The sequence below is a fragment of the Chryseobacterium electrogenes genome (assembly GCF_053553015.1).
This window is the reverse complement of record NZ_JBNPPB010000002.1, coordinates 806,641-864,311: the sequence shown is the minus strand read 5'-3', so window position 1 is coordinate 864,311 and position 57,671 is coordinate 806,641. Positions and strand designations below refer to the sequence as shown.

The 57,671-nt window shown below is 33.3% G+C and carries 50 protein-coding genes and 2 pseudogenes (1 of these 52 running past the window's edge); 23 read left to right on the top strand and 29 right to left on the bottom strand.

The window, feature by feature from the left end:
- From ACQQ6V_RS03905 to atpD, 3 genes are all read right to left on the bottom strand, one after another.
- Positions 1-650 carry the start of a GDSL-type esterase/lipase family protein gene (locus ACQQ6V_RS03905; protein WP_448844248.1) on the bottom strand. It extends 661 nt beyond the left edge of the window, so only the first 650 of its 1,311 coding nucleotides appear in the window; it begins with the start codon at positions 648-650; the stop codon falls past the left edge of the window.
- 62 nt (positions 651-712) lie between these two features.
- On the bottom strand, positions 713-994 hold the full coding sequence (locus tag ACQQ6V_RS03900; RefSeq protein WP_448844247.1) for a FoF1 ATP synthase subunit delta/epsilon: 282 nt from the start codon (positions 992-994) through the stop codon (positions 713-715).
- Between the two features lie 74 nt (positions 995-1,068).
- Complete coding sequence (atpD, locus tag ACQQ6V_RS03895) at positions 1,069-2,577, bottom strand: F0F1 ATP synthase subunit beta (RefSeq protein ID WP_448844246.1); 1,509 nt, start codon at positions 2,575-2,577, stop codon at positions 1,069-1,071.
- 181 nt (positions 2,578-2,758) lie between these two features.
- On the opposite strand from atpD, the pseudogene ACQQ6V_RS03890 reads away from it, so the two are divergent.
- Positions 2,759-3,679: pseudogene (locus tag ACQQ6V_RS03890) on the top strand (bifunctional riboflavin kinase/FAD synthetase).
- Positions 3,680-3,681: 2 nt separating this feature from the next.
- Here ACQQ6V_RS03890 and ACQQ6V_RS03885 read toward each other — a convergent pair.
- The gene (locus ACQQ6V_RS03885) at positions 3,682-4,038 is read right to left on the bottom strand and encodes an MmcQ/YjbR family DNA-binding protein (RefSeq protein ID WP_448844245.1); all 357 of its coding nucleotides are present in this window, start codon (positions 4,036-4,038) and stop codon (positions 3,682-3,684) included.
- Positions 4,039-4,133: 95 nt separating this feature from the next.
- On the opposite strand from ACQQ6V_RS03885, the gene gcvT reads away from it, so the two are divergent.
- Positions 4,134-5,213 (top strand): glycine cleavage system aminomethyltransferase GcvT, encoded by a 1,080-nt coding sequence (gene gcvT / locus ACQQ6V_RS03880; protein ID WP_448844244.1) that lies wholly within the window; start codon positions 4,134-4,136, stop codon positions 5,211-5,213.
- 81 nt (positions 5,214-5,294) lie between these two features.
- Here gcvT and ACQQ6V_RS03875 read toward each other — a convergent pair whose 3' ends face one another.
- Positions 5,295-5,648 carry an arsenate reductase family protein gene (locus ACQQ6V_RS03875; protein WP_448844243.1) on the bottom strand — a complete coding sequence of 118 codons (354 nt, stop codon included), beginning with the start codon at positions 5,646-5,648 and terminating at the stop codon, positions 5,295-5,297.
- Positions 5,649-5,688: 40 nt separating this feature from the next.
- Positions 5,689-6,516, bottom strand: a complete 828-nt coding sequence (locus tag ACQQ6V_RS03870) for a sulfurtransferase (protein ID WP_448844242.1) — start codon at positions 6,514-6,516, stop codon at positions 5,689-5,691.
- A 131-nt stretch (positions 6,517-6,647) separates the two neighbouring features.
- Between ACQQ6V_RS03870 and ACQQ6V_RS03865 the strand changes: the two genes are divergently transcribed.
- Positions 6,648-7,613, top strand: a complete 966-nt coding sequence (locus tag ACQQ6V_RS03865; protein ID WP_448844241.1) for an L-threonine 3-dehydrogenase, SDR-type — start codon at positions 6,648-6,650, stop codon at positions 7,611-7,613.
- A gap of 24 nt (positions 7,614-7,637) precedes the next feature.
- On the top strand, positions 7,638-8,393 hold the full coding sequence (locus tag ACQQ6V_RS03860) for a polysaccharide deacetylase family protein (protein ID WP_448844240.1): 756 nt from the start codon (positions 7,638-7,640) through the stop codon (positions 8,391-8,393).
- Positions 8,394-8,432: 39 nt separating this feature from the next.
- On the opposite strand, the gene ACQQ6V_RS03855 is transcribed toward ACQQ6V_RS03860, so the two are convergent.
- The gene (locus ACQQ6V_RS03855) at positions 8,433-9,638 is read right to left on the bottom strand and encodes a metallophosphoesterase (protein ID WP_448844239.1); all 1,206 of its coding nucleotides are present in this window, start codon (positions 9,636-9,638) and stop codon (positions 8,433-8,435) included.
- A gap of 81 nt (positions 9,639-9,719) precedes the next feature.
- On the bottom strand, positions 9,720-10,799 hold the full coding sequence (locus tag ACQQ6V_RS03850; protein WP_448844238.1) for a 3-oxoacyl-ACP synthase III family protein: 1,080 nt from the start codon (positions 10,797-10,799) through the stop codon (positions 9,720-9,722).
- Positions 10,800-11,009: 210 nt separating this feature from the next.
- Here ACQQ6V_RS03850 and ACQQ6V_RS03845 point away from each other — a divergent pair, with 210 nt between their 5' ends.
- The 15 genes from ACQQ6V_RS03845 to ACQQ6V_RS03775 all read left to right on the top strand — a co-directional run bounded on the left by ACQQ6V_RS03845 (position 11,010) and on the right by ACQQ6V_RS03775 (position 24,264).
- Positions 11,010-11,582 carry a hypothetical protein gene (locus ACQQ6V_RS03845; RefSeq protein WP_448844237.1) on the top strand — a complete coding sequence of 191 codons (573 nt, stop codon included), beginning with the start codon at positions 11,010-11,012 and terminating at the stop codon, positions 11,580-11,582.
- 32 nt (positions 11,583-11,614) lie between these two features.
- A complete protein-coding gene (gene ubiE, locus ACQQ6V_RS03840) occupies positions 11,615-12,340 on the top strand; it encodes a bifunctional demethylmenaquinone methyltransferase/2-methoxy-6-polyprenyl-1,4-benzoquinol methylase UbiE (protein WP_448844236.1) in 726 nt (241 codons plus the stop codon).
- A gap of 1 nt (position 12,341) precedes the next feature.
- The gene (porT, locus tag ACQQ6V_RS03835) at positions 12,342-13,136 is read left to right on the top strand and encodes a type IX secretion/gliding motility protein PorT/SprT (RefSeq protein ID WP_448844235.1); all 795 of its coding nucleotides are present in this window, start codon (positions 12,342-12,344) and stop codon (positions 13,134-13,136) included.
- Positions 13,137-13,394: 258 nt separating this feature from the next.
- Complete coding sequence (locus ACQQ6V_RS03830; RefSeq protein WP_448844234.1) at positions 13,395-14,816, top strand: anthranilate synthase component I family protein; 1,422 nt, start codon at positions 13,395-13,397, stop codon at positions 14,814-14,816.
- Between the two features lie 172 nt (positions 14,817-14,988).
- The gene (locus ACQQ6V_RS03825) at positions 14,989-15,597 is read left to right on the top strand and encodes an anthranilate synthase component II (protein WP_448844233.1); all 609 of its coding nucleotides are present in this window, start codon (positions 14,989-14,991) and stop codon (positions 15,595-15,597) included.
- A gap of 1 nt (position 15,598) precedes the next feature.
- Positions 15,599-16,378 carry an alpha/beta fold hydrolase gene (locus ACQQ6V_RS03820; protein WP_448844232.1) on the top strand — a complete coding sequence of 260 codons (780 nt, stop codon included), beginning with the start codon at positions 15,599-15,601 and terminating at the stop codon, positions 16,376-16,378.
- A gap of 9 nt (positions 16,379-16,387) precedes the next feature.
- A complete protein-coding gene (gene trpD / locus ACQQ6V_RS03815) occupies positions 16,388-17,377 on the top strand; it encodes an anthranilate phosphoribosyltransferase (protein ID WP_448844231.1) in 990 nt (329 codons plus the stop codon).
- A gap of 61 nt (positions 17,378-17,438) precedes the next feature.
- A complete protein-coding gene (gene trpC, locus ACQQ6V_RS03810) occupies positions 17,439-18,212 on the top strand; it encodes an indole-3-glycerol phosphate synthase TrpC (protein WP_448844230.1) in 774 nt (257 codons plus the stop codon).
- Between the two features lie 29 nt (positions 18,213-18,241).
- Positions 18,242-18,682: a DUF1572 family protein gene (locus ACQQ6V_RS03805; protein ID WP_448844229.1), complete on the top strand. Its 441-nt coding sequence runs from the start codon at positions 18,242-18,244 to the stop codon at positions 18,680-18,682.
- Positions 18,682-19,317, top strand: a complete 636-nt coding sequence (locus tag ACQQ6V_RS03800) for a phosphoribosylanthranilate isomerase (protein ID WP_448844228.1) — start codon at positions 18,682-18,684, stop codon at positions 19,315-19,317. The genes ACQQ6V_RS03805 and ACQQ6V_RS03800 overlap by 1 nt, the downstream gene beginning before the upstream one ends.
- A gap of 11 nt (positions 19,318-19,328) precedes the next feature.
- Positions 19,329-20,513, top strand: coding sequence for a tryptophan synthase subunit beta (trpB, locus tag ACQQ6V_RS03795; protein WP_448844227.1), 1,185 nt, complete (start codon positions 19,329-19,331; stop codon positions 20,511-20,513).
- A 60-nt stretch (positions 20,514-20,573) separates the two neighbouring features.
- Positions 20,574-21,125: a DoxX family protein gene (locus ACQQ6V_RS03790; RefSeq protein ID WP_448844226.1), complete on the top strand. Its 552-nt coding sequence runs from the start codon at positions 20,574-20,576 to the stop codon at positions 21,123-21,125.
- Positions 21,122-21,853 (top strand): tryptophan synthase subunit alpha, encoded by a 732-nt coding sequence (gene trpA / locus ACQQ6V_RS03785; RefSeq protein ID WP_448844225.1) that lies wholly within the window; start codon positions 21,122-21,124, stop codon positions 21,851-21,853. Before ACQQ6V_RS03790 ends, trpA begins: the two co-directional genes overlap by 4 nt.
- 306 nt (positions 21,854-22,159) lie before the next feature.
- Positions 22,160-23,455 (top strand): tyrosine--tRNA ligase, encoded by a 1,296-nt coding sequence (gene tyrS / locus ACQQ6V_RS03780; RefSeq protein WP_448844224.1) that lies wholly within the window; start codon positions 22,160-22,162, stop codon positions 23,453-23,455.
- A gap of 170 nt (positions 23,456-23,625) precedes the next feature.
- Positions 23,626-24,264: an alpha/beta hydrolase gene (locus ACQQ6V_RS03775; RefSeq protein WP_448844223.1), complete on the top strand. Its 639-nt coding sequence runs from the start codon at positions 23,626-23,628 to the stop codon at positions 24,262-24,264.
- Between the two features lie 95 nt (positions 24,265-24,359).
- On the opposite strand, the gene ACQQ6V_RS03770 is transcribed toward ACQQ6V_RS03775, so the two are convergent.
- Positions 24,360-26,495: an outer membrane beta-barrel family protein gene (locus ACQQ6V_RS03770; RefSeq protein WP_448844222.1), complete on the bottom strand. Its 2,136-nt coding sequence runs from the start codon at positions 26,493-26,495 to the stop codon at positions 24,360-24,362.
- A 300-nt stretch (positions 26,496-26,795) separates the two neighbouring features.
- Between ACQQ6V_RS03770 and ACQQ6V_RS03765 the strand changes: the two genes are divergently transcribed.
- Positions 26,796-27,668, top strand: coding sequence for a tyrosine-protein phosphatase (locus ACQQ6V_RS03765; protein ID WP_448844221.1), 873 nt, complete (start codon positions 26,796-26,798; stop codon positions 27,666-27,668).
- 4 nt (positions 27,669-27,672) lie between these two features.
- On the opposite strand, the gene ACQQ6V_RS03760 is transcribed toward ACQQ6V_RS03765, so the two are convergent.
- The 15 genes and pseudogenes from ACQQ6V_RS03760 to gcvP all read right to left on the bottom strand — a co-directional run bounded on the left by ACQQ6V_RS03760 (position 27,673) and on the right by gcvP (position 50,089).
- Positions 27,673-28,032 carry a response regulator gene (locus tag ACQQ6V_RS03760; protein WP_448844220.1) on the bottom strand — a complete coding sequence of 120 codons (360 nt, stop codon included), beginning with the start codon at positions 28,030-28,032 and terminating at the stop codon, positions 27,673-27,675.
- Positions 28,033-28,053: 21 nt separating this feature from the next.
- Entirely contained in the window at positions 28,054-28,632 is a 579-nt protein-coding gene (locus ACQQ6V_RS03755; protein ID WP_448844219.1) for a chemotaxis protein CheB, read from the bottom strand.
- A 3-nt stretch (positions 28,633-28,635) separates the two neighbouring features.
- Positions 28,636-29,466 (bottom strand): CheR family methyltransferase, encoded by an 831-nt coding sequence (locus tag ACQQ6V_RS03750; RefSeq protein ID WP_448844218.1) that lies wholly within the window; start codon positions 29,464-29,466, stop codon positions 28,636-28,638.
- The gene (locus ACQQ6V_RS03745; protein WP_448844217.1) at positions 29,466-29,831 is read right to left on the bottom strand and encodes a response regulator; all 366 of its coding nucleotides are present in this window, start codon (positions 29,829-29,831) and stop codon (positions 29,466-29,468) included. The genes ACQQ6V_RS03750 and ACQQ6V_RS03745 overlap by 1 nt, the downstream gene beginning before the upstream one ends.
- 15 nt (positions 29,832-29,846) lie before the next feature.
- Entirely contained in the window at positions 29,847-33,458 is a 3,612-nt protein-coding gene (locus tag ACQQ6V_RS03740; protein ID WP_448844216.1) for a response regulator, read from the bottom strand.
- An 8-nt stretch (positions 33,459-33,466) separates the two neighbouring features.
- Positions 33,467-34,936, bottom strand: a complete 1,470-nt coding sequence (locus ACQQ6V_RS03735) for a hybrid sensor histidine kinase/response regulator (protein WP_448844215.1) — start codon at positions 34,934-34,936, stop codon at positions 33,467-33,469.
- A gap of 349 nt (positions 34,937-35,285) precedes the next feature.
- Positions 35,286-37,061 (bottom strand): endonuclease, encoded by a 1,776-nt coding sequence (locus ACQQ6V_RS03730; protein ID WP_448844214.1) that lies wholly within the window; start codon positions 37,059-37,061, stop codon positions 35,286-35,288.
- Positions 37,062-37,076: 15 nt separating this feature from the next.
- Entirely contained in the window at positions 37,077-37,625 is a 549-nt protein-coding gene (locus ACQQ6V_RS03725; protein WP_448844213.1) for a tRNA methyl transferase PRC-barrel domain-containing protein, read from the bottom strand.
- 497 nt (positions 37,626-38,122) lie between these two features.
- The gene (locus tag ACQQ6V_RS03720) at positions 38,123-38,791 is read right to left on the bottom strand and encodes a superoxide dismutase (RefSeq protein ID WP_448844212.1); all 669 of its coding nucleotides are present in this window, start codon (positions 38,789-38,791) and stop codon (positions 38,123-38,125) included.
- A 142-nt stretch (positions 38,792-38,933) separates the two neighbouring features.
- A complete protein-coding gene (locus ACQQ6V_RS03715) occupies positions 38,934-40,085 on the bottom strand; it encodes an efflux RND transporter periplasmic adaptor subunit (protein ID WP_448844211.1) in 1,152 nt (383 codons plus the stop codon).
- A gap of 4 nt (positions 40,086-40,089) precedes the next feature.
- Positions 40,090-44,435 (bottom strand): annotated as a pseudogene (locus ACQQ6V_RS03710) (CusA/CzcA family heavy metal efflux RND transporter).
- Between the two features lie 81 nt (positions 44,436-44,516).
- The gene (locus tag ACQQ6V_RS03705) at positions 44,517-44,879 is read right to left on the bottom strand and encodes a hypothetical protein (protein WP_448844210.1); all 363 of its coding nucleotides are present in this window, start codon (positions 44,877-44,879) and stop codon (positions 44,517-44,519) included.
- A 46-nt stretch (positions 44,880-44,925) separates the two neighbouring features.
- A complete protein-coding gene (locus ACQQ6V_RS03700) occupies positions 44,926-45,471 on the bottom strand; it encodes a hypothetical protein (protein ID WP_448844209.1) in 546 nt (181 codons plus the stop codon).
- Between the two features lie 84 nt (positions 45,472-45,555).
- Positions 45,556-46,989, bottom strand: a complete 1,434-nt coding sequence (locus tag ACQQ6V_RS03695) for an amino acid permease (RefSeq protein ID WP_448844208.1) — start codon at positions 46,987-46,989, stop codon at positions 45,556-45,558.
- A 241-nt stretch (positions 46,990-47,230) separates the two neighbouring features.
- Positions 47,231-50,089, bottom strand: a complete 2,859-nt coding sequence (gcvP, locus tag ACQQ6V_RS03690) for an aminomethyl-transferring glycine dehydrogenase (RefSeq protein ID WP_448844207.1) — start codon at positions 50,087-50,089, stop codon at positions 47,231-47,233.
- A 181-nt stretch (positions 50,090-50,270) separates the two neighbouring features.
- Between gcvP and ACQQ6V_RS03685 the strand changes: the two genes are divergently transcribed.
- Entirely contained in the window at positions 50,271-50,423 is a 153-nt protein-coding gene (locus ACQQ6V_RS03685; RefSeq protein WP_448844206.1) for a hypothetical protein, read from the top strand.
- Positions 50,424-50,433: 10 nt separating this feature from the next.
- Here ACQQ6V_RS03685 and ACQQ6V_RS03680 read toward each other — a convergent pair whose 3' ends face one another.
- The 4 genes from ACQQ6V_RS03680 to ACQQ6V_RS03665 all read right to left on the bottom strand — a co-directional run bounded on the left by ACQQ6V_RS03680 (position 50,434) and on the right by ACQQ6V_RS03665 (position 52,969).
- Positions 50,434-51,081, bottom strand: coding sequence for a J domain-containing protein (locus tag ACQQ6V_RS03680; RefSeq protein WP_448844205.1), 648 nt, complete (start codon positions 51,079-51,081; stop codon positions 50,434-50,436).
- Between the two features lie 79 nt (positions 51,082-51,160).
- Positions 51,161-51,598, bottom strand: coding sequence for a VOC family protein (locus tag ACQQ6V_RS03675; RefSeq protein ID WP_448844204.1), 438 nt, complete (start codon positions 51,596-51,598; stop codon positions 51,161-51,163).
- 36 nt (positions 51,599-51,634) lie between these two features.
- The gene (locus ACQQ6V_RS03670) at positions 51,635-52,498 is read right to left on the bottom strand and encodes a VOC family protein (RefSeq protein WP_448844203.1); all 864 of its coding nucleotides are present in this window, start codon (positions 52,496-52,498) and stop codon (positions 51,635-51,637) included.
- A 57-nt stretch (positions 52,499-52,555) separates the two neighbouring features.
- Positions 52,556-52,969 carry an SRPBCC family protein gene (locus ACQQ6V_RS03665; RefSeq protein WP_448844202.1) on the bottom strand — a complete coding sequence of 138 codons (414 nt, stop codon included), beginning with the start codon at positions 52,967-52,969 and terminating at the stop codon, positions 52,556-52,558.
- Between the two features lie 185 nt (positions 52,970-53,154).
- Between ACQQ6V_RS03665 and ACQQ6V_RS03660 the strand changes: the two genes are divergently transcribed.
- Together ACQQ6V_RS03660 and ACQQ6V_RS03655 are read left to right on the top strand one after the other, a co-directional pair.
- Positions 53,155-54,768: a M1 family metallopeptidase gene (locus ACQQ6V_RS03660; RefSeq protein ID WP_448844201.1), complete on the top strand. Its 1,614-nt coding sequence runs from the start codon at positions 53,155-53,157 to the stop codon at positions 54,766-54,768.
- Positions 54,769-54,854: 86 nt separating this feature from the next.
- Entirely contained in the window at positions 54,855-56,570 is a 1,716-nt protein-coding gene (locus ACQQ6V_RS03655) for a tetratricopeptide repeat protein (RefSeq protein WP_448844200.1), read from the top strand.
- Between the two features lie 74 nt (positions 56,571-56,644).
- Here ACQQ6V_RS03655 and ACQQ6V_RS03650 read toward each other — a convergent pair whose 3' ends face one another.
- Positions 56,645-57,670 (bottom strand): TerC family protein, encoded by a 1,026-nt coding sequence (locus ACQQ6V_RS03650; RefSeq protein WP_448844199.1) that lies wholly within the window; start codon positions 57,668-57,670, stop codon positions 56,645-56,647.
- Position 57,671: the final 1 nt, after the last annotated feature.

The following is a 57,671-nucleotide window of genomic DNA, read 5'->3' as shown; positions in this document are numbered from 1 at the left end:
ACTTTAAAAGTTTGACCTGCCTTTGGCGTCTTTACCGTATTACCATTAAGTTGCGCTAATCTTGTTGTGGTGGTATTAAATTTTGCCGCCAACTCATAATAATTTTCATCCTGAACAGTGTAAGGCAACATTGTTTTTTTCTTATTGATAAAATCGGCTAAACTTCTGTTAGAATCAAAAATGTTAAAACTTTCACCCGACATTTTTTCATCATTAAAGATTTTAATTTCGTCAAAAGCATCTTCTGGATTAGAAACTTCAAGCTGAATAAAAGAATTTTTATGATTTCCCATGACAAATCCTGCAGCGCCCATAGCTGGAAATACCTTCTGTTGATAGGATAATCTGAAGGTTACCCAAGGCTGATTAGACACCGAAGTATAATCCAAAGGCCCATTGCTGTTAGCTAATTGATACGGAAAAACCATACCACGACCGGCATTACCGAATTGTTCCTGGAATTTATTTCTGAGAAATTGAGTTGTCCAACCCGCTTGGATATGAGAATCTCCCAAAAATAAAATATTGGTGACTTGTTGATTGGATTTCAGTTTATCATAAAAAGATTGAAGTTGCTTAACATTTTGGAAATTCTGAGCTGTGACTGATCCAGATAATAAAATGGCGAAAATTTTCAGAAAGTTCTTCATAGTTCAAAAATAAAAAATACCCTGAAAAAATCAGGGTATTATATTAATTTATTTGGTTTAATTTACTCGCAAAGAATAATTCCTTTGTCGTTACTAAACTCAATTACACCACTTTTAATGGGGAAAGAGAAAGCAGACTTAGCTTCGTGCTCTTTCGTAAAATATTTAGAATATTTGCCATTAATCTGATCAGCGTAGATTTTCACTTTTCCGTTAACTAAAGCCGAAACTATAGCGGCGTGATTTTTGAAAATTTGAAATTCACCACTTTTACCAGGTAAAAGAACCGAATCTACTTCGCCTTCAAAAACTACATATTCTGGGGTTAATATTTTTATAATCATTTTTATGAAATTATAGATTATAGATTTTAAATTCTAAATTAATCTAAAATCTAAAATTCAAAATTTAAAATTCCTTATTTGTTGTCAGCTAACATTTTCTCTCCAGTTTCGATAGCTTCTTCGATAGACCCTTTAAGGTTGAAAGCCGCTTCTGGAAGGTGATCTAACTCACCATCGATAATCATGTTAAATCCTTTGATTGTATTTTTGATATCTACCAATACCCCTGGGATACCTGTAAACTGCTCTGCAACGTGGAAAGGTTGAGATAAGAATCTCTGCACTTTTCTAGCACGGTATACAGATAATTTATCTTCTTCTGATAATTCTTCCATACCTAAGATGGCGATAATATCTTGAAGTGCTTTATATTTCTGAAGGATTTCTTTAACTCTTTGTGCACAGTTATAATGCTCGTCACCGATGATTTCTGGTGCTAAGATTCTAGAAGTAGAAGCCAATGGATCTACCGCTGGATAGATACCTAATGAAGCAATCTTTCTGTCTAGTACTGTTGTTGCATCTAAGTGAGCAAAGGTTGTAGCTGGAGCTGGATCGGTAAGGTCATCCGCAGGTACATAAACCGCCTGTACAGATGTAATAGATCCATTTTTAGTTGACGTAATTCTCTCCTGCATTGCACCCATTTCTGATGCTAGTGTTGGTTGGTAACCTACTGCAGATGGCATACGTCCAAGAAGTGCTGATACCTCAGAACCGGCTTGTGTAAAACGGAAGATATTATCTACAAAGAATAATACATCACGACCTTGTCCTGTTTCTCCACCATCACGGAAATATTCTGCAATTGTAAGACCAGACAATGCAACACGAGCTCTTGCTCCAGGTGGCTCATTCATCTGACCGAAAACGAAAGTTGCTTTAGATTCTTTCATTTCTTCAAGATCAACTTTAGAAAGATCCCATCCTCCATTCTCCATAGAGTGCATAAACTCTTCTCCGTACTTGATAATACCAGACTCTAACATCTCACGAAGAAGGTCATTACCCTCTCTTGTTCTCTCTCCTACTCCTGCGAATACAGAAAGACCACCGTGACCTTTAGCGATATTGTTAATCAATTCTTGGATCAATACAGTTTTACCAACACCTGCACCACCGAATAAACCAATCTTACCTCCTTTTGCATAAGGCTCGATAAGGTCAATTACTTTGATACCTGTGAATAAAACTTCTGCTGAAGTTGATAACTGATCGAATTTTGGTGCTTCTCTGTGGATTGGCAAACCGTTCTCATTAGATACACCTTGGATACCATCGATAGCATCTCCAACAACGTTGAATAAACGTCCATTAACTTCATCACCAATTGGCATTGTAATTTGTCTACCAGAACCTGCAACTTCTTGTCCTCTCTGAAGACCATCAGTAGCGTCCATAGCGATACATCTTACTGTATCTTCGCCAATATGTTGTTCTACCTCTAGAACAACTTTTTCTCCATTAGTTTTAAGAACTACTAGAGCATCATATATTTTTGGTAATTCTTCAACATCATTAAAAACTACATCGATAACTGGTCCAATAATTTGTGAAATCTTTCCTTTAATTTGGTTTGCCATTACTAAATTTTTTCTTGTGCGCAAAGATAGTAAAAGTTTGTAAATGTGCATTGTCACAAATAAAGATTTTTATCATATTTGCAAAATAAAACTTTAGTCTAAGGAAATTCTATTTTTGAAAACTTAAAGTATCGATTTCTTTATCGAAAATCAATTAATATTTACCAAAAAAATTCTGGCTTTGAAAATCATTAACGATTTTAAAGATTATCATAACAAAACCCCTCTGGCAATATCTTTAGGTATGTTTGACGGTGTACATCTTGGACATTTCTCTATTATTAATCAGTTGAATCATATTGCTAAAGAAAAACATCTAGAATCTGCCATATTAACCTTCTGGCCACATCCAAGAAAAGTCATTAATCCCAACGACGAAGTTTCTTTATTAAATACTTTGGAAGAAAAAACAGATCTTCTGGAGAAAAGTGGGATCCAGAATTTGTTTTTAAAAACATTCGATAATGATTTTAGAAACTTAACGTGAGAAGATTTTTGCAGAGAGATTTTAATTAAACAATTAAATGTTAAACACCTTATTATAGGATACGATCATACTTTTGGCAAAAATAAAAGCGGAAATTTTGATTTGTTAAAGAAATTGTCGACAGAATTAGATTTCGAAGTAGAACAATTAGGTCCTATAGATTTCAACCAACAACATATTAGCTCTACAAAAATTAGAAAAGCTCTATCAGAAGCAAAAATCAAAGAAGCTAATGAAATGTTAGGCTACTATTATTCTATTTCTGGAAAAGTGGTTGATGGTAAAAAAATTGGTAGAACAATTGGTTATCCAACCGCCAATATCGACGTTGACAGCAGCAAGCTTCTTCCCAAAAAAGGAGCCTATATTGTGGAAGTTTGGATTAATCAACAATTCTATAAAGGTATGTTAAGCATTGGCACCAATCCTACTGTTAATGGCGAAAAGTTGACGACAGAAGTTTATATCCTAGACTTTGATGGTGACTTGTATGGTAAAAACATTACGGTTAAATTCCGAGATTTCCTCCATGACGAAATAAAATTTGAAGGTCTAGAAAAACTCATCGAAAAACTAGATGAGGATAAAAGATTAACGGAAAGTTTCAATTTCTAAAGTTATGAATCTTTTAATAGTTCTTCTTTTACTTTTTTAGTTAAAGATTTAAACACCAAATCATAAGAATGATCTATTAATTGTAAAACCAAATCTCTTTTTAGTCCATCAATAATTACAGTATTCCAATGGGTTTTATTCATGTGATATCCTGGGATAATCTGTTCATGCTGCTCACGCAACTCTACACTCCAATCCGGATCAGCCTTTAGATTAATAGATAAAGGCTGTCTTTCTAATGGCATTAAGGCAAACACTTTATTGCCAACTTTAAAAACTAAAGTCTCAATATCAAACGGAAAGCTTTCTGTAACACCTTTTTTTGCAAGGCAATACTGTCTAATAAATTCTGTATCCATAATTATTTTAGCCCTAAAATTAAAGAATTTAGGTTAATCCATCAAAAAAGATTAATTTTAAGACTTTATTTTCAATCATAAATAAATCAATAAAAATGAAAAAGACTGCCCTGTATGACAAGCACGTTTCTTTAGGTGCTAAAATTGTTCCTTTTGCAGGATTCGAAATGCCTGTGCAATATTCTGGAGTTACAGAAGAGCACTTTGTAGTAAGAGAAAAAGTGGGATTGTTTGATGTATCTCACATGGGACAATTTTTTGTAGAAGGTCCTAATGCTGTCACTTTGTTACAAAAAGTAACAACTAATAATATCGAAGTTTTAGAGGACGGAAAAGCACAATATTCTTGTCTACCTAACGAAAATGGCGGTATTGTAGATGATCTTATCATTTATAGAATGAATGCTGAAAAATATTTTGTAGTGGTTAACGCTTCTAATATTGATAAAGATTGGGATCATATATCTAAATACAATGCAGAAATTGGTGCAACAATGACCAACGCTTCTGATGAGATGTCCTTATTAGCAATCCAAGGTCCGAAAGCTGTTGATACTTTACAGAAATTAACGGATGTTAACTTAGCAGAAATTCCATATTATCATTTTACAATTGGCAGTGTTGCTGGTGTTTCTGATGTTATTATTTCTAACACTGGTTATACAGGATCAGGAGGTTTTGAGATTTATTTCAATAATAGCGATGCTAATCAACTTTGGGACGCTGTTATAGAAGCTGGCGCAGACTTTGGTATTTTACCTTGTGGATTGGCTGCTAGAGATACTTTGAGGTTAGAAAAAGGCTTCTGTCTTTACGGGATGGATATCGATGACACAACGTCTCCACTAGAAGCTGGGTTGGGATGGATTACAAAATTTGATAAAGATTTTGTATCTAAAGACATTTTTGCAAAGCAAAAAGAAGAAGGTATTACCAGGAAATTAGTTGGTTTTGAGCTTACGGACAAAGGTGTGCCAAGACACGATTATCCAGTGGTAGATGCAGAAGGCAATGTAATTGGTAAAGTAACCTCTGGGACGCAATCTCCAATGAAAAAAATCGGAATTGGTCTGGCTTACGTAGACAAATCTCATTTCAAAATTGGAACCGAAATTTTCATCCAAGTAAGAAATAAAAATATCCCTGCTCAAGTTGTGAAAACTCCTTTTGTATAAGATTATAACATTATAAAAGGTCTTCAATGTTATTTTGAAGACCTTTTATAATTAATATTAAATCTCAATTTTTTGAGACTTTTATTGTTGTTCAAAAAACAAATGCAGCTCTTCTAAGTTTTTCTTGTCACTTCCAGCAAATATCTTTTGATCCGAAATAAAAACTGGGCGCTTTAGAAAACTATAATGATCCAGGATCAAAGCTTTAAAATCTTCTTCTTTCAGAGATTTCACATCAATTGCTCTTGCTTTAATTTGGGTAGATTTTTTACTAAATAACGCTTCATAAGATTGCGTTAATTGGTACATTTCTGCCAATTCTTCTTCAGAAACTGGCTTTGATTTTATTTCCCTTAATTCCCAATCTGACAAATCAAATTCGGCCATAATTTTCTTACAAGTGCCACAAGTTTTTAGATAAAATACTTTTTTCATATTACAAAAATAAAATACTTTTTTATATTGAGTTTAATAATTAAAACTTATTTCTAGACCATTCACTCCAAGATCCAACATAGAGATTAGGCACATCAAAACCAGCATAATCCATCGCCAAAATAGTATGACAAGCCGTAACGCCAGAGCCGCAATGCACAATAACTTGATTAGCTTTATGGTCTTTGAAAACTAATTCGTATTTATCATGTAGCAATTGTGGTGATAAAAAGAAACCTTTATCGTCCAAATTTTCATTAAATGGAATATTAATTGCTGACGGAATATGTCCTGCAACCAGATCTATTGGTTCTGTAATCCCATTATAACGGACTGATTCTCGGACATCAATAATCTCGAAATCTTGATTTTTACTAGCTTCTTCCACCTGAGAAATATCAACTGTTGCCCATTGCCAAGACTGTACTGGATATTGAGTTTCTACAATATCTTCTTCTCCATTTTTAGTAGGAAAGCCTTGCTTTAACGCCTCTTGCATTCCGCCATCTAAAACTTGTACTTTATCATGTCCAAAAGATCGTAACATCCACCAAAATCTTGCTGCAGCATTAGCGCCATTTTTATCATCATAAATAACGATATGCATATGTATATCAATGCCTAACTTCCCTAAAGTTTTGGCAAATTCTTCAGGCGACGGCAAAGGATGTCTTCCTCCTTTAGAAAAATCATCAATTGTTGCTAAATCTTTATCTAAACTTACATAAATAGCCTTGTCCAGATGTAATTCTAGATATTGATTATGTGCCTTTGGACCACTTCTTAGATCAAAAATAGAAATTGCATTGTTATCATACAGCGACTTAAATTCTTGATATTGAATAATTGATGGCAATTTTTCATTCATATTTTTTATAACTTTAAAAACGATTTATTGGAACATGAAATTACATTTTTTAAAGTACATATTCTTTTTTTGAGTTAAAAATTTTAGTTCCGTTAAAAAATAATTAAATTTGTAAAACATAAAAAGTAACTATGAGTACGCCTACAGAACGCATTCTTATCACTGGTGCATTGGGTCAAATTGGCACCGAACTAACTTTAAAACTAGTTGAGCTACATGGCAAAGAAAATGTCTTTGCATCTGGATTAGATAAATGGAAAGAAAATATTACCGCGGCTGGTCATTACGAAAGGCTGGATGTAAGCAACTTTGATGCTTTAACTAGTTTTATCAAAGAACATCAGATTACAACAGTCTATCACCTAGCCTCTTTATTATCTGGAACATCAGAAAAACAACCCCTTTTTGCTTGGAAACTTAACCTTGAACCATTAATCCATCTTTGTGAATTAGCAAAAATTGGTGTTATTAATAAAATATTCTGGCCAAGTTCTATCGCTGTTTTTGGTAAAGGTATCCCGAAGGAAAATGTAGGACAAGACGTGGTTCTTAATCCAACAACCGTTTATGGAATTTCTAAAATGGCTGGCGAAAAATGGTGCGAGTATTATTTTGAAAAATATAATGTTGATATTAGAAGTATCCGTTACCCTGGTCTTATCTCTTGGAAAGCGCCTGCTGGCGGTGGTACAACAGATTATGCTGTAGAAATTTTTTATGAAGCTGTAGAAAACGGAACGTATACAAGTTTTATAAAAGAAGATACCAAAATGCCAATGTTGTACATGGATGATGCGATTAACGCAACCATTAATCTAATGACAGCACCTAAAGAAAATGTTAAAGTTAGATCATCTTACAACTTAGGCGGGCTTAGTTTTAATCCAAAAGAATTGGCAGAAGAAATCCAAAAAGTAATCCCAGAATTTACCATTAATTATGAGCCGGATTTCCGTCAAGCAATTGCAGATTCTTGGCCTGCAAGCATAGATGACTCTGTGGCGAAAAAAGATTGGGGCTTATCTTACGATTTCGATATTACGGCTATGTCAGAAGATATGATTAAAAACCTGAAAGTGAAATTAGACAAAAACTAATTCTTTCTATCTAAATAATTTTAAATGTTATTACTAAGTTTCAATCTTTCTATTCCAGAGCTTAAAGACCGTAAAGATCCCAATATTTCGGAAGAACAACTGATTAGCGACTTAGAACATATTACAGAAGTGATTCTTCGTGATCTAGAATTGCATTCTTTGTTGGTAACGTTTTTTGTGGAAGTTTCTATTGCAGATTCTCTAAAAAAAATACTGAAAAGGATGCAAAATGCAGGTCACGAAATTTCATTTTACAACATTAAATCTAGCATTTCTGACCTCGAAATTGCTAAAAAAAATCTACAAAACTACCTCGAAAAACCTATTAAAGGTATTAGACAAAAGTTATTGAGACTTCCTCTAGAAACACTTTATGACATGGGGTTTTCTTATGTTTCTAATATCGAGCATTCTAATATTACCTTTCTGGTAAGACGTTTAAAAAAAGACAAAACGCAATTGTATTACGACAACAACCTTACCATTATCCCAGAAAGTCTGTCGCCATATTCTCAGTTACCTTTTAACGATTATGTTTTCCAGATGACACCGCTCAATTTCTACGAAAATATGATTCTAGAAACCTTGAAAAAAGAAGATTATATCCAAATTTATCTCAATGCTTGGCAATTTTATCAGAAAGAAAATTGTCCTTATCAACTTCCGTTTTACAAACAATTTAATCTTGGAAAACCACTTGAAGATAAGATGATTTCGTTTTTTAATTTTATTGAAGAAAGTGAAATTGCAATAGCCAGAATGAAAGATTATCTATTTTAAAGTAAAAAGTAGAAAATTACTAAAAATAATTAAACAATTTTATCCCAATTCAAACAATGTGATTTCTGGCAAGACACCTACTCGACCTGGATATCCAAGTACACCAAAACCACGATTAACATAAAGATAACGTCCTTCGCTTTCGTATAAATCTGCCCATTTTGGATATTTATATTGTACTGGAGACCATTTTATATTTTTAAGATCTAAACCAAATTGCATCCCATGAGTATGTCCTGATAAGGTTAAATGTACAAATTTCGGGTGTTTCTTAACCACATAATCAAAATGTGTAGGATCATGTGACATTAATATTTTTACGGCATCATCAGGTACATTTTGCAACGTTTTATCCAGATCTCCATATTGAGGAAACGGTGGAATACCCCAATTTTCTACACCTAAAAGATAAAATTTCTCACCATTTTTTTCAATCGCAACGTTCTCATTTCTCAACATTCTAAATCCTGCTTCTTTTTGAAACTTAATTAATTGCGGCACATTACTATTAGCTTCTTCTTTAGACTTAAAATGACCATAAGAACCATAATCGTGATTTCCTAGCACAGAAAATTTTCCATCTTTAGCTTCTATACTTTTAAAAAGATTAATAAATGGCTGAAACTCTTCGGCGTAATTATTGACCATATCGCCTGTAAAAAGTACTAGATCAGGCTTTTCTTGATTAATAAGATCTATGGCATGTTGCAATTTTTCGGGATGAAAAAAACTTCCGCTATGGACATCAGAAATCTGAATAATTTTATAACCTTTAAAACTATCGGGAAGATTTTTTAATTTTAACTTAACACGTCTTACGATATGTCTGTATTTCCCGAAAACAATTCCGTCCAGAAATGCTAGAGACAAAACACCTGCAGCTCCCATCCCCAAGATGCTTACAAATTTTCTACGACTGGGATAATGCTGTGCTTCGGCAGAGAAATATTGAGTCCCAAATTGAAATAATCTGAATATATCTTCGAATAAAAGAAAAACGACAATTAATAACTTAGGCATTATTAAAGCCAAAAATACAGACATCATTAACTGCACATGATGCTGATCTCTATCGGCTCTATTAAAGACTAAAAGGTTGTAGAAAAAGAAGGCATAAATAGCTAGACTTATTCCCCAATATAATCCTCTAATCCAAGTCTGTTGAAAAACAGTTCTGAAAGCTTGGTAGATATAAAATTCTAACAAAACTAAAACAGCAACTAAAAAGAAAATTTCTTTTCTCATAATTATTAAGCATAAAAAAAGCATAAAGTTATCGTGATGATAGTCTTTATGCTTTTTAGTTTATATTTTAAAATGAATTAATTAGATACTATCTTTCGGGAACTTGTAAACTACACAATTGATGTTCATCCCAGCGCCTACAGATGTAAACAAAATATGCGTGTCAGGAGAAAATTTATGACCTTCCATTTTTCCTTTTCTGATAAGGTTAAACATTGTAGGTACAGTCGCCACAGAAGAATTTCCTAATTTCTGAATAGTCATTGGCGCAATCGCATGATCGTAATCTTTGATGCCATATAGCTTGAACAATCTAGAAATCATTGCGTAATCCATCTTTGCATTAGCTTGATGAATTAAAATTTTATCAATATCCTCAACGCTCAAGTTAGCCTTATCAATAGTTGCTTTTATAGCATCAGGAACATTTTTAAGAGCATATTCGTAGATTTTTCTTCCACGCATGCGGATGTATAATTTCGTTTGATCCGCATCTAGATTAAGAGATGGACCATTCTCTAAGTAGCATAATTCTTCGCCATTATCACAAAGTGTCTCACTAGTAATAAAACCTACAGTCTCATCATCAGTTCCTGTTACCACAACAGCGCCTGCTCCATCTGCAAAGATTAATTTATTTCTATCATAAGGATCTGTAACTTTACTTAGCGTTTCTCCACCTACAACCAAAATATTAGTTGCTTTTTTAGATTTAATCAAAACATCTGCTAAGATAAAGGCCTCAACCCAACCAGGACACCCGAAAATCATGTCATAATTAACACATTTTCTATTTTTTATACCCAATTTATTTTTTAGTATTGCTGATAATGAAGGCATAAAATTAGCCACACCATTGTCATCTACTTCTCCAAAATTATTTGCGTAAATAATGTAATCCAAATCCTCTTTGTCTATACCGGCATCTTCTATAGCTTCTAGAGATGCAAAATATCCTAAATCTGAGTTAAATTGATTCTTATCAGCATAACGTCTTTGTTCAATCTCTGTAATATCAACAAATTTTTCGATAATTTCTTCGATAGGCTTGTTGATCTTCACATTGTTTTCATCGTAAAAAACAGAATCATTGAAATAAGACCCTTCAATAATATTCTCAGGAATGTAACTTCCAGAACCTATAATGATAGTATTTGGCATTGATTTACTTAATTGTTGTTAAAGTTTAAAAGAACAAAATTACACATTTTTTAGATAAATAACGTTTCAATTTTTGATTCTAATATAAACTATTAGCATTTGATTCTATTATTATGATTATTTCCACACGAAAAGCAAATTGATATCCTAAATAATTATTAAATTTGCAGTTGCCCATAATGGCAAAACAATAATTAATTGTAGGTTTCAATGTTAAAGAATAATCCTTCTCTTAAAGGTCTCATCATTGCAGTAGTTGCTGCTATTAGCGCATTCGGAATATATTTTCTTTTCTTAGCAAAAGATAATTATTATTTGGTTGATAACCCCACGCCAGAAACTTATTTTTTCAAAATTAATAATGGAGATCAAAAGATTCTTAGCTCTGGTCAATATCTTAAAGTTGATTTGAAAAAAGGGAAAAATGATATTAAAGTATTTGATAAGAATAAAAATCTCATTTATGATTCTGCCTTTCAAGTTAATAAAGTAAGAGGCCTTATTAATATTGCTCATAAGGATTACTACATTCACAAACAGTTTTATGGTTATTTCAAAGACAAAGATTCTTTATTAATACAACAAGGGAGCATTAATATAGATGGGAAAAACTACCTCGGTAATGTAAAACATTTTAACAAACTCTACACAGAAGATTTCTATTATAATATTGATGAAAACTATGATAGAGTTATCAAAAATGTGGACAAAGTAGAAACAAGAACAAAAATCTACCGTAAACAGGATTACATCAATTTTTACAAAGAAAATTATAAGTTTTAAATAAAAACAACGTTAATACATAAATATATATTTTGGAAATCAATAAAGTAACACCTTATAATAACGACAACAGTAAGAAAAGTCAAGTAGAAGATATGTTTGATAATATCGCACCTAAGTACGATTTGTTAAACCATGTCTTATCCATGAAAATAGATGTACTATGGCGAAATACGTTGGTAAAGTGGCTTGCAAAAGACCAACCAAAAACGATTTTAGACGTTGCAACTGGCACTGGAGATCTTGCAATTACTGTACAAAGAGGTACTAATGCACAAGTTGTAGGTTTAGATCTTTCTCAACAGATGCTAAATGTTGGTATAGAAAAAATCAAAAAAAATAATCTTAGCGATAAGATTTCTATGCAAAAAGGAGATGCAGAAAATTTACCTTTTCAGGATAATAATTTTGATGGCGTAACAGTCGCTTTTGGTGTTAGAAATTTCGAAAATCTTAATAAAGGCCTATCAGAACTAAGACGTGTGGTAAAGGAAAATAAAAGTGTCTACATCTTAGAATTCTCAAAAGTTGAAGGATTCTTGGGGCCGTTTTACATGTTCTATTTTAAAAATATATTACCTGCTATCGGAAGATTAATTTCTAAAGATAATAGAGCCTATACTTACCTTCCGGACTCTGTTAATGCATTTCCATTTGGAGAGAAAATGAAAAATATTCTTCTAGAAACTGGTTTTACTAAAGTTGAATATAAAAAGTTAAGCTTAGGGATTGCTACCATTTACAAAGCCACAAAATAAAATGAAAAATATTACACTACATACAGTCCTTCTATTAGGTTTATGTTATAGCAATCTTGCTACTGCACAATTTTCTAATCTCTTTCGTACAAAAGAACGTATGGATAATATGGAAGATTTTGATGTAAAGAAATTTAGTTATGGATTTTATTTAGCTGCTAATAATTTTGATTATAAAATGGTTCTAGATCCAAAATTTGGGATGAATGGTCAGAAAAATAATGTTCAAGTAAAATCAAGCTACAGTTTTGGTGCGGGACTTATTGGTAAAATGCGTCTTAGCGAGAATTTTGATTTACGTTTTGAACCAGGGTTACAATTTATACAGAGAGATTTTACTTTTGATACGCAGGGGAACGACGTATACGCTGGCGGTACAACACAACACCTCCCTTTTGCACCATTAAAATTAACTGATGTTGACAAGTATAAAGTGGTAAAATCGACCTATGTAGATCTACCAATTCTATTAGAAGTACATGGTGATCGTTGGTATAACTCTAGACCTTATGCTGCAGCGGGATTCAATTATATGATGAATCTCCAGTCTAATGAAAAAAGCGAAAGTGATAATCAACAAAGTATTTTCCGTACAACATCTAACAATTTTGCATGGACTGCGGAGATAGGTATTCAATTTTATTTTAGCAGATTTAAGCTAACACCAGCTTTCAGAGGTACTTTTATGATGAATAATGAGATTGTACAAGATAATGCTAATACGCCACCTTACTGGTCTGCAGCAATATCTACAATGCAATCTAGAGCATTTATGTTTGTATTAAAATTCGAATAATTATTATAAAATAATTGCGAGATAAAATAATATTTATAAATTTGCTGAAACAAAAGAATAAAAATTCTAAAAAATGATTTCTATTAATAACAAAAATTGGTGGTGGCTTTCAAACTCTTCGTCGAGTCTGAAGGTATTGTCATGTTATTAATCCAACAAGAAAATCATCTTTAATATATAAGACTTTGACGTTATTTCGTTAAAGTCTTTTTTTTTGAATAAACCCAAATTACATCTTCCAAAACAATACATAACAACATGAATTTTAATAAAAATATTAATATAAAAACCAACGTAAAATCTCAATTGGCAGACCTTTTCACACCAATTGGCATTTACCTTAGACTTCGCGACAATTTCCGAGATACGATTCTATTGGAAAATGCGGGCAATCAAAACTCAGAAAATGCTTTCTCATTCATTTGTGTGAACGCAATTTCGGGCATAGAAATCCGAGATTATCACGAAGCCGAATTAAAATTTCCACTTGAAAATCCTCAGAAAATCAATTTAGAAAATGAGAAATTGTCAGATTTGATGCAGGAATTCTCAAACTGTTTCAAATGCGAAAAGCCAAATCACGAGATTGGCAAGCAGGCGCAAGGTTTTTTTGGTTATACCAGTTACGATGCGATTCCTTTCTTTGAGGATATCAAATTCAAAGCACTTTCTGAGGAAAATAAGATTCCGCTTATGCGATATCGTCTTTACCAATACGTGATTGCCATCAACCATCATAACGACGAAATGTTCATTATCGAGAACAAAATTGAAGGCCTGAAGTCTGAACTTTCTCTGATAGAAAATTTTATCAATCAAAAAAACGCACCAGTTTTTCCTTTCGAGATTACAGCAGAAGAAACTTCCAATTTGAAAGATGAAGAATTTTTGCAGTCGGTAGAATTTGCAAAGAAACATTGTTTCCGTGGCGATGTTTTCCAGCTTGTTTTGAGCCGTAGATTTGAGCAAAAATTCCAAGGTGATGAGTTCAATGTTTATCGTGCTTTGCGGAATATCAATCCTTCGCCGTACCTTTTCTTTTTCGATTATGGCGATTATAAATTGATAGGTTCCAGCCCAGAAAGTCAGCTCATCATCAAAGACGGGAAAGCCATCATTCACCCTATTGCTGGTACTTTTAGAAGAACCGGAAATGTGGAAAAAGACTTGCAAGCTGCCGAAGAACTTAAAAAAGACCCTAAAGAAAACGCAGAACACACGATGCTGGTAGATTTGGCGAGAAATGATTTGAGCATCCATGGGAAAAATACCGAGGTTTCCAAACTGAAAGAAATTCATTTTTTCTCACACGTGATTCACATGGTTTCTGAAGTGGTGACCGATGTAAAAGAAAATCAAAATCCTTACGAAATGATTGCCACAACCTTTCCACAAGGGACTTTGAGTGGCGCTCCAAAATATCGCGCGATGCAGTTAATAGACGAGCACGAGAAAACCTCCAGAAGCTATTATGCAGGTTGCATCGGTTTTGTAGGTTTTGATGGCAGTTGCAACCAAGCCATTATGATCCGAACTTTTTTGAGTAAAAACAACACTTTATTTTACCAAGCTGGCGCAGGAATTACCGCAAAATCTGTTGCAGAAAGCGAATTACAAGAAGTGAATAACAAATTAGGCGCGCTGAAAAAAGCCATCAGCAAAGCTGAAAAAATTGGTTGATAAATTATATGGCGACAAACTCCGTCTTCCGCTCCCAATCTTTTACATTTTCCAGAAAATGCAAAAGGATTTTCGCTCAAGCCGGGTCGCAATTTTGCCATAATTACAAGATAATTCAGCAATTTATAATTTGACAATCGAATATGAAATGCAATTCTATAAAAACGAAAAAATGACAGATATAAAACCAACAACCACCAACCAACAACCATCAACCAAAATCCTAGTCTTCGACAATTACGACAGTTTTACTTACAATTTGGTTCAGATTATTGAGCAAATTGTGGGCGAGGAAGTAGACGTTTTCAGAAACGACCAAATTGCTTTGGAAGACATCGAAAAATATGACAAAATCATCCTTTCGCCAGGACCTGGGATTCCGGAAGAAGCAGGAATTTTATTAGATGTCATCAAGAAATATGCGGCTACAAAGTCTATTTTCGGCGTTTGCCTTGGTCAACAGGCTATTGCAGAAGCTTTTGGCGGAAGTTTGATTAATCTCTCAGAAATCTATCACGGCGTTGCAACCGAAGCCAATCAAACCAAAGAACATAAGATTTTTAAAGATTTACCGGAGACTTTGGAAGTTGGAAGATACCATTCTTGGGCAGTCAATACAGAAGATTTCCCAGAAGAATTGGAAATCACAAGCGTAGACAAAAACGGAATGATTATGAGTCTAAAACACAAAAATTACGATGTTCATGCCGTGCAATATCATCCGGAAAGTATTCTGACACCCGACGGAAGAACAATCTTAAAAAATTTTTTAAATAATTAAAATGAGAACAACTATTCTTTTTTCCTTTTTGGCTTTAACATTATTAAGTTGCAGAACCAAACAGAATGTCAACGCATCAGAATTCGTAGGTAATTCTTACAATTCCAAAATAAAATTAGATTCTTTAACATTATTGGATTCTAGTAGAAATAGGGAAATTCCATTAGCCATATATTCGTCAAAGTCACCTAAAGATAATCAGGAAATTATCATTTTCAGTCACGGTTATGGCGGCAATAAGTTAGGAGAAAACTTGCAATATCCTTATTTAACAAAGGCTTTAGCGGCTCATAATTATTACGTTGTTAGCGTCCAGCAAGAGTTGCCGTCAGATCCACCAATTCCATTAACAGGTAATATACAAGTGGTAAGAAGACCATCTTGGGAAAAAGGAGCAGATAATATATTCTTTGTTATCAACGAGCTGAAACAAAGAAATCCCAATCTTAATTTCTCAAAAATAACTTTGATTGGACATTCTCAAGGTGGTGATATGTCGGCATTATTTCAAGAAAAATATCCTAATGTTGTCAATAAAATCATCACGATGGACAACAGAAGAATGGCTTTGCCGAGATCTAAGCATCCTAAAATCTACTCGCTAAGAGCTAGCGAATTTGAAGCAGATCAAGGTGTAATCCCAACATTAGAAGAGCAGGAAAAGTTAGATATAAAAATTGTTTATTTAGATGCTAAACATTCTGATATGGGAGGAAGCCAAGGTACAATCAAACAAAAAAAAGAATACATTAGTCTAATCTTATCATTTCTTAAAGAGTAACAACTTAATATGAAACAAATCCTACAATATCTCTTCAACCATCAGACTTTGACTCGGGCCGAAGCCAAAGCCATTTTGATTGAGATCTCACAAAATAAATTTAATGAAAGCGAAGTTATTTCCTTTATTACCGTTTTTCTGATGCGAAGTATTACGCTCGAAGAATTGACTGGTTTTCGTGAAGCTTTGCTTCAATTGGCAAAATCTATAGACCTAGGAACTAACGATTTAGTTGATATTGTCGGAACTGGCGGCGATGGAAAAGACACCTTTAATATTTCTACTTTGGCAAGTTTTATCGTTGCCGGAACTGGACAAAAAGTAGCTAAACAAGGCAACTATGGTGCTTCTTCTGTAAGTGGTTCATCTAATGTTTTGGAAGAATTAGGCTATCAATTCAAAGAAAATTCTGCAGATTTGAAAGCAGATTTGGAAAAATCTAACATCTGTTTTATCCACGCACCGCTGTTTCATCCAGCTCTGAAGTCTGTGGCACCATTCAGAAAGCAGCTTGGTCTGAAGACATTTTTCAATCTTTTGGGACCTTTGGTCAATCCGGCACGTCCAGATTTCACAATGATTGGCGTGGCAAATCTTGAGATTGCACGCGTCTATCAATATCTTTTACAAAAGCAAAAAAACGAGTTTATGCTGGTGCATGCTTTGGATGGTTATGACGAAATTTCGCTGACTGGCGATACCAAAATCATCAACAAATCTGGTGAAAGAATATTTTCTGCAGAAGATTTAAAATTTAAAAACATCAGTCCGGAAAGCATTTTTGGAGGTGATACAAAAGAAGAAGCAGCGAAGATTTTCATTAATATTTTGGAAGGAAAAGGAACCGAAGCACAGAATGCGGTAGTTTTGGCAAACGCAGCGATTGCACTTCTAAATACAAAAAAATATGGCGATTACGATACTTGTTTGGCTTTAACAAAAGAAAGTCTGGAAAGCGGAAAAGCGTTAAATAGTTTACAGTTATTAGTTGATGGTTGATAGTTTTTTATTATCTCCAAATTCAATCAACTGATAACCAACAACAATCAACCAAATAAAAATGAACATTTTAGATAAAATCATAGAACGAAAAAAGCAGGAAGTTACAGCAGCGAAATCTAAAATTTCCATTGCTCAACTAAAAGATTCTGAGTTTTTTGGAAGGGAAACTTTTTCGTTGAAGGAAACTTTGAAATCAAAATCCGGAATTATCGCTGAATTTAAAAGGCAATCGCCCAGCAAAGGTATTATCAATGATAAAGTTTCGCCGTTGGAGGTTGTTTCTCAATACGAAAAATTCGGAGCGAGTGCAGTTTCTATTTTAGCAGATAAAGATTTTTTCGGCGGTAGTTTTGATGATATTTTGAGCGTTCGAAATCACATTAACATTCCAATTTTAAGGAAAGATTTTATGATTGACGATTATCAGTTTTATGAAGCCAAATCTATCGGAGCCGATGTTATTTTGTTGATTGCCGCTTGTCTTTCTCCGAGTCAAGTTCAGGAATTTACAGAATTGGCGCATTCTTTAAAACTAGAGGTTTTGTTGGAAATACATTCTGAAGAAGAACTTATTCATATTAACAAAAATGTAGATTTTGTAGGAATCAACAATAGAAATCTCAAAGACTTCAAGGTAGATTTACAACATTCTGTTGATTTAAAAAATCAACTTCCAAGCGATATTTTGTCTATTGCAGAAAGCGGAATTTATAACGAAGAAGATTTCAGATTCCTAAAAGAAAAAGGATTTGATGGATTTTTGATGGGTGAATATTTTATGAAAAATGAAAATCCAGGGGAAACCTTTGAAAAGTTTTCTAGCAAATTATAATTGTAAAACTCTGAAAATAAAAACATAATATGCTGATTGATACGTTAAAAAAATTATTTAACAGAGATTTAAATAGTTTAATCAATGAAATTGAACAATATACCACTGAAGCCGACATTTGGGTCATCAGAGGGCAAATAAATAATTCTGCGGGTAACCTTTGCTTGCATTTGGTAGGCAATTTAAATACATATATTGGTAAAGAATTAGGTGGAACACAATATATTCGTAATCGGGATTTAGAATTTTCCGCAAAAAATATTCAACGGAAAGAACTTATTGGCATGATTAAAAATACAATTGAAATGATTAATCAGGTATTAGATAATCTCGACGAAAATCTTTTGCAAACAGAATATCCAATTTTAGTATTTGAAAAAATGACTTCGGTAGAATATCTATTAGTTCATTTAACGACACACCTAACCTATCATTTAGGGCAAATAAATTACCATAGACGACTGATATAATGCACACAAAACTCAAAGTCTGCGGATTGACACAACTCAATCAGATTACTGAATTAATTGATCTTCAGGTTGATTTTATCGGCTTTATATTTTATGAAAAATCTCCTAGATATGTTCTGGATCATTTGAGTTTAAAGCAAATTGCAGGAATCAATCATCAAGGAAAAGTTGGTGTTTTTGTGAATGAAAATCTGGAAAAAATTATTGAGATTTCAGAGAAAGCAAAATTGAATTTCATTCAACTTCACGGTGATGAAGACCATAAATTCATTTTACGCCTAAGAGAAATTATAGGTGAAAACATCAAAATTATAAAAGTCATCAGAGTTGGAAATCAAACGCTTGATGAATTGCAAAAAATCATCAACCAACAACCGAAAACCATCAACTATTTATTGTTTGATACCGACAGTAAAGCATTTGGCGGAACAGGAAAAACTTTTGACTGGAACCTATTAAATGATATCGAAATTCCAATTCCATATTTTTTAAGTGGCGGAATTTCGCTTGAAAATATAAATGAATTATCAAGCATCAAACATCAACCAATTGCGCTCGACATCAATTCAAAATTTGAAATTGAACCAGGAGATAAAAACATTAGCAGCATCATCGCTTTCAAAAATAAAATATAAAGAAAATTAAAATGAACTTTCAAAACCCAGACAAAAACGGTTACTACGGCGATTTTGGCGGCGCTTTCGTTCCAGAAATGCTTTATCCAAACGTAGCCGAATTACAGGAAAAATACATACAAATCATTGAGTCTGATGAGTTTCAAACAGAATTTCAGGATTTGTTGAAAAACTATGTTGGACGTGCTACACCACTCTATTTTGCCAAAAATCTGAGTGAAAAGTATCAAACTCAAATTTATCTCAAACGAGAAGATTTGAACCACACCGGCGCGCACAAAATCAACAATGCTTTGGGACAAGCTTTGCTGGCTAAAAAACTTGGTAAACACAGAATCATCGCAGAAACAGGTGCAGGACAACACGGCGTGGCAACCGCGACAGCTTGCGCCCTTCTCGGTTTGGAATGCATTGTTTATATGGGCGAAGTCGACATCGCAAGACAATCTCCAAATGTTGCGCGTATGAAAATGCTTGGCGCAACTGTAATTCCTGCAACTTCGGGTTCTAAAACCTTGAAAGATGCTGTGAATGAAGCTTTAAGAGATTGGATCAATAACCCATCTACAACACATTATATCATCGGAAGTGTGGTTGGACCACATCCTTTTCCAGATTTGGTGGCTAGATTTCAAAGTGTGATTTCCAAAGAAATAAAAGAGCAACTGAAAGAGAAAATAGGAAGAGAAAATCCGGATTACCTCATAGCCTGTGTAGGCGGTGGGAGCAATGCTGCAGGGACTTTTTATCATTATGTAAACGAACCTGATGTTAAAATAATTGCTGCGGAAGCAGGCGGACTTGGCGTAGATTCAGGGAAATCTGCTGCGACGACTTTCTTGGGAACTTTAGGGATTTTACACGGTAGTCAAAGCCTTGTGATGCAAACGGAAGACGGTCAAGTGATTGAGCCGCATTCCATTTCTGCAGGATTGGACTATCCAGGAATTGGGCCGATGCACGCTAATCTTTCCAGAGAAAAAAGAGCTGAGTTTTTCAGTATTAATGATGATGAAGCGTTGAAATCTGCTTTTGAACTGACAAAAATAGAAGGCATAATTCCCGCTTTAGAAAGTGCGCATGCTCTGGCAGTATTGGACAAAAAGAAGTTCAGAAAAGATGATGTCGTGGTCATTTGCCTTTCTGGTCGTGGCGATAAGGATATGGAAACCTATTTAAAAGAAATTAAAAGTTAGATATTAGAGCTCTCAACATAGAATCTAACCTTTAAGTTCAACTTCTAATATCTAAATAAAATGGATAAACTTAAAATATCAAAAGAAGAAATATTTAATATTTTAGAATGGGTATCGGTAATCATAGTCGCTATTTATATGGCAGGCTATGGTGTCGGCAAAGCGTTACAATTCGGAGATATCACGAATTATACACAGCCAATAAACCAAATGGAGCCTATGCAAATCATGTGGGCTTTCTATTCCTACTCCAAAACATTTGCAATAATTATTGGTATTTTCGAAATTTTAGGAGCTTTACTTTTTGTAATACCAAAAACCAGATTAGTTGGAGGTTTAGTTTTAACAACTATACTAACTAACATCATTTTGCAAGATTACTTTTTTGAAGTTCATCAAGGAGCGTTAGCCAATGCCATCATGTACCAATTTTTAATTTTGGTCATCTTTTATAGACATCGCGATAAATTTAAAAATGCTTTTCAGGCTTTGATAGGAAATTTCAAACTAAAAATAAGATGGATATATATTCCTATTGCCATTTTAGTAGCATTAGCTTATGAAATTATTATGTATGTCATCAATCAAATTTTAACACTTATTTTACAATGAAAAAACTAAACATATATTTCACTGCAGGCGTTCCGACATTAAATGATACGGGAAAAGTGGCGCAATTAATTCAGGATTCTGGAGCAGATATGATGGAGATTGGCATTCCTTATTCTGACCCGGTTGCAGATGGACCAGTTATCCAAGATGCTCATAATTTAGCTTTAAAAAACGGAATGACCATTGCAAAATTATTTGAGCAATTGGCGGAAATCAAAAAAACTGTTACTATACCGAAAATTTTGATGGGTTACATTAATCCCGTTCTTCAATTCGGGTTTGAAAATTTTTGTCAGAAATGCGCAGAAGTCGGTGTTTCTGGATTGATTATTCCGGATCTTCCACCTATCGAATTTGAAAAACAATATGGCGCGATTCTCAAAAAATACAATCTTAATTTCACATTTCTCGTAACGCCAGAAACTTCGGAAGAGCGCATCAGATATTTGGATTCACTAAGTTCTGGATTTCTGTACGCTGTAAGTTCTTCATCCACTACAGGTAACGAAAATGCAGTGCTCAAAAACGAAGATTATCTTAATCGTCTTTCTAGTCTTAATCTGAAAAACCCTGTATACATAGGTTTTGGGATTAAAAACAAACAAGATTTTGACAGCGTTACAGAGAAAGCACAAGGCGGGATTATAGGTACGGCTTTTGTCAAAATCCTGCTAGACAATGACAATTGGGAAACTAATGCGTCGGATTTTGTTAAATCTGTAAAATAATAACCAATCCCCTAGTCCTGATTGTAGCGGCATCCTTTTCTGGGCGAATGAGGCGGCGGAGCGTAGCGTAGCCGTCCGAGTGAGCCCAGAAAAGATACAGCGGAAAGCAGGTTCTCGACTCCTGAAAATAAGGAAATACTTCGATAAGCTCAGTATGACAATTCTGATAATGATTATTTTATTAGTGTTATAAGACTGAGCTTACCGAAGTCATAATGTAATAAAAACGGAGAACCAGAAAAAAATTAAAAGAACCGGCTAATACAAAGCAATTTCGTAACTTCGCATCTTAAAAATTATTACATAATGAATGCTTTTATTGAAGAACTGAAATGGCGCGGACTTTTTGCCGATATGACGCCTGGGATTGAGGAACAACTCGAAAAAGAGATGACCACAGCCTATATTGGTTTTGACCCAACAGCAGATTCGTTACACATCGGAAGTCTTATTCCAATTAAGATTTTGGCTCATTTTCAACGTCATGGTCACAAACCAGTAGCCTTGGTTGGTGGTGCGACAGGTATGATTGGTGACCCATCAGGAAAATCCGCAGAACGTAATCTGTTAGATGAGGAAACCCTTTTGTATTACGTGGATTGTCTTAAAGGTCAGTTATCTAGATTCCTTAATTTTGACGGTAATGAAGCCAATAATGCGGAGTTAGTTAATAATTACGATTGGATGAAAGACGTGACTTTCTTAGACTTTGCTAAAAATATAGGAAAGCACATCACCGTTAATTATATGATGGCAAAAGATTCTGTAAAAAAGCGTTTCTCAGGTGATGAGAATGTAGAAGGCATGAGCTTTACAGAGTTTACTTACCAATTATTACAAGGTTACGATTACCTACATCTTTATCAGACCAAAGGTATAAAACTACAAATGGGAGGTTCTGACCAATGGGGAAATATTACCACAGGGACAGAATTAATCCGTAGAAAAGCCAAAGGAGAAGCTTTTGCATTGACTACAAAATTGATTACTAAAGCTGATGGATCAAAATTCGGGAAGTCAGAAAGTGGTGAAAATTATTGGCTAGATGCTAAGAGAACGTCACCTTACAGATTTTATCAATTTTGGTTAAATGCTACTGATGATGATGCAGAGCGTTTTATCAAATATTATACATTCTTAGATCAAGAAACGATTGAAAGTCTAATTGCAGAACACAAAACTGCACCACACGAACGCAAACTTCAAAAGAAATTGGCAGAAGAAGTAACCATCTGGGTTCATGGATCTGCAGAATATGAAAAAGCAATTAAAGCTTCTGAAATATTATTCGGGCGTTCTACAGCAGAGGATTTAGTAAGTTTAGACGAAGATCTTTTCTTACAGATTTTTGATGGTGTGCCTCAAGCTGAGATTGCAAAATCTGACGTTGTTGGTAGTAATATCATTGATCTTATCTCTGAAAAATCAGGTTTCTTAAAATCTAAAGGCGAAGCAAAACGTGAGCTTACTGGTAACTCTATTTCTGTTAACAAAGAAAAAGTAAATGATACTTTTGAGGTTACTGAAAAGGATTTGATCGACGGTAAATTCTTGCTTTTACAAAAAGGTAAAAAGTCTTACTTCATCGTGAAAGCGGTTTAGACATTAGCAATAGCCACAAAAAGCTATATGCTAAAAATATAGAAAGGACTTCTTCAATAATTTGAGGAAGTTCTTTCACTTTAAAGAAACTAGCTTCAAAATAAAAAAGAAACCTCACAAATCATAAAATAGATTTTGGAAATCTCTTAGACTAAATATATCTTTGTCTCATGAATCTAGATTACATCGTAAGAGAACCGGCTACTATTACGCCAGAAACTCCCCTCCTTATATTATTACATGGTTATGGCAGCAACGAAGAAGATTTATTCAGCTTTGTACCAACTTTGCCAGAACATTGGTTAATTGTAAGCTTCAGAGCGCCAAAAACTACGCCTTATGGTGGCTATGCTTGGTATGATATTGATTTTAATAATCAAGAGAAATTTGTAGATGTTCCTCAAGCAGAAGAAGCTTTATCTGCCATCTTAGAAAAAATAATGGAAATAACCAATAAATATGGTTTAACTGAGAATGAAACTCACCTTTGTGGTTTCAGTCAAGGAGGAATATTAAGTTATGCGTTGGCATTAAGATATCCTGATTTATTCTCAAAAATAGCTTGTCTCAGTGCTTATCCTGAAGAAAAATTATTAACTAATATCATTAAGGACAAAAAGAAACTAGAGCGATTGAGATTTTTTGTTTCTCATGGTACCGATGATGCTGTTATCCCAATGGATTGGGGCAGAAAAGCGGCAGATCTATTGTATGATTTAAGCTGTTATTTCACCTTTAGAGAATACATGAGTGGACATGGCGTTAACCAAAAAAACTATATGGATCTTATGGCATTTTTCGCAAAGTAAAAAGCGAATAACCTAAATAGTATCTATAGAAAACTAAAATTCCCTTTCTAAATGATTAGAAAGGGAATTTTTATGTTTATTTAATCGGTTATACTTTATTTAGCACCACCTTGGTTTTTCTCCACGTCAGTTTTGGTATTTTCTTTTACTTTTTGATTTCCAAATCTTTTTGTCAAAGTAAATGCAGCACCGTACCAGTCAGAAGTCATAACATTTCTCATCGTACCGACTTGGCTGTAAGTTGTTCTGTCAAAAACAGGTCTTAAGAAGATATTATTAAACTGTAAGCTGGCTTCCATGCCCAAGTTGGTAAAAATCTTGGTTACAGAAAAGTTATGATAAATATTCATTGTATTCCCAAGAGAGTTTCCGTTATTATTTTGATAAGCTCCTACCCAACCTGATACATTAATATTTTTGTTAAACAGATTAGTGTAAGAGAAATTAGTTGATCCTCCAAAATTGGTCAAATAACTTTTGGCTCCCAGCTTATTTCTGTTATTAAAGTCACTGTTATCAGTATAATTAATACCAACTGTTACGTTGACATTTAATCTATTTTTCAAGAACGATTGATTGGTATTAAAGTTAGCAGAATAACGCTCTGATCTTCCTTGAAAGTTAGCAGGAAAAGACACTAGCTTATCTCCTTCTTGCACATAATCTGTCCAATAATCTTGGTTGGTAAAGTTATAACCTAGTGACAAGAAATATTTCTTATAAACCCCGAATTTCATTGTGAATCTATGGTTAGGATTTGGATCCAGATCCATGTTTCCTCTGTAGAAATTACCGTCGCTTGTTGGTAACTCAAATGGATTAAACTCAGAATACCAAGGTCTCCAGATATTATAATTATAAGACGTTGATATATTAAAGTTATTGGTAAATGTATACTTTAAGAGGATGTTAGGTAATAATTTCCCGTAAGACTTTTTTCGCTCAAGATTATTATTAAATTCTTGAAGCTTAAAGGTCATATACTCATAACGAAGACCAATTCTTGCTTCTAATTTTTTGAAAAATTTACCGCTATAGTTAGCATAAGCAGAGTTGAGATTATCAGAATATTTAAACCTATTGAGAATGGTATTATTACCAAATCCATAGTAATCAATAGGCATCATATTATTATTAAAATTAGCTTTTGCCCCAACTTCTATGCTACTTCCTAAGCTGTCTAATGGTTGAGAGTAATCTAATTTTAAGTAATAATTTCGCATTTCTGTATTTTCAATAATGCGATTATAAGTAGATTTTGGGTCAATGGTTTGATCTTTTTGATAGGTTCTGTCACCTTGGTCATTATTATAATTGATCCCTAAATTAACATCTAAAATCTTATTTTTGGTTTTGTCATAAAATTTATAAAATACATTAGAGCTCAACACACGATAGCTATCATTTTGGTTTTGATTCTGATAGTATTGATTATATAAATTACCGTTTTGCGTTGTTACTGCATCAGCAGTATTATTGGCTTTAGTTTTATTTTGAAAAAGTTCTACTATAAATCCAATATTATTCTTGTCATTCAGTTCTAATTCTGATGTGGAAGACATAGAAGGCATCTTTCCTCTATTGATGCTATTCTGATTAATCTTAGTGAAAGAATTATCTTTGAAAAGCATATTCTCATATTCTGTCTTGGTTACATTGGTATTATCGCTATAACTTCCCGTTAACGTCTGTGTAAAGCTTTTCTTATGATAATTAATATTAAAACTTCCGTACTGATTATTTTTAGTATTCTGTGTATTGGTTAATGAGATACTACCTTTAACCCCCTCATCTTCTCTCTTTTTCAGGACAATATTAATCACTTGACCTGTGGACTCATATCTAGAAGATGGATTGGTAATCACTTCTATTTTCATGAGATTGTCTGCGGGAAGAGACTTAAGATATTCTTTCAATTCTTTTCCTGTAAAAACAGATTTTCTATCGTTGATATAGACGGTCACATTTTCGCCTTCAGATTTTATCACATCATTATTGTCAACACTAACTAATGGCGTCATTCTCAATATATCCCAAGTTGTATTACCTGCAAGAACGGAGCTATTAGCAACATTGAAAACAGTTCTGTCAACTTTAGTTTCTACTGTTGGTTTTTTAGCAATAATTTTTACTTCTTCAATAGCTTTTTGACCTTTAAGCGTATCACTTTCGGACTGAGAAAAAGCGTAAGTACCAAATAGAGCGAATATTATAGTGTAATATATTTTCATAGTTTTTGTTATACCATATAAGACAATTGATATAGTCTATTTGTTACATTGATTATTATTAAAATTAGTTTCACCATATTTAAAATCACTTTAAATGCTGATAATGAGATAAATATACTGATTTTAAAATAAAATAAATTTTCAATTTATACGATTATCTTAACTAAAACTTTCTAGTATTGTATTCATTAAGCAATTATAACATCAAATTAAAACTAATAAAAGTACATTCTTTAAAAATGAAATCTTTTATATTTGTAATCATAACAGGCTGAATCTTAACTAAACTAAAAATATAATATGCAATACATTAACAAAAAATATATAGGATTTTTATTTTTTAGTTTACTTTTAATATCTTGTAAAAGCTACGTGCCAACTTCTCCAGAGTATTCTTCATTATCTGGTAAAAATAAAATTTCCATTAAAAAAGTTAATAACTTCAGATATTTATCAAACATAAAAAATACTGAAGGTAAGACCATTAAAGATAGCATTTTATACAGAAGTGGAGATCTTTCTAATCTAAAAAACAGTAATAAATTAAAGCAATTAAATCTCGGCGAAATCATTGATCTGCGTACAAAAAATGAAGTAACAAAGAAGCCTGACATTATACCAGAACAGATAATCTATAAAAATTATGCGGCTTTCCAGGATCAAGAAGACCAGCTTAATCAGGCTAAAAAATTAGTATTGAAAGGAAAAGTAAATGCCGATGATGCCCACCAAAGAATGTTGAAATTCTATAGAGATTATGTTACAGAAAATCCTGAAACAATTAAGAAAATCATCACAGAAATCTTAGAGTCTAACCAACCTATACTCTACCATTGCACAGCAGGAAAAGATCGTACAGGTATGATCACAGCTCTGATTATGACGATTTTAAAATTTGATAATGATGTTATTTTTCAAGAATATCTTATGTCTAATAATCTTAGAGAAAAAGTCATCAAAAAAAGACTAAACACCGCTAAGTCATTACATTTTTTATTCCCCAAAATGGATATTGCTGTCTTAGAAAAATTAAGTTGGATAGAGCGATCTTATCTACAAGCTGCCTTGTACGAAATTAATCTAAAATATGGCTCTATGGATCAATACATCAACAATATTTTAGGAATAACAGAAGAAAAAAGAGCGTTCTATATTCAGAAATTTATGAATTAATTCTTTAGATAAATTTAGTTATTTTACCTTCTAAATCGTCTAAGTCAAAAGGTTTAGCCAGATAATCATCTGCATTGGCATTGGCTGCTAATGCTGCAATATCACTATTTGCAGTCACATAGATTACAGGAATTGAATTAAATTCTTCATGGTTCTTCAATAATTTTGTTGCTTCTACACCGCCAATATTAGGAATCCAATTATCCATTAATATAACATCTGGGCGATATGCGGCAACTTTTTCTAAGATATCATGAGAGGTTTCTGAGATTTCGACATCATAACCTGCATCTTCAAAAAGAATACTGATAACTTCTAAAATTACTGTATCATCATCGAATATCATAATTTTCTTCTTGCTCATCGTTAATTTATTTTTAAGTTATTATGTTTTATTAAGTTGATTGATTTTGGCAGCCAATTCTTCTGAATTAAAAACCGAATGGTACGTTACTGCATCTAAAGCATGCCTTGGCATATATTCTACTTCTGCCGTTTCTGGATTCTGTATCCAGACTAAGCCTCCATTTTTATAAATATAATCTAATCCTTCTACACCATCAGCATTAGCTCCGGATAGCAAAATACCAACTAATGCATCACGGAATATTCTTGCAGCAGATTGAAAGCTTACATCAATAGAAGGTCTAGAATAATTAATTTTCTCAGAAACATCCAGAGACATCTTTAGTTTATTATCAAATAGCAAATGATAATCTGCGGGAACAATATAGATTTTATTTTTTTCAAAATCTGTTTTGTCCTCAATTTCTATAACCTCTATTGGAGAAAATTGTTGTAACAAAACGGGCAATACACTACTAGTTTTCGCCTTTCTATGAAGTACCAAAAGAATTGAAAAACTAAGATTGTTATCCAGTTTTTTTATCATATCCAAAATGACCTGCAGACTTCCCGCAGAACCACCAATAATGACTAATTCTATATTTGTATTATGATTCACTTTCTAATTATGTTCTAATTTTTTCCAAATTTTCTGATCTTTCACTTGAAAATAGTTCTTATCAATATTAGAAAAACGAAGCGTTTCTTTAGTACCTAATGCTAAGTAGCCCAGGTTTTCTAAACTATCATCAAATAAATTAAACACACGCTCCTGCAAATCTCTGTCAAAATATATTAAAACATTACGACATATAATCAATTGAAAGCTATTAAAAGTGCAATCTGACACCAAGTTATGTGTTGATAAAATTAATTTTTCTTGAAGACTTTTATCAAATTTTGCACTATCATAATTGGCAGTGTAATAATCAGAAAAATCTTTTTTTCCGCCAGAAAGTATATAATTTTCTGTATACAATTTCATTTGTTGCAAAGGAAAAATACCTGCTCTTGCTTTTTCTAATACCGAAGGATTAATATCTGTCCCATAGATTAAGGCTTTGTGATACAGATTAGCTTCTTTAAGCAAAATAGCAATAGAATAAGCTTCTTCGCCTGTAGAACAACCTGCTAACCATATCCTTATCAAAGGATATGTCCCTAATTGAGGCAGAATATTTTCTCTTAAAGCTTTAAAAAAAGAAGGATCGCGAAACATCTCCGTTACATTAACCGTTATTTCTTCTACAAAATGTTTAAAATATTCTGGATCGTTAACAACGGTGTATCGCAATTCTGCAAAACTTGTAAACTTATCATTCATACAAATACGATCAATCCTTCTCTTAAAAGAAGCACGACTGTACAACGAAAAATCATATCCATACAACTCATGGACATCTTTTATTAGAATTTCTATTTCTACATCTTTAACAATACTAGGCTCTAACATTAGATTAATTTTTCTATGGCAACAATTAGATGATCTACATTAATAGGCTTTGAGACATAATCTTGAGCTCCAGCATCTATACATTTTTGACGATCTTCTGGCATCGCTTGTGCAGTGACAGCAATAATAGGTATCTGTCGTATATTTTCTGTATTTCTAATAATTTTAGTTGCCTCATAACCATCCATCTCAGGCATCATCATATCCAGCAATAATAGTTCTATATCATCATTATCCTCCAGCATTTTTATAGCCTCTTGTGCCATTGTACAGCTCTGTATATTGAAGCCTCTCGCTTTAAGTGTTAATCTGAGTGCAAATATATTACGTGGATCATCATCCACTATTAAAATCTTCTTATTCATTATATTTTTAACAAATTAATTTTCATATAACCATACGCGCAAAAGTGACAATAATTGATCGGTATCTACAGGTTTTGAGATATAATCAGAAGCGCCTGCTTCTATGCACTTTTCTCTTTCTCCAATCATAGATTTGGCTGTTACTGCAATAATTGGCAGACGTGATAGTTTCGGTTTTTTTCTTATTTCTCTAATTGTTTCGTATCCATCCATTTCTGGCATCATCATATCCATAAGGATAACATCAATATCTGGATGTTCTTTCATTTGCTCTAAAGCTTGCTTACCATCCATCGCCAAGACAACTTCTACTTTATATTTTTCTAAGACTTTGGTGAGAGAGAATATGTTTCTCACATCATCATCGGTAATCAATATTTTTTTTCCACTTAGTACCTCCGTTAATGCACCTAACGTGTTGTTTCCTCGGGTTTCTTCTGAGCTGTTTTTTTCTTCTACCAGATGTAAGAACAAGCCTACTTCATCTAAAATCCGTTGATAAGAATGCGCTGTTTTTACAACGATAGAATCTGCATATTGCTTAATTTTCAGCTCTTCTGATTGTGATAAATTACGGTCTATAAAATTAATAATTGGTAGATTTTCTAATCCTTGATGACTCTTTATAGATTGGATGATGGTATTTTCTTCTCCACGAGAGTTTTCTACATTCAAGATTACACAGTCTTTATTTTGATCAAAAAAAGCTTTAACACTATCTTCTGCATTATCTTCTACCGATGCCGAAATATTAAAATTACCTAAGAAATATGATAATGCTGTAGCATGTTTTGCATTTTCTTCTACAATTAAGACTTTCTGAAGAGACTTACTTAAGGCTTCTTCAATTTTTTGGAAAACCAAAGATATCTGCTCTAATGCTACAGGCTTGTTGATAAAATCTATAGCGCCCTTCATAAGGCTTTCTTGCTTCACATGCAATGAGGACATCATGTGTACTGGGATATGTTTTACCAATGGATTAGACTTCAACTCATCCATTACCTGCCAACCATCTTTCATCGGTAGTTGTACGTCCAACAAAATCGCCAAAGGATGATACTCCAAAGCTGCTGGCAAAGCATAATCTCCACGCACCATTACCACCCCTTTATAGTCTTGGCTATGAGCATATTTTAATAAGGCTTTGGCAAAATTAACATCATCTTCTACAATTAAAATGACTTTATCATGATGGGTTATCGTATCGCGATCATCTGGGACATCCTCCGGAATTCTTAGAATTGGGTTATCGCTAATATATTCTGGCGTTTTATAAGCTATAATTTCTTTAATAGCTTTAACGTCTTCTTGGATGACTACAACTGGATTTTCATCCAACACAATATCATTATTTTTTAATTTTGGTTCTATCGGAATACTTAAGCTAAACTCACTGCCTTCGTCTACTTTACTTGTCAGTAGCAATTCTCCGCCTAGTAGTTTAGCAATTTCTCTACTGATAGAAAGCCCTAATCCTGTACCTCCAAATTTGCGACGAGTAGATCCATCTGCCTGCTGAAAAGCCTCAAAAATAACTTTCTGCTTATCCTCTGGTATCCCAATTCCTGTATCTTTAACAGAGAAAACAATGTAGTTTTCATTTTTAGGATCTTTCTTAATATTCAAATTGATACTACCCTCTGATGTAAACTTGAGAGCATTAGACATTAGATTTCTTAATACCTGATCTACTCTTAACCTATCAGTTTCTAACTCTTTTGGTAGTTGATTATCAATAGAAATATTAAACTGAAGACCTTTCTCATTAACTAAAGGATTGAATAAATTACGCAAATCTATAATGATATCATCAATAATAACATTCTGATAATCTAGATTCATTTTGCCAGATTCTATCTTTGCAAGATCTAAAATCTCATCAATTAATGTCAATAAGCTACTTCCTGAGCTTTGTATAACTTTCGCAGATTCTATCTGATCCTCGTTAAGATTCTCTTCTGGATCCTCTGACATTAGGCGAGAAAGTAATAAAATAGAATTGAGCGGTGTACGCAATTCATGCGACATATTAGCAAGAAATTCTGATTTGTATTTGGTACTTAACTCTAACTCTTCTGCTTTTTTCTGAATCTCTATATTACGCTCTGCGATGAGATGATTCTTTTCTTCTAGCAATTTAGACCGCTCTTCTAACTCTGCATTGCTCTGCATCAATTCTTCTTGCTGGACTCTTAGTTCTTCTTCTGAAGCTTGCAATTTTTGGGTTTGAGCTTCTAATTCTGTATTAAGATTTTCTAATTCTGAATGTTGTACTTGCAATTCTTCGGATTGAGCTTGGGTTTCTTCTAACAATCTTTGCTCTTGCTCTCTCCCTTTTGCTGCGGCTAAAGCCACGCCCAGAATACGACAACTCTCTACGAAGAAATCAACATGATCGGCATCAATTTTAGCACCAGAATTAAGCTCCATTATACCTAATGGCTTTTTACCTAACAATATAGGAACCAGCACTATTCCATTAATTTTTAATTGATTACCAGCAAAACTTACAACAAAATCTTTTTCTGTAAGATCATTAACAACTTTAGTCTTTTTCTGTAAGAAAACTTGTCCTACCATCCCTTCTCCAAGCTCAAAAGTATTTTTCATACTTTTTTCTAAGCCAAAAGCAGCAAAGAGTTTTAATTGATTATCATCTACTAGATAGATAGCGCCATTAGCACATGCTCCGTACTCTATTAAGTGAGCTAAGGCAGTACTCGTAATTTCTTTAATAGATTTATTACCAACCAGAGATTCATTTAAGATAGCTAGTCCTTTTTGTTTCCAATCACTTTTATTGATATTATCAAAAGATTTTTTAAGAGAATCGGTCATGTGATTAAAAGAATAGGCTAATTCTCCTAAATTGTCTTGTTCATTATCGACAACTCTTTGGCTATAATCACCATTAGCAACTTTATTAGCAATTTCTTGGATAATGCCTAATCGCGTAGTTATTTCTTGTTCTTTTTGTCTTAATCTCTTTTCTAGCTTATCTCGTCTTAATATATCTCTCTTTAATTTAAAATATAAATAACCCGTAACAAAGATTGCGGCTACTCCAGATAATATAAGAAACAAGATGGTAATAAAAGTAGATTCGTTGAGATCTTTATTTTTAATAACTAATATATTCTCTTCATTATGAACAAAATCTGCTACGATATCACGACATTGATCCATAAAAATTTTACTGCCCAACATCTGCTTTTCTGACATACGCTCTCCCTTTCGTCTATTATCTACAAATGATTTTAGAATAGAAATTCTATCATTTACAGAGTTTTCTAGGTTCTCTAAGCGACTTAATTGATTTTTATCTTCAATTTCTAATGACTTAGCCCTTCCCATAGCAAGAGGAAAATCTGCTAAGCCTTTATTATAAGGTTCTAAAAAAGATTCGTTTCCTGTAATCTGAAAACCTCTATTACCTGTTTCTGCATCTAGAAGTGCAATCATTACATCTTTTACAGCAGTTATAGACTGTCTGGTTTTAAAAAGACTTTCTCTATTTTTCTTCTGATCTTGTATACTAATATATGAGGCGGTAGAACTTGCAATCAAAATTAATAATGATGTCCCTACACCAAATCGTAGATTTCTTAAGATTTTTTGTGGCATAAAAAAAATTAATTTAATGGTAATGTAAAATAAAAAGTAGATCCTTCATCTATCTTGCTAGATAGACCGATACTTCCATTATGTTGTTTTATAATTTCTGAACAAATATACAGACCTATACCCATCCCTTGAAACTGAAGTGAGGATTCTTCTACCCGATAAAACTTTTGAAAAACAGCATCTTGCTTAAAATCAGGAATACCAATACCGAAGTCTGTCACACTAACTTTAACCTCTTGATCGTCCACAAAAGTAGATACGATAACTTGATTATTTTTTGGTGAATATTTTATGGCATTTGTTAGGAAATTAATTAAAACTTGCTCTATTCTCACAGTATCAAAAGGGATTAGAACATTAGGCTTCTGACCATGACGCTCTATTCTAACTGTATTTTCTTCGTGAGTCTGTAAGATTGTATCTATTGCATTATGTACCACGTCCTCTAAATTGTTTGGTTGGCTATTGATTTTCAGTTTGCCATTTTCAATTTTAGAGATATCTAATAGGTCGGTAATTAGATTATTGAGCTTTTCTATCTGCCCTTGTACTTTTGTAACATAATTAGCTTCTGGACTATCTATATCTAACTTTAATTTTCTATCCAATAATTGTACATAAGCTTTGATACTTGTCAAAGGTGTTTTCAGCTCATGACTTGCAATACTTAGGAATTCGTCTTTTTCTTTTTCGATTTTCTTTTGTGCATCGATGTCTGTAAAAGTGCCAATCCAATTTTTCAAGCGATCATCTTCTATAATTGGGGACATTCTTAAGAGGTGATAGCGGTATTCTTGTGATACAATTTCTTGGATCCTAACTTCTAATTCTATCGTTTTTCCTTTAGAGATAAGCTTTCCTATTTCTTCTTTAATATCAATATCATCAGAATGTGTCTTAGGAAACTGCTGATCTGACGATGAATATTGATACCATCTTGCGTTAACAAAATCAATTTTCCCCTCATTGGTTAAGGCAAATGCTATCTGTGGCAATGCTTCTAGCATCTGATGAAAATATTCAATTTGAGACTTCATACTAACATGCATCTCTCGTCTTCCTTTGACTTCTTTTTCCAGGCTTTCCTGGTTTTTTTTCATCGTCAAATTTTGCTCTTGTATATTGTAAAACGTCTTTACTTTAAGCATAAGAATATCAGGATCAATAGGTTTTGTAACATAATCGATACCGCCAGATGCATAGCCTCGTTTTATAAATCTTTTGTCTGTACTTACTGCAGATAGGAAAATAATAGGTATATCTTTAGTTTTGCTATAACCTGATAGTGTTTCGGCTACCTCAAAACCATCCATGTCTGGCATTTGGACATCTAATATAATTAATGCATAATTATTAGTTAAAGCTTTTGCCAAAGCTTCTTCTCCAGAACTTGCTGTATCCACAGGGAAATCCTTAGATTCTAGGAGCTTTTTTAAAGAATAAATATTGCTTTGGTTGTCATCTACAATTAAGATCATACGGCTTAATAATCTAATAAAATTTTAATATACTTAACTTTAAGTAGTGTTTTTTTACAGATTTCTAATATAAAACTATTTATTTTAATATAAAAAATTAAGCTTATAATTTAAATAAAAAAATATTACTAAATAATTACTAAATATAACTAATTAAATAAATTAAATTATCATAAATAATAATTAAAAAATAAATTATAATCAATAATAAAACTAAGCGAAGCATAGTATCTTGTAAATGAAAGCGAATAAGCAAAATTCTATCGTTATATTTTTTTTAATAAATAAAAAGGCCGGAAGCTACTGCTTCCGGCCTTTATTATTATGCTATATAAACTAACTCTGAAAATTAATCTACAATTAGCTTAGAAGTTGCGTTTTTAGTTTTAACTAAATAAACGCCTTTCGGTAACTTATTAAGACTTACTTTTTCTTTGTTAGAAACGTTATTAATAGTTTGTACTAATTGTCCGTTTAAGTTATAGATTTTAACAACTTCATTTTTCTCAATACCACTGATGAAAAACTCATGGTTCTTAACTGGGTTAGGATAAATAGTGATTTTTTGAGTTTTATTATCTACCTCATTTGTTGCCATTTTGGTATAACAAGTCCAAGATAAATCATCAAAAGAAACTCTACTACTTGTAACATCATCAACTAATTCTATAACAATATCACCTTCTACATTAATATCGTTAATAGTCTGTGTTTTAGCAGTTTTAGAATAAGGTATTTTTCCTTTCTCTACTCCGTTAATTAATAAAGTATAATCTCCTGCAGAATCTGAGAACGGAAGATAAGTCTTAACAGACAATGATGCTATTCCACCAGAAATTTTAGAAGAAGATAACTTTCCTTTTTTAATATTGATTGCTTTATTGTTATCGCCATTAATGTAAATCTGCTTATCGGTTCTTGCATTAGTTGCAGTCCATACAATACCTTTTCCTGACCAAGTTCTATCGGTATAACTAGATGCCGGTGGCGTACTTCCTGTTGATGGAATATTTTCAAAATCCTCGGTTCCACAAGTTGTCCCGTTCCCGGTATCTCCTGCTTTATCAGTTGTACCTTCTACACTTGCACTATTTTGTGATTGATTACCAGCAGCATCTTTTGCTAATACATAGAAAGAATATTTTGTAGATGATGACAATCCCGTTACATCTGCAGTATTAGTGGCTACCGTTTTATTGTATACATTATTAACAAAAACATCATAACCACTTACCCCAACATTATCTGTAGAAGCTGTCCATGTTAATGATATACTTGAAGACGTTTTACCCGTTACAACCAAATTAGTTGGCGTAGATGGTGCTTGTGTATCATTGGTTGGTTGACTTCCTCCAGTGACAGAACTAGGCCAAGTATTTTGCGCAGCTGGTCCTCCCCAAATTACAGTTGCCAAATATGGATTATCAATAAAAGGATTTCTATTTTTTTGTACACCAGCAACAACGTTATTTCTTTGTATTTCAATATCAGATACCGGATCTTCAACATTCCATTTTAATAAAATATCTGGAAAATCTGAAGAATAAGTACTAGGATCCATTGTAATATTTAACGGTTTACACTGGTCTTTATATCTCACATACATATACATAAGGATTCTTGCAACATCACCCTTCCACTCGTCACCTGGATACCAACCACCACGATTGGTTTTCTGAGCTAATGCTCCTTGACCATCATCAAAAGATAAGTGACCTCTAGAACTGTTCAACTGTACATCTGTAGGACGAAGATGATGTCCATCAGATCCAGCACCAGCTTGACCAAGATTAGGTGTTCCTTGAGATTTTGCATAGACATGCTCACGGTTCCAAGATCCTGTATAAGGGCGACTTCTCTGGTGCATACCAGAGCTTTGAGAACCATACATCAACAATACATTAGATGGATTTTGCGGATCTGCATCACTGGTTTTAAAAAGAGATGCTAAACCTGCAGAATATGAAATCTTCTCAGTATGCGTGTCTGTAATTAATTTTGCAAGATCAACCTTTAAGTCGTTTTTAGTCTTTTTAAAATCAATCGTAGAGTAATATGCCGGTGCAGATTGGGCATAAAATGCAAGTGAAATAACACTTGCTAGAAGAGAAATTTTTAATTTCATGCTATATTTATTTATTTAAATTGTTTTAATATTCGCTATAATTTTTTTTTGTACTAAAATATCAATCGGATAATTTTCTATTGTAACAGAAATTGGCTTCTCAAATTCTAGAAAAACGTCCTCATCAAAAACAAAAAGTCTTGCATGATTTTCTTTTTCTAATATTAAAGTCGAAATCTCTACAGAAACACCTAATTCTAGCTCAGGATTATTAGGATTAAAATCATCCAACCAGTCAATACTTGTGATAGAAAATCGTAAAACACTTGTCCAAAGACCAGGATGTAATTCCCCTGCTCCTACAAAAATCCTATTATCCGACTTATCAATTTCAATCACGTAAAGAGGTGCTTTTTTACCACCAACGTTAATCCCTTTTCTTTGTCCAATTTTAAAATTTTCATAACCCGAATGCCCACCAACAAGAAATCCATCAAATAACGAATAGTTCTTGGGTAAAGACTTCCAACTGAGTTCTTCCTTTTTTGACAAAAAAACAGGAGCCTCCTTTTTGTAAAGAAGAGACGATGCTGGTATTTCTACTATTTGTCCTTTATTAATCATTAATAAAAAAATATTTAATAAAACCGATCATCCATAATTCAATATTCATAATTACATTAACAAGCGGGGCGCTAATGTAGCTAATTTTAATCAGATGAATTTTAATTAAATTATAAATTTCGCAAAGGCTTATTAACATTAGGTTTACAAAGTGTATTGTAACTTTAGAATAGATATTAATTATGCTAATTCTTTTACCAAAAAGGCACTCAAATTATCTAAAACTATTAGAATTATTATTTATAAGACCAAAAATAGATTTTATTATAAAAATGATATATAATTAAACCTATGTACACAATATAAAAACCATAATACAATTATCACTATAAATAACATCTAAACCAATCCATATTTTGATTGTATTATAATATAAGTATTCAGCATAAAAAAATTGGTAGAATGCTAGGTAAATAAAAAACTTAATATTAGAAAATTTTTCACTTCCCACATGACGTATAAAAAAAGCCAGAACTAATCATTCTGGCTATCTTTATTTATTTTAAAGCGTTATCATATCGTTTGCTTACTTCGTTCCAGTTAAGAACGTTCCAGATTGCGGTGAGATAATCGGCTCTTTTATTTTGATATTTAAGATAATAAGCATGCTCCCAAACATCAATTCCTAAAATTGGTGTTCCTTTAATATCAGCAATATCCATAAGATTATTATCTTGATTAGCTGTAGATGTAACCACTAATTTTTTGTCTGGTGTCACAATAAGCCAAGCCCAACCTGAACCAAAACGATCCGCGCCAGCTTTACTCATCTCTGCTTTAAACTTGTCCATACTTCCGAAAGTCGCATCAATTGCTTTTTTCAATTTATCAGAAGCCTGAGTATTTTTTTCTGGTGTTAACATCGTCCAAAATAACTCATGGTTATAATGTCCGCCGGCATTATTTCTCACAGCAACATTTTCTTTAGAAATATGAGATAATATAGAAGTTAAGCTTTCTTTTTCTAACGGTGTACCCGCAACCGCTTTATTAAGATTATTAACGTATCCTGCGCCATGTTTACTATAATGGATTTCCATGGTTTGGGCATCTATAGAACCTTCTAGAGCGTTATAAGCATAAGCCAAAGGTGCTTGCTTAAACTGTGCCGATAAAAATTGTGTTGCCATTATAAAGCCAACTGCCGCTATTTTAATCATTTTCATAATATTACAATTTTAAATTGATAATTAAAAAGCATTAAAACCATTAATACTTTTTGCCAGCCCTAATTTACAACTAATTATTAATTGTAAAAATAAGCTTAAATTAACTGTTAGCTATTTCAAAATCAGCTATTAACCAAACTTACTCTGCTGTATTCTTAAGTAACATTAATAAACTGTAAGCACCTTTTTGCACGATTTTTTTATCTTTGAGATCATCTGCTTTGACAATTTCTGTAATACTATCATCAGAAATACCAATAGTTACAGCAATCATTTTATATTTCTTGTTTCCTAAATCTTCAAAAACATAATTTTTATTTTCAAAAGAAACCACAGATTCGTTGGGGAGACTGATTGTCAATTTGTTATCAACAGTGACTTCGCCATTAACATACATACCTTTTATAAAGTCAGAATTAGGAGCAAATAGCTTCGCAACAACCGATAATGACCCACCGTTTTCTATGTTAGGAACCAAACTTATGATTTTTGCCATTGATTTTTTTTGTGAATTTTGATTGGTATAAATGGCTATTTCTTGACCAATCTTAACATCATTAACATCATTCTCAAAAACTTTAAAATCAAACAACATTCCCGCAGGATTAATCAGCTCAAACAAAGCATCAGAGGGATTAACATACTGTCCGTTATTCACCAAAATTTTGCTTACAAAACCGCTAAAAGGCGCATAAATATTAATTCTGCTTCTGATATTATTAGTGTTGAGACTCTTGGCATTAATCCCAATAATCCTCAATTTTTCTTCTAAACCTTTTAAAGTTGCATTGTAAGTTGAATAATCAGCTTGCGCAGACTGAAGAGTTTTATCACTGCTTGCTTTGCTGACATTAAGATCGGTCTGGCGATTAAGATTAAGCCTTGCAGACTCCAATTGCGCTTTGGTTACCAAATAATCCTGCTGCAATTGTATAAACTGTGGATCTTCTAAAACTGCAAGAATCTGACCTTTGCTAAAATGGCTTCCATTAATCACATTAATCGCTTTGACATGACCGCCCATAATACTAGAAATTGAGCTAACATCGGACGGCGCAATATCCACTTTCCCATTAAGTTTAATGAGTTTTTGCATATTTTTAGCCTGAATATTAGTCATTGTTAAACTAATTGTTTTAATCTGATTCTCCGATAACTCCACGATATTATCATTAGTTTCTGCTGATTTCGAGCTTTCATAGATTGTTTTTTCTTCTTCATTTTTTCCTGAGCAAGAGCCTAAAATTAAGATTAAACTGCAACCAATGATTGATATATTTTTAAAATGCATTTCTTTAGTATTTTGAAATTAAATAATTAAGCTCAACGCCAATTTGGTTAAGTCTTTCGAGATTATCAATGTAATCCACCTTTGTTTTCACCGCTTGATTGGTAAGAATTACCCAATTGAGGTAATCAATCTCGCCAACTTCCATTTGTTTTTTTACAGTTTTAAAAATAGTTTCGGATTTTGGCAATTGTTTTTGTTCATAATTTTCGACAATTTTTAATTGATTCATAAAACTATTGATAAGCTGTTGCAATCTATTTTTAAGTTCTATTTCTCTGAGCTTAAATTCGTTTTCAGAAATAGCAACTTTTGCTTGGGTTGCCTTTGCTAATTCTCGTTGACCTCTCGTAAACAAAGGAATCCCAACACCAACTTGCACCGAATTAAATCGATTATTATTGATATTTTTCATGCTTTGATTATTATAAGTCAGCAAAAGATCTGGCAAAAGTTTGCTTTTCTCAAGTTGCGCTTCTGCTTGATTGATTTTAATTTGTTGGTTTAAAACCTGTAATTCTGGATGTTGCTTAATGATTTCTTCAGAAACTTGAAGGTTAATATTAATCGTCGATTTATCCGCAATCGGCTGATATATCTGCTCAGATTGAAGCAATAATTGTAACTGAAGTTTAGCCAAATTAAGCTCATTTTCTAATAAATCCAATTGGTTTTTGGCTTGTTCTTTTTGGATTTCTGCGGTAGATTCTTCCAAGATGTTAGCTTCGCCTTTTTTTAATCTCAAGCTGGCTTTCTCTGCAAAACTAACATACAAAAGCGTTGTATAATCGATTACTTTTTTCTTTTCTTGAAGCGTTAAAATCCGATAGAAAACATCCGAAACTTGCTTCGTTAATTGTGCTTTAGTTAGATTCTGATTGATAACACTTGCCGTCCACTCAGCATACAACATTTTTTTTCTTTTAGAATAAACCGTCGGGAAATTAAGTCGTTGAGAAACGGAAAAAGAATTATCAGTTTCAACGCCATTAATTTGACCAAAACCAACATTAATTTCCGTTTGTGGCATATCGAGATAAGTAGACTTTAATTTTTCTTGATAATCAGAAATTAATTTAGAATTTTTAATGTTTCCATTATGTTGAAACGCCAAATCTAAAGCCTGTTCTAAGGTGATATTTTGCTGTGCATTTAACATTCCAAATGAGATTAAGAAAAGTAATGCGAGTTGTTTTTTATATGGATTGTATAATTTCATTGGAGTTATTTTTTGAGGTTATTCATTTTTTCAAACAAGACATAAAGAATCGGTAAGACAAACAAGGTCAAGAGTGTTGCGAGCATCAATCCACCGATAACTACAGTTGCTAACGGTCGTTGTACTTCTGCACCCGCGCCATTGCTGATTGCCATTGGTAAAAAACCTAAAGATGCTACAAAAGCCGTCATCAGAACTGGTCTGAGTCTAATTCTTGTTCCTGTTAAAACAATTCTGCTCATATTGTTAACACCATCTTTTTTTAGTCGGTTAAATTCTGAAATCAAAACAATTCCGTTAAGCACTGCAACACCAAAAAGTGCTATAAATCCAACGCCCGCACTGATACTAAATGGCATTCCTCTCAAGGCTAAAAAGTAAATTCCACCAATTGCCGATAACGGAATTGCCGTGTAAATCAACAAACTGTGCTTTACAGACCCAAATGCGAAAAATAACAACAGGAAAATCATCACCAAAGAAATTGGTACAGCAACACCTAATCTGGCTTTGGCTTCGTTAAGATTTTCGAAAGCGCCACCATAAGAAATGCTATAACCTGTTGATAGCTTAAGATCTTTGTTAACCTTCTGCTGAAGCTCTTCCACAATACTTTGCACATCTCGCCCTCTTATGTTAAATCCGACAACAATTCTTCTTTTGGTATCTTCTCGCTGGATTTGATTAGGACTATCTTTTAGCTCGACATTTGCCAATTGAGACAAAGGAATCTGCTCGCCATTAGGCATCGGAATTAATAAATTCTGAATGCTTGTGATATCTTTTTTCTGCTGATTATCCATTCTCACGACGACATCAAATTTCCTTTCACCTTCATATAAAGCACCAGCAATCTGACCTGCAAAAGCCATATTGATCACTCTATTAATATCACCAACAGAAATATTATAACGAGAAAGTTGCGCACGATTATAATCTATCACAACTTGCGGTGCTCCAACAACAGGCTCCAGATATAAATCCTGAGCACCTTGTACCGTATGGATAATCCCGCCTAGTCTTTTAGCATAAGCTGCCAATTGATCCAAGTCTTCGCCGTAAATTTTGCAAACGACATCTTGTCTCGCGCCCGTCATCAACTCATTAAAACGCATCTGAACAGGAAATTGAAAACCAGTCGTCAACCCCGGAATAACCTTTAAAGCGTTACTCATTTTCTCTGAAAGCTCAGGAAAAGACTTTGCTGATGTCCACTCTTTTTTAGGTTTCAAAACAATAATCATATCTCCAGCATCCATCGGCATTGGCTCAGTTGGTATCTCGGCACTTCCGATTTTGGTAACTACTTTTTGGACTTCAGGAAACTCTTTTAATAGAATTTTTGCAGCTTCGGAGGTTACTTTTTTAGTTTCTTCGATGTTACTGCCTTGCAGAATTCTCATTTCTACCGCAAAATCGCCTTCTTCCAAAGACGGAATAAACTCCCCGCCCATTTTTGACAACACGAAAACTGCTCCAGCAAATAAAATAAGAACGACAGCAATAATTGACTTTCTAAATTTTAAAGCTTTAATCAAAAGTTTTTGATGACCAATCTCTACTTTATTCATCACTTTATCAGAAATATTGTCTTTAACTTTTTTCTTTCGGCTTAAGACCAAAGCGCTCATCATTGGGATATAAGTAAGTGACAACAGAAACGCACCTATTAATGCAAAAGCAACGGTCTGCGCCATTGGTTTGAACATTTTTCCTTCGATACCCTGAAGTGTAAAAATAGGTAGATAAACGATGAGGATAATAATTTGACCAAAAACAGCACTATTAACCATCTTAGAAGCAGAATTGGTAACCTGTCCGTCCATTTCTTTCTTTGATAATAGATTATCTTTCCCAAAATGCTTTTTATGCGCCAATTGATGAAGAACAGCTTCTACAATAATCACGGCGCCATCTACAATTAACCCGAAGTCCAATGCTCCAAGACTCATTAAGTTACCTCCAACACCAAAAATATTCATCATAATGATGGCAAAAAGCATTGCCAAAGGAATCACGGAAGCGACTAATAATCCCGCTCTAAAATTCCCAAGGAATAATACCAAGATGAAAACAACAATTAAAGCGCCTTCCATTAGGTTAGTTTTGACAGTACTAATGGTATTATTCACCATTTTTGCTCTGTCTAGAAATGGTTCTATTACAACGCCTTCTGGTAAAGATTCTTGAATTTTCTCTAATCTTTCTTTGATATTCCCGATGACCTCATTGGCATTTTCGCCTTTCAGCATGAGAACAATAGCGCCCGAAACCTCACCAGTATCATTATAAGTCATCGCGCCATATCTTGTAGCAAAACCAATTTTGACATCGGCAACATCACTGATACGAACCGGAATTCCTTCTTTGGTTGTTGCAACTTGGATATTCCCAATATCTTCTGAAGTTCCTAGTAAACCTTCACTTCTAATAAAAAGTACAGTTTCTTTTTTCTCGATATATGCGCCGCCCGTATTTTGATTATTTTGTTCTAAAGCGGAAAAGACATCATTAATATTAATGGCAAAAGCCTGAAGTTTATTCGGGTTGATGGCAATTTCGTACTGCTTAAGCTTCCCTCCAAAACTGCTGACATCCGCAACGCCTTTTGTCCCTAATAATTGTCGTCTGATGACCCAATCTTGGATTGTTCTGAGTTCGGTTTCATCATATTTATTTTCGTAGCCTTTTTTAGCCCTGACAACATATTGAAAAATCTCCCCCAAACCAGAAGAAATTGGTCCTAATTCTGGCTTTCCAATATCTTCAGGAATTGACTCTTGTACCAATTGAAGTCTTTCTTGCACTTGTTGTCTTGCCCAATATACATCCGTATTATCATTAAAAACGATAGTTACCAAAGACAATCCAAATCTCGAAAAGCTTCTAAGTTCTGTAATCCCACTGATATTACTGGTGGCTTGTTCTATCGGAAAAGTGACCAAACGCTCGATATCCGCAGCGCCATAAGACGGCGCAACTGTGATAACTTGTACTTGATTATTGGTGATATCGGGTTGTGCATCTATTGGAAGTTTTGTTGTTTCGTAAACGCCAAATAGTACAAGCGCTATTGTAAACAAAGCAATAATGAGCTTATTCTTTACAGAAAACTCAATAATTTTATTTAACATAAAAGTTTATTAATTGAATTAAATAGAAATCAACTGCTCTAGATGAAAACCTAAAACATTGATATTTAAATTAAAAATCAATTAAATAAATCGTGGCGGTTGGAAAATACGAGAAAGATAACTGCCAGAAAAGTCTTTTTCTTGATATACAGTTACTTTTTGAGGAATTTTTATATCCTTTATTTTTTCAAAATGAAAAGTAGTATCCGGTAACTTTGCATAGACCATCAACACAATTGGTGGATTGAAAAAAGGAAGTTTTTGATCGGTATCCCAATCTGCATCTGGTTGATGATTGTCGTAATGTTCTACAACAAATTCCATAAGATTACCTTCATAATCAATAAAATGTTCTACAAAAACCGGTACTTTGGCCACCTCCAAAACATTGGTGGTCGCCAGCACAAAAATTGTAGAACATAATATGGCTAAATACTTCAGCATGCTGATGCAAAATTAGATTATTTTGGTCAGTTTTAACCTGAAATTTTTATTTTATTTTTTCTAAAAGATAGAGTTTTGCCCCAGAGAATGCGAGTTTCGGCATTAGGTTACCTTCTAAGACCATTGTCTTATTATTGACATCAATCACAGAGATATAATTACTAGAATTGTACTTGATATAATTTTCTTTTTCTTTATTGGATGGGTTTTTCCCAAACTCAAAATTATATTTCACCCAATCTTCCTTATCCGTACTGCAATGTACAGGTTTGAATTTCGATTTTTTAGAATTAAAAATAATCTGATCATAAGCATTCTCACACTCAGACGTAAAAGAACTATCTGGATTTTGATCTTTAGAGAAATCAGAGAAAGAACCTTTGTAGACTCCAACAACTCTCCAAGTACCATCTATACGATCTTCGTCTATTTTCCCATTGGCCTTGCTTACCGCCCAACTAATACCATTAACAGTTCCTTTTACAGCACCATAAGTCACTTTTGCAGCACCTTTCACCACGCTTGTTGCCGTAGAAACGATGCACGATTGTAGTAATAATACGGCAGAAATAAGGACTAAACTTTTTTTCATTTCACTTTATTTGTTGATGCGAAGTTACTCTTTTAAAGAAAAAAAATACTTCTTATTGAGATAAATGTTTTAATCTTAGATTATCTAATTTATTTTTTTCTGTCTATTAATGATAAAATAACAAGTATATAATAATAGTAACCAGACAGGAATTATCTCTACCGCAATTTTAAGCTTTCCTCCTGTAATCCACATCATCGCAAGAATTCCTGATAAAAATATTAAACAAATATAATTGGTTGCCGGAAATAAAAATGAAGGAAATAAAGTTTTTTTATTCTGAAGATTCATTGCATTTCTATATTTAATATGTGTGATAGAAATCATCATCCAATTGATAATTAACGCAGAAACCACTAGCATCATTAAAATTTCAAAGGCTTTTTCTGGAACCAATTTGTTAATTAAAATACAAATAGCTGCAAAAAAAGATGATACCAAAATTGCCATAATCGGCACCTGATTTTTGTTCAATTTTTTAAGAAATCTTGGAGCATTACCTTGTTCTGCCAAACCGAATAACATTCTACTATTACTATAAACGCTACTGTTATACACTGATAAAGCGGCCGTTAAAACAATAATATTAAGAACATTTGCAATGATTTTGTTAAACTGAATATGCTTTCCAAAAAGGGTAATGTCTATAGAATTTAGATTTTCGAATACCATGACAAACGGACTACTTTTATCTGTAATATTAGCCCATGGCGATAAAGAAAATAAGATAATCAAGGCGCCAACATAAAAGATTAGAATCCTATAAATTACCTGATTAGTTGCTTTCGGGATGTTTTTTTCTGGATTCTCAGCTTCTGCAGCGGTAATTCCGATCAATTCTAATCCTCCAAAAGAAAACATAATAAGTGCCATTGCAGCCATTAAACCTTGATATCCGCCTTCGCTACTGACACTAAACCAACCTTTCGGGAAAAAACCACCGTCATTCCATAGATTACTTACCGTAGCTTGTTCTCCACCCGTCCCACTAATTAGCAAATAGGTTCCGAAAAGAATCATCCCAATAATCGCAACGACTTTGATAATAGAAAACCAAAATTCTGCTTCTCCGTATACCTTAACTGATGCTAAATTGAGTGCATTAATCACTAAAAAGAAAAATAAACTAGATGCCCAAAGTGGTATATCTGGCCACCAAAATTGCACATACAATCCTATAGCCGTCAACTCTGACATACTAACCAAGATATAGAGAATCCAATAATTCCAGCCTGATGCAAAACCTGCAAAGTTACCCCAATACTTGTAGGCAAAATGACTAAAACTACCAGAAACAGGCTCATTAACAACCATTTCTCCTAATTGGCGCATAATAAAAAATGCTATAAGTCCTGCTATAGCATAGCCTAAAATTACTGATGGACCTGCCAAAACAGCAGCTGGACCAATCCCTAGAAACAAACCTGTACCAATTGCTCCACCTAAAGCAATCAATTGTATATGTCGATTTGTGAGTCCTCTTTTTAACTCTTTTTCTTCTCTATTATGCTTCTCCAAGTTTAATAATTTTAACCTAATTAATAATTTTCGTTAACTTAAAAATTTGTGTGCTAAAAATAGCATTTTAATTAGAAATCGACATCATATATGTTAAATTTTGAAAAAATAATTATATAATTAGACTTAGCACTTTATCTAACAGAATAATAACTTTATACTTTCTCTGTAGAAGAGAATATTTAAACAAAAAAAATCTCTCGAAACTAATCGAGAGATTTTCTTTATAATGATTTACATCTTACATATAAGCCTCAATTGGCGCACAAGTACAGATTAAGTTTCTGTCACCATAAGCTTCATCTAATCTAGATACAGACGCAAAGAACTTGTTATTTCTTACCCAATCTAATGGATAAGCAGCTTTCTCTCTGCTATAAGGCTTGTCCCAAGAATCAGAAATTACTAATTGCTCGGTATGTGGCGCATTTTTTAAAACGTTATTATCTTTATCAGCCTCACCATTTGCAATCTCATCAATCTCAAATTTGATATTGATTAATGCCTCTGCAAAACGATCGATTTCTTCTTTACTTTCAGATTCTGTAGGTTCTATCATCAATGTTCCTGCTACTGGGAAACTTACTGTTGGTGCATGGAAACCATAATCCATCAATCGCTTAGCGACATCTGCTACCTCTACACCTAAAGTTTTGAACTGACGGAAGTCTACGATACACTCATGTGCTACTCTTCCACTTTCGTTAGAATAAAGAATAGGGAAATGTTCTGATAATAATTCTTTCAAATAATTAGCATTAAGAATCGCATGTCCTGTTGCTTTTTTCAACCCGAAAGTACCTAACATTTTGATATAAGCGTAAGAAATATTCAAGATTAATCCTGAGCCATAAGGTGCTGCAGAAATACCTTCTATTGCTTCTTTACCACCTGTCTGGATATTAGCATTAGTTGGTAAAAACGGAACCAAATGCTCTGCCACACAAATTGGGCCTACACCTGGACCACCACCACCGTGAGGAATCGCAAATGTCTTATGCAAATTAAGGTGACAAACGTCTGCTCCAATAGATCCTGGGCTAGTGAAACCAACTTGGGCATTCATATTAGCACCATCCATATAAACTTGTCCGCCATGCTGGTGTATCAATTCTGTAATTTCTTTTATATTTTTATCAAAGAAACCATAAGTGGATGGATAAGTAATCATTACAGCAGAAAGATTCTCAGAATGCTGCTCTACTTTAGCTTTTAAATCTTCAAAATCAATTTCGCCTGATTCTAAATTTTTAACAACTACAATTTTCATCCCAGCCATAGCTGCTGATGCCGGATTAGTACCATGTGCAGATTGCGGGATTACAACGACATCTCTATGAAGATCGCCTCTAGATTTATGATATTCTCTAATCACCATTAATCCTGCATATTCTCCTTGAGCTCCAGAATTAGGCTGTAAAGAAGTCCCTGCAAAACCAGTAATCTCGGCAAGATCTTTCTCTAATTCTTTAATTAATTTTTGGTAACCTCCAGCCTGTTCTCTTGGTACAAATGGATGCACGCTTCCCCATTCTGCCCATGACAATGGCAACATTTCTGTTGCAGCATTAAGCTTCATAGTACAAGATCCTAGGGAAATCATAGAGTGTGTAAGCGATAAATCTTTGCGTTCTAATCTTTTGATATAACGCATCAATTCTGTCTCTGTATGGTATTTATTGAAGACCTCTTCTTTTAAGATTTCGTCTTTTCTAAGATAATCAGATGGAATTGAAATGGTCTCTTTTAGTTCTAATTGATATGCCTGCTTTCCTTTAAAACTAGCAAAAGCGTCAACCAATCTTTGTAAAGTAACTAATGTCGTCGTTTCATTAATTGCAATACTTACAACACCATGAGAAAAATAATTAAGATTAATTTTCTGGTCCAACATAGACGCTCTTAGAGCTGATTTTTCGTCTTCTTCAATTCTGAATTTTACAGTATCAAAAATAGGTTCTGACACGACATCATAACCAAAAATCTTCAAAGCATCATGTAGTGTATTTGCTTTAAAATGAATTTGATCTGCAATAAAGTTAAGTCCTTTAGGACCATGATATACGGCATACATCCCAGCCATCACTGCAAGAAGAACTTGCGCTGTACAGATGTTAGATGTTGCTCTTTCTCTTTTTATATGCTGTTCTCTAGTCTGTAGCGCCATTCTCAACGCTCTTTTCCCATACATATCTTGAGAAACTCCAATGATACGACCAGGAATATCTCTTTTATAATCAGACTTACAAGAGAAGAAAGCTGCGTGAGGACCTCCATAACCCATTGGGATACCGAAACGCTGAGTTGTACCAACTGCACAATCTGCACCCATAGTTGCTGGTGATTTTAACTTTACCAAAGCCAAAGGATCACAAGCTAATACAACTTGTAAATCTAAACTTTTGTATGTTACAATATCTTCTGTATAATCTAGAACAATACCATTTTTACCAGGATATTGTAATAAAACGCCATAATAAGATTGATCTAATTGTTGTTCTGCATGATTACCAATAACAACATCAATCCCTAAGCCTTCTGCTTTTGTTTTCAGAACTGAAATCGTCTGTGGCAATACTAGATCAGAAACAAAAAACTTATTAGCGTTATTTTTCTTTTGCTCTTTAGTCCTATTACTATAGAACATATGCATAGCCTCTGCTGCTGCAGTAGACTCATCTAACAATGATGCATTAGCTAACTCAAACCCTGTAAGATCACATACAACGGTTTGGAAATTAAGTAATGCTTCTAATCTACCTTGTGCAATTTCTGCTTGATAAGGCGTATAAGCCGTGTACCAAGATGGATTCTCTAAGATATTTCTCTGGATTGCAGAAGGTAAAATTGTATTATGATAACCAAATCCAATGTAATTATCAAACATGGCATTTTGCGCTGCTAATTCTTTAGAATGCAACAACATTTCATATTCTGAAAGAGGTTCTGAAATGTTTAAATCATTTTCTAAACGGATGGCGTTAGGAATGGTCTGGTCAATAAGTTGTTCTATACTATCAACACCTAGTCTCTTTAACATTTCCGCTGTATTAGCTTCATTAAGACTGATGTGACGGTTCACAAACTGCTGTGTATTCATCTAAACTTTTTATTAAGAATTATGAATGTAAATTTACAATAATTAGTTTAAATCGCCAAGAAGCTTTTTCTCCAGTACAGATTAGAACTAAAATGTTATTAGACTTAATTCTCCCATCTTAAAGTTTATTAAAAGCAAAAAAACAATTTGTATTTATTCTAAATTAAATTATATTTGCGCCATGAATCAACCCATTATCGCTTTTAAAATTCCTGCACTTACGCCAGCTTTTAGAGTTGCTGACGAATTGCTTTGCACCAAAAAAAATTGTTGTAAAAAATTTAAAAAAGGAAAACGTTGCAAGAAATGTCCAGGACGTGCTAAGATGGCTTAAAAAGATTGTTTTAGAACACTTTAGCAACCAATAAAGCAATCATTATTATTAATATCAATAAGATGATTTTTTGATTTTTAGTTGGTGTTGAGATTAGTTTTTCTTTAACCTCATTACCTTTTACAGGCTCGTCAATATCATCAAGCTTTTCTTTCTGATTTTCATTATCAAAAACCTGAGTAATTGTTATTCCTTGTACGACAGTTTTCTGCAAGACAGTATTAGTCGCATGCAAGAGAATCTGAAATTGTCCGTTTTCATCAAATTGCTTAATTTTAAACCGTCTTTCTCCAGTCGATTTTTCTAAACCAAACGGAATAATTTTAACTAAATCGGCATCATAAGTTTGCCAATTAAGGCTAATTTCTTCACCCAAAAAAGCCCTCGATTTACTGGTATTAAAATTCTGAATTCTTGGCGGATTTCTAGACTTAATAGATCTTTGTAAAGATGTTAATTGTTGATCGTAAATCCTACGTCGCTCTGTATCCATCAAGGTTTCATAAGCTTCTTGCACTTCTCGAAAACGATCTGCAAAAAATTGATCGTCTGTATTTTTATCTGGATGATATTTTAGTGACAACTTTCTATAAGTCTTCTTGATATCTTCTGTAGAAGCATCAATATTAAGACCAAGAAAATAATAGTAATCTTTCATCCTAGAAATATTTAGAAGCACAAAAATAAAAAAACGGAAAGACTTTTCTCCCCGTTCTTAATTTTATTTTGAATGATTTTTATCCTTCGTATCCGCTATCTTCACTATAATTAATCATCCATCTAATCCCGAATTTGTCTTGAAAACTACCATAGTAATCACCCCAAAATTGATCTTCCAAAGGCATTTCTATAATTCCATCGGCTGATAAAGCATCAAAAATACGTCTTGCCTCCTCTCTATCTTCCGGAAAAATGCTAACATATTGATTATTGCCTTTCTCTAACCTTTGTCCCATAGAAGGTATAATATCAGATCCCATCAATAGATCTCCTCCAATAGGAAGTGCAATATGCATCACGCGATTTTGGTCTTCTTCAGAAATATTTTCTATCTCTGTCGCATTACCTATTTTATAAATTTTCCCTAAAAATTCGCCGCCAAATACAGATTTATAAAAGTTAAATGCTTCTTCTGCGGTACCATCAAAATTAAGATAAGAATTAAGTTTTGCCATGATTTTATGGATTTATAATTATTAGATTGTAAAAAATTAGTTATCTATTTCTTTAAAAGCTCTTTCTAAGTCAGAGATTATAATCTTTTTCATCTTCAACATTGCCTCTACAACTCTTTGTGCTTTTTGATGATTAGGATCATTCATTAACGTTATCAGACGATGCGGCACAATCTGCCAACTCACCCCAAATTGATCTTTGAGCCAACCACATTGACTTTCTTGTCCTCCATTAGCAATCAACTCATCCCAATATTTATCCGTTTCTTGTTGATCGCTTGTCATCACAACGAGAGAAGTTGCTTCCGAAAAATTAAATGGATAATCCGCGGCACTATCCATACCAAACAGCTGATAATTATTAATGGTAAATTGGGCATTAGCAATATTTCCTTTATCCGTAGTAGATCCTGGAGGATAAAATGTTTTAGAATTTATTTCAGAATTTGGAAAAATATTGGTGTAATAGTCCATCGCTTCTTGGCATTTACCATTATTTTCATTGATAAACATTAATGTTGGCACATACTTTTGTTCAGATTTCTCACCTTTATAAAGTTGCCAATTTAATCCATATTGATCCTGAACCCAAGCATATTTTTCACTGAAAGGATAAGAATCCAATGGCATTAGGATTTTAGCATCTTCTGATAATTTGTTGTAATAGCTTTCTACTTCTTCTGCAGTTTCGCACATAACCATTATAGAAACTGAAGGATTAAGCTGAAACTGAGGTCCTGCATTAAGCAACATTATTTTTTGACCATTAAATTCCATATTAATCACAACTGGTGTATTAACCGTAATCTTAGCATTAGGAAAAACCGAAGTGTAGAATTGCGCGGCATCATTTCCTTTACCATCAAACCAGAAGCAAGGAAATATATTAGGATTAATCATAACTGTATTGATATTAAAAATAAAAAATGAGTATTTTCTATTTCTTTATTGGTAAAATTATAAACTTTCTGTGTAAACTTTGAATTGATCTAAGATAGCCATCCAGCCAGCACGTTGCATCTCTATTGGATTTTCTGTCTCTGGATCAAAAGTCTGCGATATTTCTATCAAATTATCATCTAACTGATTAAAACGTATTTCTACGGATCTTTGATCTTCTAGATGATATATCAATAATTCATGAGTAATGACATTATCATAGACTCCTTCAAAATCAAATCCAAAGCTTCCATCTTTGGCTTCCATTCTGGATTTTAGGCAACCTCCAACTTCAAGATGATTTTCGGCAGTTGTACAATGCCAATCGGGAGATGCAAAGTTCCAATTAACAATATGCTCTGGCGAAGTAAAACTATCCCAAACCTTATCTAAAGGTTGATTAATCTGTAATTGTATTGTTATTTTCCCCATATTTTTTTTCTTTTAATAAAAATATTTAAAGATCTCTTTATTGAAAATTTAGATTCATCCAAATGTAAGTTTTAATTGTTTTAGTTTAATAAAAGTTGTCATAATTAGTAATATTTTAACGTTAAATAAAATAAAGAATTACAAGTAAATGATTTGTAACTTTGTTTATCATTTAAAATTGAATTATGAAATATATTATTCTGTTTTTAAGCTTAACATCAGGTTTTGCTTTTAGTCAAAATTTCACCAAAGAAGATACACTAAAAGGAAGCAATACTTCATTTAGAAATTTCTGGGACGTAAAGAAGTATGATATTATTTTAGAAGCAGATTATAATACCAAAAGTATAAAAGGAAGTAACAAAATTACTTTCGAAATTATAAAAGATGTGACCAATCCTGTATTTCAGATTGATCTTCAAAAACCCATGAATGTTGGCAAGCTGTCAAGTTCTTTCGATAAAAAAACGCAATACAAGCACGAAGGTGATTTCATATTTGTTTCCACTAAAAAGAAATTTAAAAAAGGTGAAAAATACTCCATCAGCATTGATTTTTCTGGAAATCCCGTCATTGCAAAAAAAGCGCCTTGGGATGGCGGATGGGTTTTCACCAAAGATAAAAACGGAAATCCTTGGATGACTGCCGCAGACGAAGGAATTGGTGCTAGCATCTGGCTACCATGCAAAGATATATGGGAAGACGAGCCAGATAACGGGATTACCTTTAAGATTACAACGCCTAAAGATCTAGTAGGTGTTGCTAACGGTAAATTAATCGAAACCAAAACATTGGGCGATAAAACATCTTATCTCTGGGAGGTGAAAAATCCAATTAATGCCTACTCTATCATTCCGTCTATCGGGAAATATGTTAACTTTAAAGAAACGTATCAAGGTGAAAAAGGAAAATTGGATCTGGATTATTGGGTGATAGATTATAATCTAGACAAAGCAAAAAAGCAGTTTTCTCAAGTTAAACCCATGATGAAAGCTTTTGAACATTGGTTTGGGCCTTATCCTTTTTACGAAGATTCTTATAAATTAGTAGAGTCGCCACATCTCGGCATGGAGCACCAGAGCAATGTAGCTTATGGTAACAATTTTGAAAACGGTTATCTAGGTAGAGACTTATCTGGAAGCGGCGTTGGACTTAAGTGGGATTTTATCATTATTCATGAGACTGGACATGAGTGGTTTGCTAATAACATCACAGCTAAAGATCAGGCTGATATGTGGATTCACGAAGCTTTTACAAGTTACTCAGAAACATTATATACAGAAAGTCTTTTCGGGAAAGATGATGCTAACCGTTATGTTACTGGCACACGAAAAGCGATACAAAACGATCGTCCTATTATTGGAGAATACGGCGTAAGATATGAAGGCAGCGGCGATATGTACTACAAAGGTGCTAATATGTTGCACACCATGCGACAAGTGGTAAATGATGACGAAAAATTCAGACAAATGCTAAGAGGACTTAATAAAGATTTTTATCATCAAACTGTAACAACACAACAGATTGAAAGTTATATTTCTAAAAAGTTAGACTTTGATTTTACAAGTATTTTCAATCAATATTTAAGAACTTCTTACATCCCAACCTTAGAGTATCAACAGAAAGGCAATCAACTTTCTTATCGTTGGACTCATGTTATAAAAAACCTAAATCTACCTTTGCGATTACAGAATGGTCAAACCATTACACCATCAGAAGAATGGCAAACGCTAGAATTGAAAACAACTGATACTATAAAATTTAATGATAATTATTATATCAATTATAATAGAAAGTAAATATTAAATTATTAAAAATAATATAGTTGTGCTAATATATTATAAATCAATTTTGTAATTTTGGAGCACTGAAAAAAATAATACTTTTGAAATTATCTTTTACTTTTTTTCTACTTTTTCTAATTATTACACTATCTGGACAAAAGCAAGTTATTATTCCTCAAGATATTGTAGATCAACAAAAAAGAGCAGAAAACGTCATAGAACAGCTTAATAACTTCAAGGGAACACCTTTGGAAAAAAAGCATTTTCTACAACCTCTGAAAAAAATTGCTGATACCGAAAAAACACCTCTTTGGAAAACGATATATCTAGGATTATCAGCCAATATAGAGGCAGAATTACAAGATAAAATCAACCATACAAGTAATGCTCTATACCACGAGTCAATAAAAGCATCTACAACCTGCGAACTAAAACTCTGGTCGCTGACCAATTTTGCTTACTATCTTTATAATTACAGACAGATCACTTCTGCAATGCCCTATTTTATAGACGCTGTACAAGCTTCTAAAAATTGCAAAAGGTCTAATATGGTTAATCCTAGTGACAGCTTTAAGAAGATTGGATATTTTATGGTTACTCTGGGCGACACCAAAGAAGCTATTCGGTTTTTAAAAATTGCAGAAGAATATGCGCCTAATCAATCATCTGAGTTAGCAAGTATATTAGATAATATTGGTTACGGCTACTTAGTATTAAATAATGATAAAGAGGCTGAAAAATATTTTAATAAAGCGAAACATATATCTATCCAAATCAAAGATTATGTCAGACTAGGGAAAGCATTAGGAAATCTAGCATTATTAGAAGAAAAAAACAAAAATTACGACCAAGCTATTGCCTACATCAAAGAAGATCTTGTCTATTCTACAAAGTTCAATTCTGATCAAAATACCATGTATGCTCTTACTTTATTAGCCCGATTTTACCTTAAAAAAGATCTCGTTACTGAAGCTAAAAATACCATCAATAAAGCCGAAAAATTTGCTATTTCTAAAGATTATTTCAAAAAAAACGAACTAGAAATTCTTAAAATTAAATTACAAATAGCAGTTCTAGAAAACAATTCGATATCAGAATTAGACATAAGAAGAAAAATAGAAAAAACCTCAGAAGCACTAAAACATTCTGACGGCGAAGAAGTCGTAAAAAAGACCAACCTCCTTGTCCAAAAAGAAAAATACCTTAATAATATTACTGTTGCACAAGCACAATATGAAAAGGAAATTCTAATCAGGAAATCTATTGTTGCCATTGCTCTCCTATTGGCGGCACTGATTGTTTTCATTATCATCAATAACCGAAAAAAGCTGAAAGCAAAACAAAATGCCTTTGATAATAAAATACTAAAACTACATGTAGAGAAGCTTCAATCCGAAGAAAAATTAAGGCTAACGGATCACACATTGGGTTCTTATAAAATCTATCTTTTAGAAAAAAATGCTCAGATAGAAAAACTTCAAAAAAACATGGAATCTATTACAAGAAATGGTTCTTCGGAGGTACAAAAAGGAGAAATGGAAGACTTGCTGAGATCTCACCTCATGACAGAAAGTAATTGGAATAATTTCAAAAATGCCTTTATTATTGAGTACCCAGAGTTTTATAACATGTTAATAGAGAATTTCCCTGAGCTTACAGAGTCTAACTTACGAGTAGTTTTGCTTTCTAAAATGGAACTTTCTAACATTGATATTTCTCAATTATTAGGGATTACAGTAGACGCAATAAAAAAATCAAAACAAAGATTAAGAAAAAAATTAGGAGAAAAATACGATAGCTTATTTGAAAATATCTAATTAAACATCAACTAAAAAACAAAACCCCGCAAATTAATATTCTGCGGGGTTTTTATTATGCTAATATTGATATACTAATCTTTATTAATAATGCCTTTGTCTTTATCCGGAAACATAACCGATGCCAAAACTGATAATACCAAAATACTACCAACAATACCCAAAGATACTGGCGAAGGAATATGATACCACGGCGAAATAATCATTTTAGCTCCTATAAAAGCTAAAATAATTGCCAATCCATAAGGAAGTTTACTAAACATATGGATGAAGTTAGCCAGCAAAAAGTACAGAGATCTTAGTCCTAAAATTGCAAAAATATTAGAGGTATACAGTATGAATGGATCTGTAGAAATCGCAAAAATTGCTGGGATAGAATCTACCGCAAATAACACATCTGTAAACTCTATTACCGCTACAACAACTAAAAGTGGCGTTGCCATTTTAACACCATTTTGTACAGTAAAAAACTTATCACCATCATAGTTATCTGCAACTTTCCAGAATTTTTTCACAAGTCTTGCACCCGCAGTATTGCTATAATCCTGATCTTCATTATCATCATCTCCGCCCCAAGATTTGATCCCTGCATAAAACAAAAATAACCCGAACAAAGTCATCACAACGTTAATTTCTACCAACTTACCAAACAGTTCGAATTTTGGAAGATAAGTCAAATTGATAATACCAACACCTGCAAATATAAAAATTGCTCTAAAAATTAATGCACCTACAATACCCCAAAATAATACTTTATGATGAAGATATTTCGGGACTTTAAAAAAACCAAACACTAAAATAAACACAAAAAGATTATCGACCGACAAAGCTTTCTCTATCCAATAAGCTGCCTGATATTGAGTGAATTTTTCTATAGCTACAGCATGACCACCCGCATCCTGGTTGAAAACCCAATACACCACTCCAGAAAAAATCATAGACAATGAGATCCAAACGACAGACCAAATTGTTGCTTCTTTGGATGTGACAACATGTGATTTTTTATTAAAGACGCCAAGATCTAGCAATAACATCACGATGACCGTTATTCCAAATCCCCAAACAAGACCTGGATGAAGGTCCAAAACACTATGATTCATT

Excerpts from the sequence above, each read along its gene's own strand:
- ACQQ6V_RS03855 (WP_448844239.1), bottom strand. The coding sequence starts at position 9,638 with ATGAGAAAAGAAATTTTCTTTTTAGTTGCTGTTTTAGTTTTGTTAGAA.
- ACQQ6V_RS03760 (WP_448844220.1), bottom strand. The coding sequence starts at position 28,032 with ATGAGCAAGAAGAAAATTATGATATTCGATGATGATACAGTAATTTTA.
- gcvP (WP_448844207.1), bottom strand. The coding sequence starts at position 50,089 with ATGAATACACAGCAGTTTGTGAACCGTCACATCAGTCTTAATGAAGCT.
- ACQQ6V_RS03775 (WP_448844223.1), top strand. The coding sequence starts at position 23,626 with ATGAATCTAGATTACATCGTAAGAGAACCGGCTACTATTACGCCAGAA.
- porT (WP_448844235.1), top strand. The coding sequence starts at position 12,342 with ATGAAAAATATTACACTACATACAGTCCTTCTATTAGGTTTATGTTAT.
- ACQQ6V_RS03820 (WP_448844232.1), top strand. The coding sequence starts at position 15,599 with ATGAGAACAACTATTCTTTTTTCCTTTTTGGCTTTAACATTATTAAGT.
- ACQQ6V_RS03800 (WP_448844228.1), top strand. The coding sequence starts at position 18,682 with ATGCACACAAAACTCAAAGTCTGCGGATTGACACAACTCAATCAGATT.
- ACQQ6V_RS03735 (WP_448844215.1), bottom strand. The coding sequence starts at position 34,936 with ATGATCTTAATTGTAGATGACAACCAAAGCAATATTTATTCTTTAAAA.
- atpD (WP_448844246.1), bottom strand. The coding sequence starts at position 2,577 with ATGGCAAACCAAATTAAAGGAAAGATTTCACAAATTATTGGACCAGTT.
- ACQQ6V_RS03730 (WP_448844214.1), bottom strand. The coding sequence starts at position 37,061 with ATGAAATTAAAAATTTCTCTTCTAGCAAGTGTTATTTCACTTGCATTT.
- ACQQ6V_RS03765 (WP_448844221.1), top strand. The coding sequence starts at position 26,796 with ATGCAATACATTAACAAAAAATATATAGGATTTTTATTTTTTAGTTTA.
- gcvT (WP_448844244.1), top strand. The coding sequence starts at position 4,134 with ATGAAAAAGACTGCCCTGTATGACAAGCACGTTTCTTTAGGTGCTAAA.
- tyrS (WP_448844224.1), top strand. The coding sequence starts at position 22,160 with ATGAATGCTTTTATTGAAGAACTGAAATGGCGCGGACTTTTTGCCGAT.
- ACQQ6V_RS03720 (WP_448844212.1), bottom strand. The coding sequence starts at position 38,791 with ATGAAAATGATTAAAATAGCGGCAGTTGGCTTTATAATGGCAACACAA.
- trpA (WP_448844225.1), top strand. The coding sequence starts at position 21,122 with ATGAAAAAACTAAACATATATTTCACTGCAGGCGTTCCGACATTAAAT.
- trpD (WP_448844231.1), top strand. The coding sequence starts at position 16,388 with ATGAAACAAATCCTACAATATCTCTTCAACCATCAGACTTTGACTCGG.
- ACQQ6V_RS03675 (WP_448844204.1), bottom strand. The coding sequence starts at position 51,598 with ATGGCAAAACTTAATTCTTATCTTAATTTTGATGGTACCGCAGAAGAA.
- ACQQ6V_RS03790 (WP_448844226.1), top strand. The coding sequence starts at position 20,574 with ATGGATAAACTTAAAATATCAAAAGAAGAAATATTTAATATTTTAGAA.
- ACQQ6V_RS03885 (WP_448844245.1), bottom strand. The coding sequence starts at position 4,038 with ATGGATACAGAATTTATTAGACAGTATTGCCTTGCAAAAAAAGGTGTT.
- ACQQ6V_RS03745 (WP_448844217.1), bottom strand. The coding sequence starts at position 29,831 with ATGAATAAGAAGATTTTAATAGTGGATGATGATCCACGTAATATATTT.
- ACQQ6V_RS03825 (WP_448844233.1), top strand. The coding sequence starts at position 14,989 with ATGACAGATATAAAACCAACAACCACCAACCAACAACCATCAACCAAA.
- ACQQ6V_RS03705 (WP_448844210.1), bottom strand. The coding sequence starts at position 44,879 with ATGCTGAAGTATTTAGCCATATTATGTTCTACAATTTTTGTGCTGGCG.
- ACQQ6V_RS03830 (WP_448844234.1), top strand. The coding sequence starts at position 13,395 with ATGAATTTTAATAAAAATATTAATATAAAAACCAACGTAAAATCTCAA.
- ACQQ6V_RS03845 (WP_448844237.1), top strand. The coding sequence starts at position 11,010 with ATGTTAAAGAATAATCCTTCTCTTAAAGGTCTCATCATTGCAGTAGTT.
- ACQQ6V_RS03725 (WP_448844213.1), bottom strand. The coding sequence starts at position 37,625 with ATGATTAATAAAGGACAAATAGTAGAAATACCAGCATCGTCTCTTCTT.
- trpB (WP_448844227.1), top strand. The coding sequence starts at position 19,329 with ATGAACTTTCAAAACCCAGACAAAAACGGTTACTACGGCGATTTTGGC.
- ACQQ6V_RS03900 (WP_448844247.1), bottom strand. The coding sequence starts at position 994 with ATGATTATAAAAATATTAACCCCAGAATATGTAGTTTTTGAAGGCGAA.
- ACQQ6V_RS03660 (WP_448844201.1), top strand. The coding sequence starts at position 53,155 with ATGAAATATATTATTCTGTTTTTAAGCTTAACATCAGGTTTTGCTTTT.
- ACQQ6V_RS03670 (WP_448844203.1), bottom strand. The coding sequence starts at position 52,498 with ATGATTAATCCTAATATATTTCCTTGCTTCTGGTTTGATGGTAAAGGA.
- ACQQ6V_RS03685 (WP_448844206.1), top strand. The coding sequence starts at position 50,271 with ATGAATCAACCCATTATCGCTTTTAAAATTCCTGCACTTACGCCAGCT.
- ACQQ6V_RS03865 (WP_448844241.1), top strand. The coding sequence starts at position 6,648 with ATGAGTACGCCTACAGAACGCATTCTTATCACTGGTGCATTGGGTCAA.
- ACQQ6V_RS03680 (WP_448844205.1), bottom strand. The coding sequence starts at position 51,081 with ATGAAAGATTACTATTATTTTCTTGGTCTTAATATTGATGCTTCTACA.
- ACQQ6V_RS03715 (WP_448844211.1), bottom strand. The coding sequence starts at position 40,085 with ATGCATTTTAAAAATATATCAATCATTGGTTGCAGTTTAATCTTAATT.
- ACQQ6V_RS03850 (WP_448844238.1), bottom strand. The coding sequence starts at position 10,799 with ATGCCAAATACTATCATTATAGGTTCTGGAAGTTACATTCCTGAGAAT.
- ACQQ6V_RS03870 (WP_448844242.1), bottom strand. The coding sequence starts at position 6,516 with ATGAATGAAAAATTGCCATCAATTATTCAATATCAAGAATTTAAGTCG.
- ACQQ6V_RS03805 (WP_448844229.1), top strand. The coding sequence starts at position 18,242 with ATGCTGATTGATACGTTAAAAAAATTATTTAACAGAGATTTAAATAGT.
- ACQQ6V_RS03650 (WP_448844199.1), bottom strand. The coding sequence starts at position 57,670 with ATGAATCATAGTGTTTTGGACCTTCATCCAGGTCTTGTTTGGGGATTT.
- ACQQ6V_RS03875 (WP_448844243.1), bottom strand. The coding sequence starts at position 5,648 with ATGAAAAAAGTATTTTATCTAAAAACTTGTGGCACTTGTAAGAAAATT.
- ACQQ6V_RS03665 (WP_448844202.1), bottom strand. The coding sequence starts at position 52,969 with ATGGGGAAAATAACAATACAATTACAGATTAATCAACCTTTAGATAAG.
- ACQQ6V_RS03770 (WP_448844222.1), bottom strand. The coding sequence starts at position 26,495 with ATGAAAATATATTACACTATAATATTCGCTCTATTTGGTACTTACGCT.
- ACQQ6V_RS03740 (WP_448844216.1), bottom strand. The coding sequence starts at position 33,458 with ATGCCACAAAAAATCTTAAGAAATCTACGATTTGGTGTAGGGACATCA.
- ACQQ6V_RS03750 (WP_448844218.1), bottom strand. The coding sequence starts at position 29,466 with ATGTTAGAGCCTAGTATTGTTAAAGATGTAGAAATAGAAATTCTAATA.
- ACQQ6V_RS03860 (WP_448844240.1), top strand. The coding sequence starts at position 7,638 with ATGTTATTACTAAGTTTCAATCTTTCTATTCCAGAGCTTAAAGACCGT.
- ACQQ6V_RS03700 (WP_448844209.1), bottom strand. The coding sequence starts at position 45,471 with ATGAAAAAAAGTTTAGTCCTTATTTCTGCCGTATTATTACTACAATCG.
- trpC (WP_448844230.1), top strand. The coding sequence starts at position 17,439 with ATGAACATTTTAGATAAAATCATAGAACGAAAAAAGCAGGAAGTTACA.